Below are 57,469 nucleotides of genomic sequence, written 5' to 3'. Positions count from 1 at the left end.
ATGCCGGCGCAGCAGTCGATGAGCAATACCGTGAAAGGTGCCGACGGTCAGCCCCTGCGTGCCGCCCGGGATCAGCGCATCCAGCCGCGAGCGCATTTCGCCGGCGGCCTTGTTGGTGAAGGTGACCGCGAGAATCGCCCACGGCGGCACGCGCTCGACCTGGGTCAGCCAGCCGATACGATGGGTGAGCACGCGGGTCTTGCCGGAGCCAGCGCCGGCCAGCACCAGATAGTGGCCGGGTGGTGCGCAGACGGCTTCGCGCTGCGCATCGTTGAGCGGGTCGATCAGGTGGGAGACATCCATCCGCTCTATTGTAACGGTCCGCGTCGCTGCGGGCTGTCATTACGCATACGCTGCAAAGGCAACATCCTAGGAAAAACTGTCGATGGGCGGGAGTTTTCTGAGAGTCGAGCGTTCGCGGATTCAACGTTTTTTGCTGACAAACCCACCCACCACCAACAGGCCACCGACCACGATGCCTGCAATGCCCGCCCATTGCGGCACGGCCTTGGTGTGGGTCGCCTCGATCTTGGCGGACCCGAGCTGCACCAGCGTGTCAGTCTGCTTGTAACTGCCGTTGCCCAGCGTGACCCAGATGCCGGCGACCAGCAGAATGATGCCGACGATGATCAGACCTGCGCGCATGAAGCTCTCCCGATGGATTGAGCCACGAGTATGCCGGACGCCCCCGTGCACAAAAAGTCCACGGTATTCGCCAAATGACCGACAAAAAAAGGCCCCGAAGGCTAGGGGGAACCTTCGGGGCCGGCCGTCACGAAACCCAGGGGAGAGGTTCGTACCGGGTGGCGGCCCAGGGAGGTAGGCACGCCGGGGATGCCGTTGCGTGCATCCGATAGATTTGAACGCGACTTGTGGGGAAAGTTTCAGAGATCGAAGAAAAAATTTATTGACGGTTCATCTGATGAGAACTGGGGTGTTTGGGTCGTTATTGTGGATAACTTCGAATTCCCGGCGTGTCCCAAAGTGAACGGATCAGTGCGCCTCGTCCCAGTTGTCGCCCACGCCAACATCGACCAGTAAAGGCACCGCCAGTTCCGCGGCGCCGGACATCCGCTCGATCACGGCGGCGCGCACCACATCCACTGCGTCCGCACGCACCTCGAACACCAGTTCATCGTGTACCTGCATCAGCATATGGGCGTCGTCGCGGCCTTTCAGCCATCCGGCCACGGCGATCATCGCGCGCTTGATGATGTCGGCGGCGCTGCCCTGCATCGGCGCGTTGACCGCAGCACGCTCGGCGCCCTGACGCAGCCCCTGATTGCGTGAGGTGAGGTTTTCCAGATACAGCCGTCGGCCGTAGATGGTTTCCACGTAGCCATCGCGGTGTGCCTGCTCGCGCGTGGAATCCATGTAGGCGCGCACACCGGGATAACGCGAAAAATAGCGTGCCATATAGTCGCTGGCTTCGCCCCGATCGACGCCGAGCTGGCGCGCCAGGCCGAACGCGCTCATGCCGTACATCAGGCCGAAGTTGATCGCCTTGGCCGCGCGGCGCTGGTTGGTGGTGACATCATCCGGCGTGACGCCGAACACTTCCGCTGCGGTGGCGCGGTGCACGTCGCCGCCTTCGTGGAACGCACGCAGCAGACCTTCGTCGCCGGACAGGTGCGCCATGATGCGCAATTCGATCTGCGAATAGTCGGCGGCCATCACCTTCCAGCCCGGCAGCGCGATGAACGCCTGGCGGATACGCCGGCCTTCCTCGGTACGCACCGGGATGTTCTGCAGATTCGGCTCGGAAGAGGAAATGCGCCCGGTCGCCACCGATCCCTGGTGGTAGCTGGTATGCACGCGGCCGGTGCGCGGGTTGACGATGCCGGACAGCTTGTCGGTATAGGTGGAGCGCAGCTTGGCCAGGCCGCGATAGTCCAGGATCAGTCGCGGCAGCTCGTGCGTATCGGCAATGGCCTCCAGCGCTTCCTCGTTGGTGGATGGCTGGCCAGTCGGCGTTTTCAGTTTCGCCTGCAGGCCGAGTTCATCGAACAGCACAGCCTGCAACTGCTTGGGCGAATCGAGGTTGAATTCATGCCCGGCCAGCTTGTACGACTGCTGCTGCAGTTCCAGCATGCGCTTGCCCAGCTGCTGGCTCTGCCTGCGCAGCTCGTCGCCGTCGATCAGCACGCCGCGACGCTCCATCTCGGCCAGCACCGGCACCAGCGGGATTTCGATGTCCTGATACACCGCGCGCAGCTTGGGTTCGCTTTCCAGCTTCGGCCATAGCGCGTGATGCAGGCGCAGGGTGACATCGGCATCTTCGGCGGCATAGCGGCAGGCGGTATCCAGATCCACCTGCGAAAATGAGATCTGCTTGGCGCCCTTGCCTGCGACCTGCTCGTACTTGATGGTTTCGTAACCAAGGTACAGCCGCGCCAGTGAATCCATGTCATGTCGCGTGGCGGTGGCATTCCACACATAGGATTCGAGCATCGAGTCGTGCTTCAGGCCTTGCACGGCAATGCCGTAATGGCTCAGCACGTTGATGTCGTATTTGGCGTGCTGGCCGAGCTTGGGCTTGTCCGCATCCTCAAAGATGGGTTTGAGCGCCGCGAGCACGGCATCGCGTGGTAACTGCGCCGGTGTGCCCGGGTAATCGTGACCGAGCGGGATATAGCAGGCCTTGCCCAGTTCCACCGCCAGGCTGACGCCGACGATTTCCGCGCGCATCGCGTCGATGCTGGTGGTCTCGGTATCGAAGGCGATCAGCTCGGCGGCCTGCAGTTTTTTCAGCCATGCATCGAACTGATCTTGCGTGGTGACCAGTTCGTATTCGCCCGGTGCTGATAGCGAAGCGTCGATGATTTCATTGGTAACAGTCGTGCCTGGAGCCACCGCGGCGCCACTTGCCGCGCTGTCCGCTGCTCGTTGCCCGTCGGGCCCGGTCGGATAGGTTGGCGATGCCTGCTCAGCCGCATCCAGATCCTTCAGCGCGGCCTTGAATCCATACCGTGTATAAAGCTCCCGCAATTGCGACGTATCCGCCTCACGTTGGGCCAGATCGGTCGGGCCAACATCCAGCGGCACGTCCAGCTTGATCGTCACCAGTTCGCGTGATAACGGCAGCTGTGGGAGCGCAGCGCGCAGGCTCTCGCCGATCTTGCCGCCGATTTTGTCGGCGTTGGCGATTACGCCATCCAGTGTGTTGTATTCGGCCAGCCACTTGGCGGCGGTCTTCGGGCCGCACTTGGGCACGCCTGGCACGTTGTCGACGGTGTCGCCGGTGAGCGTCAGAAAGTCGATGATCTGCTCCGGCCGCACGCCGAATTTTTCCATCACGCCGTCGATGTCGGTGACGGTATTGCTCATGGTGTTGATCAGGGTGACGTGCGAGCTGACCAGCTGGGCCAGATCCTTGTCACCGGTGGAGATCAGCACCTCGATGCCGAGCGCTTGCGCCTGTGTGGCCAGCGTGCCGATCACGTCGTCGGCCTCCACGCCAGGCTCGCGCAGGATCGGGAAGCCCAACGCCCCCACGATCGCCAGCATCGGCTCGATCTGCGCGCGCAAGTCGTCAGGCATGGGCGGACGATTGGCCTTGTACTGGTCGTAAAGCGCATCGCGGAACGTAGGGCCGGATGCATCGCTGACGAAGGCCAGATAGTCGGGCTTGGCCTTCAGCGTGGCGCGCAGCATGTTGACCACGCCGAACAGCGCGCCGGTGGGCTCGCCGTGGTCGTTGGTCAGCGGCGGCAGCGCATGAAACGCACGGTAAAGGTAGGACGAACCGTCGATAAGAATGAGTTTGGCCATATCCCATTCTCGCATGCGTGCGTGATCCATCGTGTTTCACAGTCGGTCAGCAGAGGCACTGCTATTCTCTGACACCCAACCTGAGGTTGCCGCCATGAAATCCGCCACTCTGCTTGTTGCCGCAAGCTTTCTCCTTGCTTCAGGTCTCGCTGCTTCCGGCGCATATGCCCAGTCGGCGGCACCGGCAACCAGCGTGCTGCCGCCGCCCGGCATGAATGATCCCGGTGTCAGTCAGCTGCCGCCACCACCGAAGGTTCCTTCCGTGCCCGCAACGAAATCAGCCGGTGGCCAGAATCTGCCTGCGATGCAGGACTCTGGAACGGCCAGCGACGGCAAGCACATGACCTTGCCGGATGTCAGCTCGCATCAGGAAGGCGAAAATGAAGTCGAGGAATACCGCCGCAGCGGGATGCTCTACATGGTGGTAGTGACGCCAAAGAATGGTATTCCGCAGAGCTATACGGTCGATCCGGATGGCACCCGGCATATGCAGACCGGCGAAGCGCCAGTGCATCCGGCGATGTACAAGGTGCTGGAGTGGGGCAAGAGCAAGCCGGCTGAAGCAAGCTCTTCTGACTCGGCGACCGATGGCGGCTGAGGCGAATCGCTGAAGCAATCATTGATGGGGTAGCAGCGTGGTGCAATGGCTGACCGCTTGCTTTGAGCTCGGCGGTGTTCGCCGCCGTGGCGGCAATATTGATTGTTGCGCGTGATGCGGTGATTGCGCTGTCCTGAAATGAATTCAACGCGTCGAGTCGAGTTCGGCGTAGTGGCGAAAGATGCCATCTTCATTGAAGGCCACTCGCCGCGGCGATGCCAGATAGAGCGCCATTTTCGGTCGCTCCGCCACCCGCTCGGCGAGTGAGTGCAAATGCGGCAGCTTGCGCCGCAGCTTTCGCATCGCGTGCGGGAATGCGTAGTGCAGTCCGCTCATGATCTGGAACAGCGACAGGTCGACATAGGAGTGTGCGGCCAGGGCTTGCCGACCGTTACCGCGCGCCAGCACGTCCTCGAAATAGCCGAGGAATTTTGGTAAACGATTCTCGTGAAAATCATCGGCGCGGCGCTTGGCTTCGGCGCGTTGATCCTTGTAGTAAAGGCCGCTGGCGATCGGGTGATGCGTGTCGTGCACTTCGGTAACCAGGTCTGCAATGGTTAGCTGCAGCTGATTCGCATAGTGCTGCGCTGCCGCTCCCGCCGGCGCCAGTTTCAGTTTTGGGCCGAGATAGAAAAGAATTGCCGCCGTCTGCGCGATCACTGTGCGGCCAACTTTCAGAAAGGGCGGTGCAAACGGCAGTGCGCCGGGATGTTCGCCCTGCAGAAACGGCATGATCACGCCGTCGCCTTTCTCACGGGCGACATCGACATAGTCGGCGCCAGCGTCCTCCAATGCCAGTCGTATGAACTCGCCGCGTCCCTGGATACCGGTCCAGTAGTAAAGCTGATAGCGCATGACGATCTCCAATGGGTTGGTATCGAGGCTAGACGCGCGCGACTCAGCGAAGCGTGAGCAGGGTCATGCCGGTTTCTTCGACGATGCGCGCCGCGTCTGCGTGAGTTGAGTCGCTATCGAACGAATCTGTGCCCAGACCAGTTCGGCCACCGGCGACAGCGAGCGGTGGCGTCGACGAATCAGGGTGATCGCGCGGCTGGCGATTGGCGTCAGCGGACGAACCACCAACTGCTCGGACGTGGGTAGCGAAAGCTGCGGAGCAATGCTGATACCGAGCCCGGCTTCGACCATTCGGAAAGCGGTATGCGTATGCCCGGTCTGCTGCACGACATTGGCCTCGATGCCGTGCATGGTCAGCTGCTGGTCGATCAGTCGCCGGCTGCCCGATGTGTGATCGAGCAGAATCAGTGGTTCGCCATGCAGTTTCCCCCACGGCAGGGTGGCAAGCCTGGCGAACGGGTGTGTGCGATGGCAGATCAGCACGAACGGATCGTGCAGGATCGTTTCGCATTCGAAGCTCTCACGCTCGGCCGGTTCGATCGCAAGGCCAAAATCCACTTCGCCGCCGCGCACGCTGTCCAGCACCATCACCTGTGCCTGATCGTGCAGTTGAACCGTCAGTTCGGGATAGTCGCGCGCGCAGACGGCGATGCACTGCGGCATCAGTCCGGCCGAAAGCGTCGGGACGGCGGCAACGTGCACCTTGCCGTGACGCCGCTCGCTTTCGGAGTGGACGTGGGCCAATACCCCATCCAGTTCTTCGAGCACCCGTTCCAGTGCTAGCTGCAGATAGCGCCCCGCTTCGGTCAACACCACTTCGCGCGTGTTGCGGTCGAACAGGCGTACGTCGAGTTCGCTTTCCAGATCGGTGATCTGACGGCTGATCGCTGGCTGGGTCAGATGTAGGCTTTCGGCTGCGCGGCGAAAGTGCCGCAGTTTGGCGACAGCCAGAAAAGCGCGCAGCTGGCGCAGACTGATATTCATACCAAAAGAGTATCAAAAGATCAGATAAAACGATTTGATTTATCAATCTCGTCGCGTTGCAATAGCCGCCTGGACTCTTCAGGTCACCTGCCCCATGGCACTCACTCGTTTTCTCCCTGATCGCTTTACCTGCGCGCTGGTGGGCACGGTACTGCTGGCCAGCGTGTTGCCTTGCCAGGGCGAGACAGCCAGCGTATTCAACCTGTTGACCGATGCAGCGATCGCACTGCTGTTCTTTTTGCACGGCGCCAAGCTGTCGCGTGCGGCGGTCGTTGCCGGCATGACGCACTGGCGCCTGCATCTGATCGTACTGGGCAGTACCTTCGTGATGTTTCCGCTGCTTGGACTGCTGCTGAAGCCGGTGCTGTCTTGGTTGGTGACGCCGGATCTCTATCTCGGTGTGCTGTTTCTTTGCACGCTGCCATCGACGGTACAGTCATCGATTGCGTTCACCTCGATTGCGCGCGGCAACATCCCGTCCGCGATTTGCGCGGCCTCGGCATCGAGCCTGTTGGGTATTTTTATCACGCCCTTGCTGGTCGGTTTGATGATGGAGTCGCACGGGCAGGGTGGCATGTCGTGGGATGCGATCGGCAAGATCGTGCTGCAGCTGCTGGTACCGTTCGTGGCTGGACAGGTGGCGCAGCGCTGGATTGGTCAATGGGTCGAGCGCAACCGCGGCCTGCTCAGCTACGTCGACCAGGGTTCGATCCTGCTGGTGGTCTATACGGCTTTCAGTGCGGCCGTGTTGCAGGGTCTGTGGAAACAGATGCCGCTGCCGGTGCTGGGCGGCCTGCTGGTGGTCAATGCGATTCTGCTGGCGGTGGCGCTGATCGTTACGCGCTACGGTTCGCGCGCGCTCGGCTTCGGCACTGCGGACGAGATCACCATCGTGTTCTGCGGTTCCAAGAAAAGTCTGGCCAGCGGTGTGCCGATGGCCAAGGTGCTGTTTGCCGGGCATCCGCTGGGCGCGATCGTTCTGCCGATCATGTTGTTCCATCAGATCCAGCTGATGACCTGTGCGGTACTGGCGCGGCGCTATGCACAGGCGCAGGAAAAACGCGCGGAGCTTGCCGATGGACTGGCTGCGGGACCATTGAAAGGCTAGGCTGCCACGAATGATCTGAAAGGGCGTGGCTGCGATGGATACACCGAACTGGATTCCCGAACCTTCCAGTGGCATCGAGATCCGCACGGTGATGGCCAATGGCCAGCAGTTCGAAGTGGCGATGGCGGGTCAGGGCCCCCCATCTCGCCCTGTGCTTGCATGGATTTCCCGAGTTCAACTATTCATGGCGCGCGCAAATCCCGCTGCTGGTTCGGCTCGGTTATCGCGTGTGGGCGCCGAATCTTCGCGGTTATGGGCAGTCGTCGAGACCACGGGGCGTGGCTGCCTATGCTCTGCCCGAGCTGCTGGCCGATGTGGCTGGACTGATCGATGCGGCACAAGCCACTGACACGGTACTCATTGGTCACGACTGGGGCGGCGCCTTGGCCTGGGCTTTCGCGATCCGACGTCAGCGTCCACTGGCGCGATTGGTGGTGATGAATGCACCACACCCGGCCATATTCGCGCGAGAGCTGAAAACCTGGAGTCAGCGTCGACGCAGTTGGTACATCTACTTTTTCCAATTGCCGTGGTTGCCTGAAGTCTTGCTGGCGGCCAACGGCGCGCGCCGTATCCGTGGCGCCTTCCGCAGCAAGGTCCGTGATTCCAGCCGACTTTCCAGGCAGGATTTGCAGGTGTATGCGACTCATGCACTGCAGCCCGGAGCGCTGACCGCGATGATCAACTGGTACCGCGCCGCATTTCGCCAGCTCATTGCCGGTGGTCACGGCAAGGGCAAGACTTTACCGCGCATCGACGTGCCTACCTTGCTGATCTGGGGCGAGCAGGACCTCGCACTTGGCATCGGCAATACGCATGGACTCGACGCTTATATCGATCAGCTCACCCTGAAACGTTTGCCGGGCGTATCGCACTGGGTGCAGCAAGATGCTCCCGAACAAGTGAATGCCTTGCTCGAAACATGGCTGGAAACGCACCCCGCCTAGAAATCCGCCGGGTTAGGGCGATAACTCATTGGATTTCCGCCGCTAGTGGCGGAAATGGCGCATGCCGGTGAACACCATGGCCATGTCGTGCTCATCGGCGGCGGCGATCACCTCGCTGTCGCGCATCGAACCGCCGGGTTGGATCACCGCGCGGATGCCAGCTTCGGCGGCCGCATCGATACCGTCGCGAAACGGGAAAAAAGCGTCGGAAGCCATCACCGAGCCACGCACTTCCAGCTTCTCGTCGGCCGCCTTGATGCCAGCAATACGCGCGCTGTAGATGCGGCTCATCTGACCCGCGCCGATGCCGATTGTCTGGCGGTCGTGTGCATAAACGATGGCATTGCTCTTGACGAACTTGGCCACTTTCCAGGCAAAGATCAGGTCGTGTATTTCAGCTTCGGTCGGCGCGCGGCGCGTGACGATTTTCAGATCGTCCGCACCGATCATGCCCAGATCGGCGGTTTGTATCAGCAGGCCCGAACCAACGCGCTTGGAGTGGTTGCCCGGATGGGCTTCGGATAGTCCACCGTCCGCCGGCAGCGGAATGATCAGCACGCGCACGTTGGCTTTCTTGCCGAATACTTTCAGCGCGTCTTTCGCGTAGGCGGGAGCCAGCACCACCTCGACGAACTGGCGATCGACAATCGCACGCGCCGTATCGGCATCCACCTCGCGATTGAATGCGATGATGCCGCCGAAGGCCGAGGTCGGATCGGTCTGGTAGGCCAGGTCGTACGCGCGGCCGATACCGTCCAGACTGACTGCCACACCGCAGGGGTTGGCGTGCTTGACGATGACGCAGGCTGGCTTGGTGAAGCTGCGCACGCACTCCCACGCGGCGTCGGCATCGGCGATGTTGTTGAACGACAACTCCTTGCCCTGCACCTGCTGGAACGTCGCCAACGTGCCCGGCGCCGGATACAGATCGCGATAGAACGCCGCCTGCTGATGCGGGTTTTCGCCATAGCGAAGATCCATCAGCTTCACGAAGCGACTGTTGACCTGAGCGGGGAACGCCTCATGTCCGGTGATGGATTGTTGCGTATCGTCGAGCTGCAGCGCCGACAGATAATCGCTGATCGCGCCGTCGTAATTGGCGACGTTGTTGAACGCGGCAACAGCGAGCTTGAAGCGCGTCGCGCGGGTCAGGCCGCCGTGCGCCTCGATCTCGGCGATCGCTTCGGCGTACTGATCAGGCGAGGTGAGCACGCTGACATCGTTCCAGTTTTTTGCCGCGGAACGAAGCATCGCCGGGCCGCCAATGTCGATGTTCTCGATGGCCTGTTCCAGCGTGCAACCGGGCTTGGCCACGGTGGCTTCGAACGGATACAGATTCAGTACCAGCAAGTCGATCGGCGCGATGTCGAGTTCAGCCATTACCGCATCGTCGGTACCACGACGGCCGAGCAGGCCACCGTGCACTTTCGGATGCAGTGTCTTCACGCGGCCGTCCATAATTTCGGGGAAGCCGGTGATATCGCTGACGTCGATCACCGCGATGCCTGCGTCGCGCAAGGCTTTGGCGCTGCCGCCGGTGGAAAGTAGTTCGACGCCATGGGCAACCAGTCGCTGACCCAGTTCGATCAGGCCGGTCTTGTCCGACACGCTGAGCAGGGCGCGGCGAATGGGCACGAGGGAGGGCGCGGACATGAGGCGTTTCCAAGCAGGGAAAGCTGCTTAGTATAGCCGCCGAGTCGGGGTTGCAGTTTCGGCGTGATCGACGATCAGGCGGTGAAAAGCGTGAGCGGCTTACAGCAAGCCGTGTGTGGCCAGCTTCTTGCGCAGCGTGGCGCGGTTGATGCCCAACGCGCAGGCAGCGCGGCTCTGGTTGCCATCATGGAACGCCAGCACTTCGCGCAGCAGTGGGATCTCAACCTCGCGCAGCACCAAGGCGTGCAGACCTTCAGCGCATTCGGTATCGCCGATGTCGGCCAAATAGCGACGCACGGTGCGGCTAACGCACTCACTCAACGCACTGGCGCTTTGGACGCTGCCGCTGTGATTGCCAGTTTCGTGCACGCTAACGCCCTGCGAACCGGTGCCAGGTGACGAGGTCTGTTTTGCGGCCTCGATGGCAGGCAGTCTGACGGCATTCACGGATCGATTCCCTCACGGAGCGACGGCTACGTTGGCCGCTGCATTGATTATCTGTTGGCGTAGTTCGCGGCATGTGTCGAGCATGACTGCCCTTTTTGCGCGAGGGACCGAGTCTACCCGTGCTGGCGAAGAATTTTAAGTGCTATTCGAAACCAAATTCGAAAGCCACCGCCTTGTCACCCGGATCTTCCACTTCGAGCAACAGCGCAGCGCTCGCTCCCGGAGCCAGGCCGCGTTGCAGAATCGTGGTGTCATCGAGATATTCGCGCGGCTGCAACCGGCGCATGGCAATGCGCTGGCCCTGTGCGTCCGACAATGTGACAGTGAGCACGGGAAAGGGTTGCGCGAAGATCGCGTCGTTGCGCACGCTGGCGCTGATCATCAATGCGCCCGCTACGCTGGGATGGGCCTGCACGTTGCTGGCCAACAGGCGTAGCTGCTGTGGAGCGGCGATCAGCGGAAGTTGACAGCCGAGCGTGTCACACATGGTGCGTAGCCAGCCGCCCACCAGCGGATCGCGGATCAGAAAATCGCGCTTGGCCCAGGCCAGCTGTGTGCCGAGCACAAACATCAACAGTAGCCCGGCGATTACCCATGGCCAGTGTCGATCGCCGTTATGGCGTTTGTGTTGCTTGCTCGCATGTCGTTGCGATCGTCGCGATTCCTTGCTGGCTTTCTGGCGGACGAAATGTGGCGCAAAGACGAGCTGGGAAAAATCCTCTGCTTCCGGAACCTTTTCGGGAGTGTCATCTTCGCTAATTACGGCGCTGTCGTTGACCGCAGGAGCCAGCGGTTTGGGTCGGTAGACCACCAGATCGATGCGCGGCGGTTCAAGCGCCTGATCGTTCAGCGGCAGCTCGCGGAAGGGCTCCGGCGGCAACTGTCCGGCAAGCGTGGCAATGCTGTCGAAGCTGGTGCCGCAATGCCCGCAAATCACGTGACCGTGAGCCTGCGCCAGCGTGTGCGCATCGAGCGAAAACACGGACAGGCATTCAGGACATTGGGTATACATGCAGGCTGCTACGAACTGTGTCGCGCGAGTTTAGCAGGTGGCTCGGATCGTCCCGTTACATTGACAAACCCGAATGGTGAAACGCGGCATGGATCACGCGCAGTGGCACGATGCGCCGTGTTCAGACGCGCCGCCGCCCGCTGATGCGCACCCAGTCTTCGCGCGTATCTACCTGCAGCTCATCGAACCACTCCGCGTAACGCTGCAGCAGTTCGTCCTGCTGGCCGGCGAGGATGCCGGAGATCGCGAACGGCGCGCCGGGTTTTGCCAGGGCGGCAAACGTCGGCGCCAGTGCGCCCAGTGGACCGGCGAGAATATTGGCGATGAAGATATCGGCTGAAGCCATGTTTTCCGCACCGGGTTCAAAGACAGCGAGCTTGTTCGCCACGCCGTTGCGCTGCGCGTTGTCGGCCGAGGCGATCAGCGCCTGTGGATCGTTGTCGATGCCGACGGCGCTGGCTGCGCCGAGTTTCAGCGCAGCGATCGCGAGAATGCCTGAGCCGCAGCCGTAGTCGATAACCGTTTTGCCGCCGAGCGACAAACCATCGAGCCACTCCAGGCAAAGCGCGGTGGTCGGATGCGTGCCGCTGCCGAATGCAAGGCCCGGATCGAGCCGCACCACGACCAGATCACTATCTTCCGGCGGCTCGATATTCCAAGGATAGATCCATAGCCGACGGCCGAACGACATCGGCTTGAACTGGTCCATCCACGCGCGCTCCCAGTCCTGATCGGCGACGTCGCGAAACACGACCTGTTCAGGCTCAAGCCACGACAACAGCTCACTCAATGTCTCGATCAGGCCGCGACGATCGGTGCCGGCATCGAACAAGGCGTTGAGCGTAATCGTCGGCCACAGCGGCAGTTCACCGACGCCCGGCTCGAAGATCGCCTGCTCGTCCGGCGTTTCCGCATCGGCATCCTGCAGTGTGATCGACAGCGCGCCAAGTTCGTCCAGAGCTTCTTCTGCGCTGGGTTGTTGCTCGGTACGTACCACGAGGGAGAGTTCTAGCCAGGGCATGTGATATCCATGGATGGTCGACGACATTGCACAGCCGTTGCATCGCCGATCTCCGGCGGCGCAACGAATGTCACGTGCGGAACGATCAGTGATCGGCTGGCGGGTGTCCCTTCTGCTCAGCCATGCGCTTTTCCAGGTAATGGATGTTCTGGCCACCGTGCTGGAAGCCGGCATCCGCCATGATGCGCTGCTGCAGCGGGATATTGCACTTGACGCCTTCGATCACGGTTTCGGCCAGTGCCAGGCGCATGCGTGCGATCGCCGTTTCGCGGTCGGGGCCGTGCACGATCAATTTGCCAATCATCGAGTCGTAGTTCGGTGGAATCTTGTAGCCGTCGTACAGATGCGTGTCGACGCGTACACCGGGCCCGCCCGGTGCCTCGAAACGTTTCACCGTGCCGGGTGACGGCATGAAGGTGTCGGGATCTTCGGCGTTGATGCGGCATTCGATGGCGTGGCCGTGGATCACGACGTCTTCCTGGCGGATCGACAGCTTCTCGCCACCGGCTATCAGCAGTTGTTCGCGTACCAGATCGATGCCGGTGATCAGCTCGGTCACCGGATGCTCGACCTGGATACGGGTGTTCATTTCGATGAAGTAGAACTGGCCGTTCTCGAACAGGAACTCAAACGTGCCGGCACCGCGATAACCGATGCGCAGGCAGGCATCCACGCAGACTTTGCCGATCGCGGCGCGCTGCTCGGGCGTGATGCCGGGTGCGGGCGCTTCCTCGACGACTTTCTGATGGCGGCGCTGCATCGAGCAGTCGCGTTCACCCAGGTGGATCGCGTTGCCCTGGCCGTCGGCCATGACCTGGATCTCCACGTGCCGTGGATTCTCCAGAAACTTTTCCATGTAGACCTGTTCGTTGCCGAACGCAGCCTTCGCTTCGGCCTTGGTCAGCGTGACTGCGTTGCCGAGATGCGCTTCGGTGCGCACCACGCGCATGCCGCGACCGCCGCCGCCGCCGGAAGCCTTGATGATGACGGGGTAACCGATCTCGCGGGCGATACGCAGATTCTCATCGACATCTTCGCCGAGTGGGCCGCCGGAGCCGGGTACGCAGGGCACACCGGCGGCTTTCATCGCGCGAATCGCTTCGACCTTGTCGCCCATCAGGCGAATCACTGCTGCCGGTGGGCCGATGAAGACGAAGCCGGATTGTTCGACCTGTTCGGCGAAATCCGCGCGCTCCGAGAGAAAACCGTAACCGGGGTGGATCGCGCCAGCATCGGTGATCTCCGCTGCCGCGATGATGCGCGGAATATTGAGATAACTGTCGGTCGACGGGCCGGGACCGATGCACACCGACTCGTCGGCGAGGCCGACGTGCTTCAGGTTGCGGTCCACGGTGGAGTGCACCGCCACGGTCTTGATGCCCAGACTATGGCAGGCGCGCAGAATGCGCAGCGCGATTTCGCCGCGATTGGCGATGACAACTTTTTCAAGCTTGGGCATGGTCGATTGCTCAGGCGATCACGAACATCGGCTCGTCGAATTCCACCGGCTGACCGTTTTCGATCAGGATGGCCTTGACAGTGCCGGCCACGTCGGCCTCGATCTGGTTGAACATCTTCATCGCCTCGATGATGCCGAGCGTCTCGCCAGCGGCGACCTGCTGGCCAACCTTGACGAAGGCCGGCGTGCCCGGTGTAGCAGAGGCGTAGAACGTGCCGACCATCGGTGCCTTGACGACATGGCCGGCGGGCAGGGCGTCGGCGGCCGGCGCTTCGGCAACAGCCGCGGCAACGGGTGCTGGCGCAGCAGCTACGGGTGCCGGTGCTGGCACCGTGTGAACCGCAACGGGCGCGGCGTTCTTGGGTACGCGCGACAGCCGGACCACTTCCTCGCCTTCCTTGATTTCGAGCTCGGCGAGATTGGACTCTTCAAGCAGGTCAATCAGCTTCTTGATTTTGCGCAAATCCATCGGATCAGCCTTTTGTCGGTCACGCCAATGCGGGTGGCGGGAGGGGAGGGGTAACGATCAGCCTTATGGCCGAACGTCTTGTTATTGGAAACTTGTTATCAATGCGGGTTTTATTTGGGTACATCCGGCGCACTGGCCGCCGATGCGTGCAAGCGGTTGATGGCTGCTTCCAGCGCCAGCCGATAGCTGTCGCCGCCAAAGCCGCAGATCACACCCACCGCGATATCCGACAGATACGACTGGTGCCTAAACGGCTCGCGTGCGTGCACGTTGGACAGGTGCACTTCGATAAACGGAATCGCCACCGCCATCAGCGCGTCGCGCAGGGCAATGCTGGTATGCGTGAAAGCGGCGGGGTTGAACAGGATCAGCGCGGTGTGGTCATCGCGACCCTGCTGGATGCGCCCGATCAGCTCATGCTCGGCGTTGGACTGAAACCAGGCCAGCTCATGGCCGGCTTCCTGGGCGCGCTCGGCTAGCTGCTGATTGATGTGGGCCAGCGTCTGACTGCCATAAATTTCCGGCTCGCGGGCGCCCAGCAAATTGAGGTTGGGTCCGTGCAGGACCAGAATCTTCGCCACGATGCGCCCAGTTCGCGCCCGGATATCCGGAATGGGTGCAGTCTGCCCGCAGTCGTTGGTATTGTCCAGTTCGCTGTAGATCGACGATGTTTGCCGGAGAAGTGCTAGGTTCCCGTGCGCCAGCGTATGCCGCCTAGGGTTTCAGGGCTGGCTGTCCGGGTCCAGCCATGTTGCCATTTCGTCTGCGGATAGCGCACCGGTGTGTGTGGCCAGCACGCGTCCATCTGGCCCCACAAGCACGCTGTAAGGCAGCACGGTGGTCGTGTCGCCCAATTGCAGCGTCGTGCTGGGCTCGGTGAGGTCACCCAGCAGGATCGGGTAATTCAGCGGATGCGCAGCAACAAAGGCGCGTGTCAGCGAAGGATCATCCATCGCGATGCCGACGACGATAGCGCCACGTTCGCCGAACTTGGCTTGCGCATGGTTCAGTGCAGGCATTTCAGCCAGGCATGGACCACACCAGCTGGCCCAGAAATTCAGCAGCACGCGCTGGCCGTGATAATCGCTCAGCGCGTGGGTCTTGCCGCTGAGGTCAGGCAGGCTGATGGAGGGCAGTGGCCGGCTGACGATGGATGCATCCGGCTCGCGGTGGCGATGCTCGACGTAGCCGCCGAGGCTGGCAGCCAGGACGGCCATGCCGAGAATGAACCAGTTGGTGCGCGTCATCGGCTTACTGAGCCGCCGCTGTCAGCGCCTGATCCACCATCGAGGGCGTCAGCACGGTTGAGAGTTGCTGGCCCGGCCCGTTGTGTTTCGGGAATACCACATACAAAGGTACGCCGGGCGAGTGGTATTCCTGCAGAAACGCGCTGATGGTCGGATTGACGTCAGTCCAGTCGCCTTTCATGTAGATCGCGCCAGTGCGTTTGAGCAGGTCACGGAAAGTCTGCGTATCCAGTACGGTGTGCTCGTTCGCCTTGCAGGTGACGCACCAGTCGGCCGTCATGTCGACGAACACTGGCGTATCGGATGCGCGCAGGGTGGCGAGCTTTTCCGGCGTATAGGCAACCACGCCTTCCTCCGTGGCAACCACGCTCGACGGTGGCGGAACATGCGCCAGCAGATACAGCGGCACGAGGGCAGCTAGCGCCAGCAAGGCAACAAATACCTTGCTCAGTGCCCGCCCGTGGCGGCTGCGTTCGAACCACCACAGCGCCATTGCCAGCAGCACCATCGCTACCAGCACCAGGCCAACCGCATCCGCGCCACGCTGATGCGCCAGCACCCAGACCAGCCATGCGGCGGTGAGATACATCGGGAAGGCCAGCACTTCCTTCAGCGTTTCCATCCAGCGGCCTGGTCGTGGCAGCAAGCGGGCCAGCGCCGGCACAAAACCGATCAGCAGAAACGGCAACGCCAGCCCGACGCCGAGCATCAGGAACACCAGCAGCGCCGACAGCATCGGCGCGGCGAAGGCGTAGGCCAGCGCACTACCCATGAACGGTGCGGTGCACGGGCTAGCTACCACCACCGCCAGCACGCCGGTAAAGAAATCGCCGGCGTGGCCGGAACGCGACGCCAGCGAGGCACCGGTATTGCCCAGCGAGGCGCCGAACTGCACCACGCCCGACATCGATAGTCCGACCGCCAGCATCACGCAGGCCAGCACGCCGACCAGCAGCGGCTGCTGCAGCTGCGAACCCCAGCCCAGCGCGTGGCCGGCCGAACGTAACGCGATGATGCCGAGGCCTAGCGCGGCAAAACTGCACAGCACACCGGCGCTGTAGTACAGCGCATGACGGCGAGCGCTGCCGGTACTTTCGCCACTTTCCAGGATACTTACAGCCTTGATTGACAGTACCGGCAGCACGCACGGCATCAGGTTCAGTACCAGGCCACCGCCCAGCGCCAGCAACAACGCGCTTAGCAGGCTGACCTGCAGCGGCGTACCGGTGATGCCGGCGGGCGGCATTTCCGGAGCCACGGCTGTGCTGTCGGTCGCGTTGCTGCCGCTGGCCAGATCAATCGTCAGCGTGCGGTGCATCATTGGATAGCACAGGCCGCCGTCCTGGCAGCCTTGAAAGCTGGCTTCGAGATCAAGCGAGTGACGGCCGGCGAGATTCCCATCGATCGTCACCGGCAGTTCCAGCTGATCGAAATAGACGGTGACGCTGCCGTACTTCGCATCCTGATGCATAACCCCAGCGGGCCATGCCGGCTTCAGGCTCAGACCTGCCGCATCGCGCAGCTGCAGCGTGGTCTGGTCGCGATAGAGGTAATAGCCCTTGGGCATGGTCCAGCGCAGCAGCAGATGGCCTGGCGAGCTGGCCAGGGCCTCAAAGCGAAACGCTTGTTCGGGAGGCAGGGCGCCCATGCCGGCTGCGCTTGATGACTTGCTGCCCAGCGCATGCAGGGCATCGCCGAGTGAATTAGTGGCTGCTTTGCCATCGCCGGATGTCGCGCCATCGGCTTTCACAGCGCCTGCTGGCACGGGCAGATCGATCTGCTCGGTATGTGGCGGATAGCAGATTTTTGGATCCACTTCGTGACAACCCTGGTACTGCACGCTCAGTGCCAGCCGTGCCGTGCCAGCGGCCAGCGTGTAGGGCACGGTCGCGTCGATGCTGTGGTGATAGATTTCCACGTCACCAAGGTATTCGTCGTGATGCTTTTCGCCATCCGGGAACTGCGGATCGCCCAGCGTGACGCCGGCGCCCGCCTTGAATTTCATGCGGCCGCGGTAGAGGTAGTAATCCTGGGCGAGCGTCCAGTGCAGCTTCAGCACACCAGGCGTGGACGCGTCAGTACTGAGCTTGTAGGCCTCGGTGACCGGCAGCAGGTCCGCCGTGCTTTGCGAAAAGGCCGGTACGGCAGCGAACAGCAGGCCCAGATACAACAGTGCAAAGATCAGCGCACGAACGGGTGCACGGCTGGCAAGCAACGGTCTCATCACGACTCCAGCAATCGGGGCCTGCGGGGGACAGGCGACTCGGCATTATGGCTTAGTACGACCGGCGTGATAGCCGGCAACCCACAGTTCGGGGAGATCAGAAGTGACGCCGTTGGAAAGCCATTGAATGGTTGAATATGGGTCAAACGCACGGCAGCTTGGTGTCTTAAATGGTTATAGGTGGCTATTCGTTCATCGGACCTTGAAAGTTACGTCAAGGTGCCCAATCTGCTGTCGAGTGACCGGTTCGAGACGCTTGCAGTGGGAATCTGCACTGTTAAAATTGGCACTCATTACCAGTGAGTGCTAACAAGTCGCCGATTCGGGTCTTCGAAGCCTCAATTCATCTCACTCGTTCCGTCTCAATAGCCAAGCTGGAGTCATCCATGAGCACACTGCGTCCGTTGCATGATCGCGTCATCGTCAAGCGTCTCGAAGAAGAGCGCGTCTCGGCCGGCGGCATCGTCATCCCTGACAGCGCCACCGAAAAGCCGACCCGCGGCAAGGTCACCGCCGCCGGCACCGGCCTGATCCAGAAGGACGGCAGCGTGCGTCCGATGTCGGTCAAGACTGGCGACACCGTGTTGTTCGGCAAGTACGCCGGCCAGGAAATCAAGATCGACGGCGAAGATCTGGTGTTCCTGAAAGAAGACGACATCGTGGCTGTTATTGAAGGTTGATTGAATGGGGCCTTGTTGGGAGAGCGCGACATCTAGAGCGCGCACCTCAGTCGCCTTTGGCTCCTTTCTGTTGGACTTTCGCAAGCGACAAACCTTTCCTTATTTAATTTTTTTGAGGCAAAAAAATCATGGCAGCTAAAGAAGTCCGTTTTGGCGAAGACGCCCGCGCCCGCATGCTGAAGGGTGTGAACACCCTGGCCAATGCGGTCAAGGTCACCCTCGGTCCCAAGGGCCGCAACGTCGTGCTCGAGAAGAGCTTCGGCGCGCCGACGATCACCAAGGACGGCGTGTCCGTCGCGAAAGAGATCGAGTTGGCCGACAAGTACGAAAACCTCGGTGCGCAGATCGTCAAGGAAGCCGCTTCCAAGACCTCCGACGTCGCCGGTGACGGCACCACCACCGCAACCGTGCTGGCACAGGCGTTCATCCAGGAAGGTCTCAAGGCTGTTGCCGCCGGCATCAACCCGATGGACCTGAAGCGCGGTATCGACAAAGCCGTGATCGCCGCTGTCGGCGAGCTCAAGAAGCTCTCCAACCCGACCGCGAACGACAAGGAAATTGCCCAGGTCGGTACGATCTCGGCCAACTCCGACACCAACATTGGCGACATCATTGCCACCGCGATGAAGAAAGTCGGCAAGGAAGGCGTGATCACGGTTGAAGAAGGTTCGGGCCTCGAGAACGAACTCGACGTCGTCGAGGGCATGCAGTTCGATCGCGGCTACCTGTCGCCGTACTTCATCAACAACCAGGCTTCGCAGCAGGTTGAGCTGGACGACCCGTACATTCTGATCCACGACAAGAAAGTGTCCAACGTCCGCGAACTGCTGCCGGTGCTGGAAGCCGTTGCCAAGGCCGGCAAGCCGCTGCTGATCGTTGCCGAAGAAGTCGAAGGCGAGGCCCTGGCCACGCTGGTCGTCAACACGATCCGCGGCATCGTCAAGGTCGCCGCCGTCAAGGCGCCGGGCTTCGGTGATCGTCGCAAGGCGATCCTGGAAGACATCGCCGTTCTGACCAACGGTCAGGTCGTGTCCGAGGAAGTGGGCCTGTCGCTGGAAAAGACCACGATCGCCGATCTGGGTCGCGCCAAGCGCATCGTCATCACCAAGGAAAACACCACGATCATCGACGGTGCCGGTGAAGCCGAGAAGATTCAGTCGCGCATCGGCCAGATCAAGGCGCAGATCGAAGAGACCTCGTCCGACTATGACCGCGAGAAGCTGCAAGAGCGCGTGGCCAAGCTGGCCGGCGGTGTTGCCGTGATCAAGGTCGGTGCTGGCACCGAGATCGAAATGAAAGAGAAGAAGGCCCGCGTTGAAGACGCCCTGCACGCCACGCGCGCAGCTGTCGAAGAAGGCGTGGTCCCCGGCGGTGGTGTTGCACTGATCCGCGCACTGAAGGCTGTTGAAGGCCTGAAGGGCGACAACCCGGACCAGGACCTGGGCATCGCGATCACCCGTCGTGCGCTGGAATCGCCACTGCGCGCCATCGTTGCCAACGCCGGTGAAGAGCCGTCGGTTGTCGTCCAGCGCGTCAAGGAAGGCAAGGGTAACTTCGGTTACAACGCTGCCACTGGCGAGTACGGCGACATGGTCGAGATGGGCATCCTGGATCCGACCAAGGTGACTCGTTCGGCTCTGCAGCACGCTGCATCGGTTGCCGGTCTGGCGATCACCACCGAGGCGATCGTTGCCGAAGTGCCGAAGAAAGACGACGGCCATGGTCACGGCGGTGGTCAGGGCGGCGGCATGGGCGGCATGGGTGGTATGGACTTCTAAGTCAGTTGTTTTTGCAATCATCCCTGATTGCGAGAATCAAAAAGCGGCCATCCGTGGCCGCACTGCTTACCAAAGCGTTTGCAACAAAGAAAACCCCGCTTCGGCGGGGTTTTCTTTTGGGTGCTTTTGGCATCGTGATTCGGGTTGATCGTCAGGCCAGAGCGCAAACCAACGGCGAGCTGCACTCTTACGTTTAGTGAAACAGCGCCGCGGGAGCCGATGGTGGTGCCGATCCTGTGTCGTCACGCACGATGCCACTGGTTTGGCTCGTATCGACTTTGGGCAGCAGGCCGTCCAGCTTGCCGCTCATGCGCAGTTGCTCGACGCTGGACATCGCCTGATCAATCCGCTGCTCGTCATTGCCTTCTGCCGTCAGCACGGCACCGGGAGCTTTGGTCAGCGCTGCCAGCTGCGGACCGACCAGTGTGGTCAGCGCGAAGTACGGGTCATCATGGATGCCGGCCTGTTCCAGCAGTTTGCCGGGCAGCAGCCATGCAGCCGTTTCCATCGTCGTCGGCTTGCCGAGTAGATTGTGCGGGTCGACCATCAACCACGTACCGGCCTCGCTCAGCATGTCCTGGCCATCGACAAAGCCGGTGGTGCGGTAGCTGTCGGTCAAGCCGGGCAAATGATCGCCGTAGAACAGCACGAGACTCGGGCGATTGCGCTTGGCGAGCCAAGCCACCAGCCGGCCCAGCTCGGCATCGGCGTGGCGCATGTGATAGATGTAATTCTGCAGCTCACGCTTGTCGGTATCGCCGAGGCCGTTGGGCACGGCGATGGCGTCGCGTTCGTCGCCATGCACCGGCTCGACGTCGTAAGGGCCGTGTGCTTCGATGCTGATCGCGAAGACGAATTGCGGCGGTCCGCTGTCCTTCATCTGCGCCATGATCTCGTCGGTCATTGCACTGTCAGCCATGTACTTGCCGTCGATCGCCGCGTTGGCAGGAAACGACGATTGCGACACAAAGCGATTGAAGCCCAGCGCCTTGAAGGCGGTGCTGCGATTCCAGAACGTGGGATCGTTGCCGTGCAGCGCCATGGTGTCGTAGCCGTGGTTGTTGAGCGTGCGCACCAGACTCGGCACCGTCTTGCTGTTCATCTGCAGATACGGAAACTGCAGGTTGTCGAAGTAGCGCAACGACAGTCCGGTCAACATCTCGAACTCGGTCCGGATGGTGCCGCCGCCGAACGTCGGTACATGCAGCGGACCGCTGCTGCCGTGCGCTGCCAGCCGCTTCAGGTTCGGGGTGAACTGGCTCTGCTCATAGCCGCGCATGATGGTTGGATCGAAAAACGATTCGCTTTGAATCACCACGATATCGGGTAGTTCGTGTCCGGCAGGTGGCATTTGCATGTACTGCTTCATGGCCGCAGCTGACTGGTCGATCAGCTGGCTCGCCGCGGCATGGTCTGGCTTCTGCTGTTTGCGGCTGTTCTGCAGCTGAAACATCACCAGCGAGCTGATCATTCCCGAGTGCACGCTGGTGGACGATGCCGACCAGGGTTCCATCCACAGCACCCGGCCGTTATAGATTTTCCCCCATGCCGAGATACCCATCAGCACGGTCACCAGCAGCGCAGTCATCACACTACCGGCCAGCAGCCGTTTGCCGCCGGTGCGACGCGCGAATAGCGGTGGCTCGAAGCGCCACATCGCAACGACCAGCGTCACCGCGAGCAGCAGTCCGAGATACGGCCAAGGACTATGCGGCAGATAGCCAAACAGCAAATGTGCACCGCCTTTGCGCAATTGCCCCACCATCCGGAAGTCGGCAGGCAGCAGCGGTGTGCCAAGGTTTTCCACCTTCAAAGCATTCACCGCATAAAACACGCCCTGCAGCAGAAAGGCCAGCCCGAACGACAACAGGAGTCGGCGTGTAAGCACCAGCAGTACGCCAGCCAACAGCAGGCCTGGCCATGCATTGGCCAGCGGAAAGCGTGGTTGCTGCAAGATTTGCAGCGGCGCTACACCTGGACCACCATCGAGCAGGCTGGTCAGCAGGACGAACGCGAGCACCATGAAAAGCACCAGCGCCGCACGTACCGCAAGCGTGCGCGGTTGAAGAACCGACTGGGGGGAATGCAACGGCATGACAGTCCTGCGCTTGCTGACATGGTTTGGACACGGAAATGTAATCGAGCCCAGATGAACCCAGTGTGGGTGGCGAAAAGGCAAACCTCGCCCGCACATGGCTGTAAAACGTCCAGGTACGGCGGCGGTTTACGGTGCAGCCCTTAAGCTGCCGTCGGCCATTCAGGGCGGCAACCTCGCTCCGTGCGGCACAATATCCCGATGCCAGCCCATGAATCTGCCGTACTTCGCGCACTGATCGACGATCGTTACAGTGATCTGATCGCCCGCTGTCGCGCTGCCAGCGTGCCTTTGCAGCACGATGACGGCGCCGCCGAACGCATCCGGCGCACGCTGATGGCCAGCGACTTTGCCTTCGACGTATGGTCACGTCAGCCAGAGCTGCTGTCGCCGCAGGGGCTGGAGCGCCTGCATTCCGTCAGCGCGGCAGACGCCCGTGTCGAGGATTTGAAACTGCCGGAGGATGAAGCTACCTGCCTCAAGGTATTGCGCCGTTTTCGCCACGCCGAGGCGCTGCGGCTGGTCTTTCGCGACGTCAATGGGCTGGATGAACTGCCCGAGACCCTGTCGGCGACCAGCGTTCTCTACGAAGTTCTGCTCGGCGTGGCGCTGGCGTGGTCCGAACGTGCGCTGGCCTCGCGTTACGGCTACAGCCGCGATCTGGACGGCGAACTGCAGCGCATGGTGGTGGTGGGTTTTGGCAAGCTCGGTGGTAGCGAGCTGAATTTTTCCTCCGACATTGATCTGGTACTGGCCTATCCGCAGGGCGGCCAGAGCGATGGCGCCCGCCCGCTCGACAACAGCGAGTATTTCGTGCGGCTTGGACGCCAGCTGGTGCGCCTGCTGAATGAGCCGACCATGGACGGCATCTGCGCGCGGGTCGATCTGCGCCTGCGGCCGTTCGGCAATGCTGGCCGGCTGGCGCTCTCGTTCGGTGCGATGGAGCAGTACTACCAGAGCGAAGGCCGCGACTGGGAGCGTTATGCCTGGATCAAGGCGCGTCCGGTGGCCGGTGATCGACTGGCCGGCAAACAGCTGGAGGAACTGTTGCGGCCGTTTGTCTATCGCAAATACCTCGATTACACCGCGTTTGCCGGCCTGCGCGAGATGAAGGCGCTGATCGATGCCGAGGTGGTGCGCAAGGATCTGGTCGATAACCTCAAGCTAGGCCCTGGCGGCATCCGCGAGATCGAGTTCATAGTGCAGCTGACCCAGCTGATCCGCGCTGGCCGCGAACCGAGCCTGCGCGTGCGCGGCCTGTTGCCTGCACTGGCCGAATGCGAGGCGCGTGGGCATATCGGCACAGCCCGCGCCTACCTGTTGCGCGATGCGTACATCTTGCTGCGCAAGGTTGAAAACCACGTGCAGATGCTGCGCGATGCGCAGACCCACGATATCCCCGAAGATGCACTCAGTCGCGAGCGCATCGCGCTGAGTCTCGACTATCCCGACTGGGAGGCGCTCGATGCTGCGTTGGCCGTGCACCGCAGTAACGTCAGCGAAGAATTCGCCGCCGTGCTTATGCCTAAGGGAGGGCGTGCTGCCATCGTGCCGGTGGCGGACCGGGTGTTGTGGCAAAAGGCGTGCGACGAGTCGCTCGACGCCGGCGCGCTTGAAGCTTCCGGCTTCTTGCCCGGTGGCGAACTGGCCGATGCCCTGTTGAAGCTGCCGCAGGCCGCCGCCGTGCGTTCGATGTCCGTGCGTTCGCGCGAGCAGCTCGATCATCTGATGCCGCAGTTGCTCGACGCCGCGCGACTCAGTGTCGCGCCGGTACCGTGCCTGTTGCGCCTGTGCCGATTGATGCAGGCGGTGGCGCGGCGCTCGTCCTATCTGGCCTTGCTGGAAGAGCAGCCCGGTGCGCGCAAGCGACTGGTGCAGCTGTTTGCCGACAGCGCGTTTCTGGCGGAGCGCGTGATCGCGCAGCCGCTGCTGCTGGATGACGTGCTCGATCCGCGCATCGATCAATTGCCGTTCAAGCGCGTCGACATCGTTGCCGAAATCACCCGCGTGCTGACCACGCTGGACGAGCGTGAAGCCGAGGCCGAGCTCGAACGCATCAACGAGTTCAAGGCATCCACGGCGTTCCGGCTAGGGCTGGCTTTCAACGATGGCCGCGTCGATGCCGTCGCCACGGCACGACGGCTGGCTACGCTCGCCGAATCGGTGGTCATTGCCGTCACCGCACTGTCCGAGCGCGAACTTATCGCACAGCATGGTCGTCTGCCGGGCACAGGCTCGGGTTTTGCCGTACTCGGCTACGGCAGTATGGGCGGCAAGGAGCTGGGCTTTGCGTCGGATCTGGATCTAGTGTTCGTCTACGACAGCCACCGCGCGCGGGTGATGAGCGATGGCGACCGCCCGCTGGAGGGTGTGCGTTGGTATCAGCGGCTGGCTCAGCGCGTGCTGAACTGGCTCACTGTGTTGACCCGCGCCGGTCGTCTTTACGAAGTCGATGCGCGGCTGCGCCCGGATGGTTCCAAGGGTTTGTTGGTCAGCAGTCTGGATACGTTTACTGCGTACCAAAAAAGTCGCGCATGGACGTGGGAGCACCAGGCGCTCCTGCGTGCGCGGCCGGTAGCGGGCGATGCGGCACTCAACGCGGATCTGGCCGAGGTGCGTTGCGACATTCTCTCGGCGCCACGCGACCGCGCGACGGTGCTCACCGAAGTCAGCAGCATGCGCCAGCGCTGGCGCGCCGAACGTGATCGCTCGGACAAGCGCCAGCTTGATCTAAAACAGGGACACGGTGGTTTGCTCGACATCGAATTTCTGCTGCAGGGGCTGGTGCTGGCGAATGCTTCGCAGCATCCCGAGCTGCTGGATGTCACCGCCAATGCCGGCATGATCGAGGCCTGCCGTGCCGCGGGATTGCTTGATGCCAATCAGGCGGCGATCCTGATCGTTGCCCACGCCGACCTGCTGCAGCGTTCGCTCACCTGCACGATGGATCTGCGCCCGCGGCTTGCGCCGCGCGATGCCGACTTGCAGCAAGTGTGTGCCGGTGTGCGGGAAGTAGCGGACATGTTGGGTTTCAGGTTCGACTGAAGTGAGCTTCGTTGAGATAGTCGCTTCGCGTGTGAAACATTGAGTGCCGAGACGTCATGACAACGCCTGTCGTGCCCGGATACGCCTGCACAGTTCGTCGGCCAAAGCAGAAGTCTCGCGCAACGGCAGCTGTAACGTAGGTGCACCGGCATCGATATCGTGTAGCAGGCCTGCATCGCGCAAGCCTGCATGAAAACGTTCGATCCGTGCCGGTAAAGCGGCAAGGGTGAAGGTGTGCACAGGACAGCCCACCGCGCATGCCTCGCTGAGCATGTTTACCGAGTCGGGTGTGACCACCAGACGGTCGGCCCAGCCGAGCACGCCGGGATAGGGATTGGTGCCGTCGTCAGGCCCGGCCCAGATCAGGCCGGGCACGGCTCGAAACGCCTGGCTGAAGATGTCGATCAGTGCCGGCGGGGTGCGTCGCGAGGCCAGTACCAAAAGGCTGCCGCCGTCCCGCTGATACCGCTCGAGCAGATGATGGGCCAGTTGGCGGGCGTAGTCGGCATCCAGGGTAATGCCTTTGCGCGGACCGCCCAGCAGCACGCCAACGCGCGGCTGAGGCAATTCGGCTAGTGCGGGGCAGGAGTCGCGGCCGTCTGCCAGCCAGCTGTCATCGATGGTGTTGAGTGAGCCCAGCGGCGTCAATACATTGGTGGCGCTGAGCTGATCGTGCAGTGGCGCAATCACGGTATCCCAATGGGGAGGACCGATCCGCGGATCGAGGATCTGCACGGTGTAGCACCGGCCGCGCGAAAGGCTGCGCAGTTGCCGGGTGAACAATGCTGCCGCGCGACCGCAGCCGATCGCCACGCTGGGCCATGGCGGCTCAAACAGCCTGCGCTGGTCTGGATGCAGCGCCAGAGGGCCACCGATGGAAAGCCTCGGCGCCAACCACGACCAGGGCGCCCGAGGTTCCAGTACCAGATGCCGCACCGGCAGGCCAAGTCGCTCGGCCAGCGCCAAGGCCTGACGCTGGTTGCCAGCCGCGCTGTCGGTAATTGCCCAGCATTCGCCGCGCAGTTTCAGCATGGTCGGCGGCGCGGCATTGTTTCCCCTGAGAGCACAGTACGTTCCTCAAGCCCATGATCTGTTGGTAACGGCACACATATACACTGAACATCTACCGCGCCGCGACGGCGCGCTATTACCGCAGAGGATACCGATGAGCCAGACGCTTTCCGAGGCCGCCCTCGACCAGTTGTTCCGCGAGGCCCGCACATTCAACGCATGGCTGCCCAAGAGTGTCAGCGACGAGCAACTGCATCAGTTGTATGACCTGACCAAGTTCGCCCCGACCAGCGCGAACTGTTCGCCCATGCGCGTGGTGTTCGTGAAGTCGAAAGAGGCCAAGGAAAAGCTGGCACCGTTCCTGTCCGAAGCCAATCGGGCCAAGACGCTGGAAGCGCCGGTGACGGCCATCATCGGCAGCGACCAGACGTTCTATGAAAAACTGCCGAAGCTCTTCCCGCATGCCGATGCGCGCAGCTGGTTCGTCGGCAACCAGGCGATGATCGACGCCACGGCATTCCGCAATTCCAGTTTGCAGGGCGCGTATCTGCTGCTGGCAGCGCGTTCGCTGGGTCTGGACTGCGGTGCCATGTCGGGTTACGACCAGGCCGGCGTCGATGCGGCCTTTTTTGCGGGTACGCCGATCAAATCGAACTTCCTGATCAATATCGGTTACGGCGACGCCAGCCGTAACCTGTTTGCCCGCAGCCCTCGACTCACGTTTGATGAAGCGTGCACGATCGCCTGATTGGGTAGTTTCACTCGATTGCCGCAAGGGATCGTCAGCTCCTGTCGTTGAACATATCGTTTTAACCTCGCTCGTCCTCACATCACTCCCACGGAGATTCACCATGCGCGCACTTCGTTTTCTCGCCATTGCCGGTTTGCTCGGCGCTGCTGTGTCGTCGGTGCAGGCCGCGCCGGTTACCTATCAGCTCGACCCTGGCCATACGATGGTGCTGTTTACCTGGAACCATTTCGGGTTTTCCAACCCGACCGCCAACCTGTCGCTGGGCAGCGGCAGCTTGGTGTTCGATGACAAGCAGCCGTCCAAGTCCACGGTCGAAGTGACCCTGCCGCTGGCCAATCTCGACACGCATGTCAGCGCCCTCGACACGCACCTGAAGGAGCCGGATTTCTTCGATGCCAGCAAGTACCCGACCGTGACGTTCAAGAGCACCAAGGTGCAGCCGCTGGGCGGCGACAAGTTCAAGGTCACCGGTGATCTGACGGTACACGGCGTGACCAAGTCCGTGGTGCTGGACGCCAAGCTCAACAAGAGCGGCGTACACCCGATGACCAAGGCGCAGTCGATCGGTTTCGATGCCACCGGCAGCCTGAAGCGTTCGGACTTCGGCGTGGGCGCGTATGTGCCGAACGTCAGCGACGAGATCAAGATTCACATCACGACCGAGGGCTCGGTGCCAAAAACCGACGCTGCCGCCGCCAAGTAAGCAGAGCAGCTGACCCGAAAACCCGCGCTGGCGACAGTGCGGGTTTTTCATGCCTGCTGTGCGGCCGCCTCCGGCAGGAGCGTTGCAGCCTGTTACCATGCGCCCATTAGCCTTATTGCTCGGAGCCCTTCCATGTCGCGCCCTGTTTCTGCCGTGCCGCTGGTGCCGGCAAATGCCGAAAATCGTTACGAAGTGACGCGCGCGGACCTGCCGCTGTCATGTCCCATGCCTGGCATGGAATTGTGGAATTCGCATCCGAAGGTCTATCTGCCTATCGTCGGTGACGACGGAGAGTCTGTCTGCGCCTACTGTGGCGCCAGATACGTGCTGCGCGACTGATCGCCTGCATTACTCGGCGGCACCTGACGGCACTGTTTTTGCTTCACATAACGGATGAAAGCCATCAGCCCAGAGTTCATGTCCAGCGCTGCCGCACCCACGAAACTGTTGACCGTCGTTCAACTGATTCCCCGGTTGCACGCGGGTGGGGCGGAGCGTTCGACCCTGGAAATCGCACGTGCACTGGTGCAGGCTGGTCATCGTTCGGTCGTGGTCTCGGCCGGTGGCCGCATGGTCGAGCAGCTGCAGGCTGAGGGCAGCGAGCACATCACGCTGGATGTTGCACGCAAGTCACTGAGTACGTTGGGCCGCTTGGGGACCTTGCGAAAGTTGCTCCGCGAGATCAAGCCCGACATCGTTCATGCCCGCTCGCGGCTGCCGGCGTGGCTGGGTTGGTGGGCCATCAAGAGCCTGACGCCACGGCCTCATTTCATCACTACCGTGCATGGCCTCAACTCGCCCGGTCGCTACAGCGCGATTCTGCTGCGCGGCGAAAAAGTGATTGCGGTCTCCCAAACGCTGCGTGATTACGTGCTGAGTCATTATCGCTGGCTGGAGTCGAGCAGGGTGCGGGTGATTCCGCGTGGAATCGATCCAGCGGCGTTTCCCTACGGTCATCGACCGGATGATGCGTGGACGAAAGCGTTTTTTGCCGAGTACCCGGCGCTGGCCGGAGCACCGCTATTGACGCTTCCCGCCCGCGGTACGCGCTTGAAAGGCCATCATGATGCGATCGAGCTGATCGCCGATCTCAAGCGCCGTGGTATCGAGGCACGCCTGCTGTTGCTTGGTGTGGTTGAGCCGGGTCGGGAAGCCTATCTGGCGGAGTTGCAGGAGCTGATCCGCGTGCGCGGTATCACCTCGCAAGTCGTACTTACGCCGTCGCGGAGTGACGTTCGTGACATTTATGCCGTATCTACGCTGGTGCTGCAGCTGTCAAACAAACCCGAGTCGTTCGGTCGCACGGTCATCGAGGCGTTGTCGTTGTGCCGGCCAGTGCTGGGCTACGCACACGGCGGCGTCGGTGAACTGCTGGCGGAACTCTATCCGGCCGGTCGCGTGCCACCCGGTGATCGCGAGCGACTGGTGGATCGGGCGGCGGAACTGCTTCGGGTGGCGCCTCCGATTCCACCGCTGCAAAGCTACCGCCTGGTTGATATGCAAGAGGCCACACTGGCGCTGTACGCACAAGTCACCAGTAGCTGAGTTCGGCTCGCGAACCTTCGCTCGCCTACAATGCGGAATCGTATTCGTCGCGGCGGCTGCATGATCTCCATTGGCTCCTCGCTTAAGGCTGTATTGCGTTCGCCGCTATTGCCGTTCTGGCTGGTGGTCGCTCTATTGCCGTTTGGTCGCAGTTCGGAGCTGGGAACGGTTCTATGCCTGCTCGGCGTGATCCTGCTGTTCGCGCGGTATCCTCGGGCGCTGCAGGAACATGCCGGCGCGCAATTGCTGCTGTGGCTGCTGGCCGCCTATGTGGGAGCAGCACTGCTGTCCACCTTTGATTCCATCGTTCCCGGTAAAAGTTGGGGTACCGTAGCGGCGATTTTGCGTTATGTACCGTTGGGGCTGTATGCGTGCTTTGCGATTCGGCGAGAAGACAAGTTGCAGGCGCTCTACGACGGCATCGCGCTGGTACTGGCTGTTTGGGCGGCCGACGCCTGGGTTCAGGCGCTGACTGGGTGGAGCCTGGGCGGACACGCCCAGGCCGAGCGCATCTCCGGCATTTTTGGCGCCACCAATCTCAAGCTGGGTCCAACGCTGGCGGTGCTCTCCCCGTTCGCGTTGTGGGCTGCGTCGCGCCGATGGGGTTTGCCAGGCTTGCTGCTTGCTTTCGGCTTTCTGCTGGGTCCGGTGCTATTGGCGGGTTCACGCGCGGCGTGGCTTTGCTACGTCCTGGTGGCGTTGGCGTTTGTCTGGCGCGAGGCAAGAACACCGGGGCGATTTATCGGATTCTGCGCGATCGGCGTCATCGTGTTGGCGCTCGCGGCCGGCCTCGCATGGAAAACTTCCGGACGCTTCCACGACCGCATGGATCTGACCATGCTTGCATTGCGCGGAAACAGCCAGTCCGTGGATACCGCGCTCAGCGGTCGGCTGGATATCTGGCACGCCAGTGCTGAGATGATTGCAGCGCATCCGATCAACGGTGTGGGTGTGCGCGGCTTCCGTTATGCCTATCCGCACTACGCGCCGGCTAACGACCATTTTGTCGTCGCTGAAGCATGCGGTGATGGTGAAGGTGCCTGTCATCCACACCAGCTGATACTGGAAATACTCACCGAAACTGGCGCTATCGGTTTGCTGCTTTGGTTGGCCGCGACTTTTCTGGCTTTCCGTGCCTGGCGACGGGTCGGATCTAGCGCGCGCTCGCGCGCGTTCCCTGCGACGGTAGCCTTGGGCGTGATGCTGTTTCCATTGAATACCCATTTGGCCTTCTATTCGGCATGGTGGGGTTTACTGTTCGGATGGCTTTTAGGTCTGTGGTGCGCAGCGATGTTTGTCGAACCGACCATCGCCGAGAGCCATGCAGATATGGAGAATGTCCGTGCTGCGTGAGCCTCTGTCGGTTGTCGTTATCACGTTCAACAACGCCGATACGCTGGATGCCTGTCTGCGCGAGGTTGATTGGGCGGAGGAGATCGTGGTTTTCGACTCGGGTTCCACTGACGGCACCATCAGCATCGCCAAAAGCCATGGTGCGCGTGTGGCGGAGCATCCGTTCGATGACTACGGTCCGCAGAAGCAGCGGGCATATGACATGGCCAGCCATGACTGGATTCTCAATCTGGACGCTGACGAGATTCTTTCGCCTGGGACGCGCGAGGTGATCGAGGCGGCCCTGGTTGTCCCGCGCCATGCCGGCTTTCGCCTGCCGCGCCGGGAACGCATGTTCTGGACTGTGCAACACCGCTTGAGTTGGCGTAACGGCCACCTGCGTTTATTCGATCGCCGCCGAGGCGGCATGAATGATGTCGAGGTCCATTCAGCGGTTGAAGTCAGGGGCCCGGTAAAAACCTTGTACAAGGCAGACTTCGTCAATAATGGCGATGGCGACATTGCCACTCGCGTCGAAAAAATCAACCGCTACACCACCGGCATGGTGGCGTACAAACTACGCAAGCGGCAGCGGTTTACGGGGATTCGCATGGTGGCTTATCCGCCGTTGTTTTTCCTGCGCCAGTACGTGGGAAAACGTTATTTTCTCAACGGCTGGGCTGGCTTCATCGCCAGCGTCACGGGTGCGTTCTATGCGTTCTTGAAGTACGCAAAACTTCATGAGGCTCGGCAAAGCGCTCGATCGCGCACGCCGAAACATTAGACTTGTACAAATCAATTCAGAGCGGCGCGGTCGCTCTGTTTTCACGCGCGCCGGATCTCACTACCTCGGTAGTCAGTAGTTTTGAGAACGCTTCGGCGATCACGATTGCACCGAAATTATCAGCGATGAAATCACGCGAAGCAGAACGCATTTTCAGCTGACTGTCCGGATCGCTCAATCGCAAGATGGAATCTTTCCACGCCTGTACGTCAGTCGGCGGCAGCAGCCATCCAGTAGTGCCATGCGACATGGTCTCGGGCACGCCGCCAATATCGCTTCCCAATACCGGCACGCCGCTGGCCTGCGCTTCTACCGCCACGCGCCCAAAGGTTTCTGGCAGTTTTGATGGGAATGCCAGCATGGAAATGGCGTTGTAGTAGGCATGCACATCCTCCTTCCACCCAGTGAAGTGGTGTCGATGAGCCGTGCCGGGATTGAGCGCGATGCGCTCACGCAGAAGTGCCGAATCAGGGCCGTCACCGACCCAAAGGCAATGTAGCTTTGGCTCGTCGCGCATCGCTGAGCTGGCGGCCTCGAGCAGTGTAAAGATACCTTTGCCATCGCTCATGCGGCCAAAGTAGCCAACCACGATCGCTTCATCGGGAATGTCGAGTTCACGTCGGACACGGGTGCGTTGATCGGTATCTGGCTTGTACACATCCATGTTGACCGGGTTGTACAGGATCTGCACCAGTTGGGCGGGAATGCCGCTGTCGAGGTAAGCCTGCCTCGCATATTTCGAAACGGCGAAAAACCGATCCGCCAGTCGCGGCAGAAAATAGCCCGAGACACGGCTCATGGCTGGGGTGCGATGTCGAAACAGTGCCACTTTCACCCCGAGCAGCCAGCCGCAAAGGATCAGCGGCCAGTACTCCTTGCCAAAATTGCCGACGAGCCAGTCCGGTCGCTGCTGCTTTGCGGCCGCAAACACGGCGCGGTAACCGCGCAGATCGAAGATGTTGCGGAACTTGGCGTGGTGCAGGCGTACATTGGATTGCGCAAGACCGTGCGAAATCAGGCCGTCCGGATAGACGATGGCGCTGACGTCGTGGCCGGCTCCCGCCATGGCCTGTGCCAGAGCCACGAAATGGGTAGCCGCTCCGGTGTGTTCCGGATTGGTGCCGACGAACAGGAATTTCATCGCCGTCTATCCTCGTAGCCGGAAAATACCTTCATGGCGAATTGCGGCAGCAGATGGTGCCGGGCGATCTGCATGCGCGGCAGCCGCCAGAGGTCGTCGCCGACAACGGCGCGGCCGCGGTGCGTGGTGGTCGCCGCGCTGAAGCCGGCTTCGCGTGTCGCTGCGACCACGCGTTCGTTCTCGTCACCATAGGGATAGCAGAACTGGGTCACCTCGTTGCCGAGGCTGTCCTCCAGCTCACCCTTGCAGCCTTGTATTTCACTGCGCAGCTGGGCTTCATCGCATTGGGTGAGTCGCGGATGCGAGCGTGTGTGCGCACCGACCTCCATGCCGCCGTCCTGCCACTCGCGCAGTTGCTTGGTGGTCATCAGGCGCTTCTGGATACCCAGGCGCTGATCGTCCCAGCTGTTGTATCGACCGATCTGGCCGCTGACGACGTAGCACGTGGCGCTGAAACCGTACTTCTGAAGCACGGGCATGGCCGACTGCACGTTGTCCGCATAACCATCGTCCAGCGTGATCACGGCTATCCGCCCGCTCTTTTCGCCGCGCAGATACGGTTCGGCCGCCGTTACTGACAGCCCGGTATATCCGCATCGATGCAACAGCCACATTTGCCGCGCGAACGCCCCCGGACTGACGTACAGGCTGCGGTAGACCTTCAGGTCGCGTGGCGCCGACGCGATGTTGTGATACATCAGGATCGGGATGGCCGCGGTGCGTGGCGTAGCTGTTTGAGTCATGGGCAGGCGGTCTTCCTTGAGCAGCCTGGCTGTGCGTTTGCCGTTATTTGGCGGGGTTGTTCCAGGCGATGCGCGATTCTCGAGCGGCTTCCTGTCGCCAATCTGTCGCGAATCAATAGATCGTTGGCTGCCCTTCAGGTCGACTCTTGAAGCGCTTGTGCGCCCACAGATACTGCTCGGGTGCCTCGCGCACCATTTGTTCGATGCAGCCATTCACCCGTGCCGTGTCGGACAGGGCATCGGTACTCGGGAAGTTATCCAGCGCAGCCCCAAGACGCAGGACGTAGCCCCCATTATTCGGTAGCCGCCGATGAAAGAAGGGAATCACCACGGCACCAGACATACGTGCCAGATGATGGGTCGCGGTAATGGTGGCCGCAGGTATGCCGAAGAACGGCACAAACACACTGTCCTTGCTGCGCATGTCCTGATCGGGTGCGTACCAGACCGTGCCACCGCTGCGCAGGTATTTCACTGTGCCGCGTAAATCATCCTTGTCGAACATCGTGGTGGCGTAATCGAGTCGGGCACGCAGTACCGCCCATTCGAAGATAGTCGAATCCATTTTTCGGTACATGCCAGAAATGCGTATGCGCTGGGAGACCAGTCGCGCGCACAGTTCCAGGTGTGAAAAGTGGCCACCGACCAGCAATACTCCCTGGCCGTTGGTGCGAGCCTGTTCCAGATGTTCCAATCCCTCGATGACGATGGGAATGCTTGCGATCTTTTTCTCGCTACCCATCCAGCCAAGCGCAAACTCAACCAGCATCAGACCAAGGTCGCGCAGGTTGCTGTCGACTAGTTTGCGGCGCGCGGCCTTATCCAGCTCCGGAAAACAGAGCGCGATATTGGTTTCGGCGATGTCTCGTCGTGCCGAAGGTACCCGCAATATCAGCCCGCCCAGACGTCGACCCAGCCAAAGCAGCGCTGCATACGGCAACTGTGCGATCAACCAGACCACACCAAGGCCAAGCCAGGTGGCCCAGTGGCGCGGTGCAAGTAATGAGCGGGTAAAAACGGGTCGGGGCATGCCGGGCATCGTTCGCATTGTAGCGGGCGGCCCTCGATCCGGCTTGGTTGGTTTGCTGTCGTTATACTCGAACGTTGATTTATCGGCCGATGGGTGAAATACCTTGCTGCGCTTTCTGTACACCATCGCGATGTACCTGGCTACGCCACTTCTGGTGCTGCGGCTTCTGGCACGTGGCGTGCGTTCGCGTCCCTATCACCGGCGCTGGCCGGAGCGCTTTGGCTTCTTCGAGGCGCCGGGGGGCAGCGGCAGCCTTTGGATCCATGCCGTATCGGTGGGTGAGGTCAACGCAGCCGAACCTTTGATCAAGGCGTTGCAAAGAGATTATCCAAACGCACCGTTGGTGATTACGACGGTGACCCCCACGGGTACTGCCCGAGTCCATCAGCTGTTTGGCGATAGCGTGTTCCATGTCTATCTGCCGTATGACCTGCCGTTTTCGGTGAACCGTTTCATGCAGCGCGTGCGGCCACAGCTTGCGCTGATCGTGGAAACCGAAATTTGGCCAAACCTTTACTTTGCGTGTCGCAAACGCGGCATACCGCTGATGATCGTCAACGCGCGGTTGTCGGAGCGCTCACTGCGTGGCTACAAGCCGATGCGCAGTCTGGTGCGTTCATCATTGCGCTGCGTTAGGCAGATTGCTGCGCAGTCACGCACCGATGCCGCTCGCTATCGACTGCTGGGTGCGGATCCGCGGCAGATGGTGGTCACGGGCAATATGAAGTTCGACATGCCGATACCCTGCGGTGCCGTGAGTGACGGCGCGGCGATGCGCGAACACTGGGGTGCGCGGCGGCCGGTGTGGATGGCGGCCAGCACCCATGAAGGCGAGGAGCTGGCCATCCTGCAGGCGCACCTTGAGGTACTCAAGCGGTTGCCCGATGCGCTGCTGTTGCTGGCGCCGCGCCATCCGGAGCGATTCCGCATGGTCGAGCAGTCCGTGCGCAGCCTGGGTTTCACGGTGGCCAGTTACAGCGTCGACGGTTTGCCGTTGCCGATGCATCAGGTATTCGTGATCGACGCGATGGGGCGGCTGATGCCGTTCTTTGCGGCCTCCGAAGTTGCTTTCGTCGGCGGTAGCCTGGTGCCTATTGGTGGACACAATGTGCTGGAGCCCGCGGCATTGTCGATACCGGTGCTGGTGGGGCCGTACACGTTCAATTTTGAAGAGATCACGCTCAGCCTGATGCAGCAGGGCGGTGCGGAGCGCGTGGCAAGCAATGAAGCGCTCGGGCCAGACGTACTCGCATTACTTCTGGATCCGGCCAAACGCGAACGGATGGGACAATCGGCGCAAAAGGTTTTTGATCGCGAGCGCGGTGCGGTGCACCGAATCATGCAGATGATCGACACGTTGTTGCAGGAGTAGTTGCCAGAAAGTAGTTGCAGCCTCAGGCAAAAAAAACGGGCCGTGCGGCCCGTTTTTTACAGCTGACGTAGCAGCTTTTACTGCAAGAGCACGTTGGCCGCCTCGATGTCCTTGTACTCGACCCTGCCAGTGGAGTACCTCAGATTCAGTTTGTCCAAAACAAACTGATGCCGCGCCTGCGAATAGTTATTTTGTGCTGACGTCAGTGTCTGGATGGCATTCAATACGTCGATGATGGTTTGCGTGCCGACGTTGAATCCGGCGCGGGTGGCGTCCAACGCCTTTTGCCCGGATTCCACGGCGGACTTGCCCGATCGAACTTCTTCGATGTCGGCCAGTACGGAGCGGTAGTAGTTCAGCGTAGTCCGAACCACCAGCCGGCGCTCTGACTCCAGTGAATCCTGCGCGGCGTCACGCTCGTAGATGGACTGGCGAACGCGGGATTGCACGGCACCGCCGGAGAAAATCGGTACTGACAGCGTCACGCCGATCGTGTTGCCGAAGCGACCGTTGCCGGAAATTGCCGCTGCGCTTCCATTTTGCAGCCAGTCGGTTGTCTTCGATCGGCTCGCAGTGGCATTGATGGTCGGCAGGTGGCCGGCCCGTGCAGCAGTGATGTCGTGTTCGGCAGCCGTGACGCTGTACTGCTGTGACAATATGCTCGGGTTGTATTTAATCGCGTCCTGCACCCATGCGTTGGGATCAGCGGGTACGGGCGGATCCAGCGGCAGATCATCGCGCAGTTTCTTCAGATCGCCGACCGGCTGGCCGGTGATCTGGGTCAGCGCCTCGCGTGCATCGCTGAGGGTGTTCTGGGCGGTAATGGTTTGCGCCTTGGCGGCTTCATAGGCGGCTTTCGCCTGGTAAGCGCCGGTGATCGCCGCGATACCTGCCTTGTACTGCGCATCCGCCTGATCGTATTGCTTTTTAAAGGCGTCTTCGTTGGCCTTTGCGAAGGTCAGCGCGTCCTCGTCAGTCAATATGCCGAAATAAGCCGTGGAGACGCGCACATACAAGTCTTGTACAGCGGACTGGTAGGTCTGCTCCCCGGCATCTGCGGTGGAGTGGGCAGCCTTCAGGTCGGCAATCTTGCTGAAATCGAATATGACCTGGTCGATCTGGCCGGACAGACTGCGCGCGCGCTCGTGACCACTGTTGGAGGTGCCGCCAACGCTGCTGTCTGAGAATGGGCCGGTGCAGGTATACGTTCCGGTTCCCGCAGCGATGCCATTGCAGAGATAGTCAGTATCCGATGCACTACTGCTCGAGCTACTGCTGCTTCCACCGCTCGACTGGGTAAGTCCAAGGCTGGCCGATATCTGCGGCAGCAGTAAAGCCCGAGCCTGGGGTACACCTTCACGAGTCGATAGGTTAGTCGCGTCAGCCTGTTGCAGCACAGGATCGTTGGCACGTGCTTGACGATAGGCGTCCAGCAGATCCTCGCCGTGACTAGGCAGCGAAATGGCGGCGAGAGCCAACGCCAAGGTGAGCAGCTTCAAACGCATGGAGTGCCTCGTGGGGAATCGGTCGGGAGCAGGATCAAAAGACGAAACGCTTCAGCGGTTCGGCATGGGTCAGATAAGGCAGATCGGTTTCAAAAAGCGTTTCTTCACGGTAGCGACCTGCGCCTTCGTGTGTCAGCAAAGTGGCGTGTTGCACGGGCGATTGGCCGCGCACAATCAGCGCGCGGGCATCGGTCTTCAACCAGGTCAGCCAGCGTGCCGGGATCGATGAGACGGCGCCGGTTACCACAAGCACATCGAACAGCTCGTTCGGCTGCCAGCCGTCAACCGCTTCGCCCGTAACAAGACTAGTGTTGGTGAAACCTGCGTCTTGCAGTCGCTTGGTCGCGGCCACGGTGAAGTCGGCATGGATGTCCACGCTGGTGACCTTGGCTGACAAGCTGGCGAGGCAGGCGGTAAGAAAGCCGGAACCAGTGCCAATTTCAAGCACGTGGTCGGTCGGCTGTAAATCCAGCGCCTGCAGCACGCGGCCTTCGACCACCGGTTTCATCATCACTTCGCCGTGTCCCAGCGGTAGACAGAGGTCGGCGAATGCCAGTTGGCGGTGCGCCGCAGCAACAAAATCTTCGCGATGCACGTTGCCGATCACGTCAAGCACGCGGCCATCCAGCACTTCCCAGGGACGTACCTGGTTTTCCACCATGTTCAAGCGCGCTTGATCGAAATTCATTGCCATCTTGCTTATGTCCCGTGCCGATCAAATGAGGTGGAATAAGGATAAATGTTCGAACGCGAGTCCGACAATGCAGGCAAGACACAGGTCACAGCCTGCCGGTTGTGTCACAGCCTTCGAAGTGCCGGAAGTCACCGCAAGCTACTGACGCCCGTCACATGGCTCGTGGCTCGTGGCTCGAAGGCTGAACGAATCCTTCAACAGCTTCATGAACGCTTTCACTCAGGTCATTTGGAAAATAATTGAACCGCTGCGTATAATAAAGCTCGAATCATCATTTGTGAAGGTGCGGGCATGAGCATCAGCGCGCAAATCAGACCTCAGGGGCCGGGCCGCCCGAAGGACATGGAGAAGCGTGCGGCGATTCTTGCCGCCGCGAAGGCGTTGTTCATTAGCAATGCCTTTGCCGGAACCAGCATGGATGCGATCGCCGCGGATGCTGGCGTGTCCAAACTCACCGTGTACAGCCATTTCGGTGACAAGGACAACCTTTTTCGCGAAGTGATTCGCTCCCGCGTGCAGGATTGGCTGCCGGAAGAGATTTATGCATACGACCCGCGCATCGATATCAGCGAAACTCTGAAAAAAATTTCCCACGCGCACATGCAAATTGACTGCGAAAAGGAAAGCGTGGGTACCTTCCGCGCCATCCTCAGCGACTGCCGGCAAGGCAATCCTCGCTACGGCAAACTGCTGTGGGAAGAAGGCCCGGCGCGCACTCACCGCCTGATGGAGCAGCTGCTGCAGCATGCGGTTGACGATGGTGTCCTGGATATCCCGTGCGTCAAGACGGCGAGCATTCAATTCATTTCGCTGATCAAGGGCGACCTGCTGCTTCGCCGGCTGTGCGCTTGCGATGAATGCCCGGACACTGCGGCGGCGGAAATCGAAACCATGGCGCGTGCTGGCGTGGTTACTTTCTTGCGTGCCTATCGCGTTCGCTGAGATTACGTAATTTGCCGGCACTTTGTGACAGTCGCTTTGGAGCAAGGTGTTACTGGTCATCCTGACCTTAAGTTGTAACACCGCCATCACGCCGGCGACAGAAAGGGCGCTGCCGCCTTCGCGGCTATCTGGTCCAAACTGCACGCGCCCCGACAAATTGTTGGCAGAACCCGCTGAGCCAAAGCTCAGCTGCCCGAGCCCTCGGGCGAATCTTGTCTTGCTCCAGGATCGCTGGATGCACAGATACATGCTGTGATTACGTCAGCCATACGCAGCCGCCTTCACTTGGCTTTTCCATGCGCGTTCTTAGGCTGTGGCGACTCGGTGGTATCGACGATTGTTCAAGTCGGTACTTTCCACGTATCGCAAATCACGCACTTCAGGAGAGCAAGCCATGGCCAAGGCCAAGCCGTTCGTCACCGACATTGAAAACATTCGCAAGCGCGCGCGAAAGGATATTGAGCAAGGCGCGATGACTGCAGGTTACAGCGCAGACCGCGCTACTGTGGTGAAGCTGCTCAACCATGCGCTGGCGACCGAACTGGTTTGCGTGTTGCGTTACAAATACCACTACTACATGGCGTCGGGCATCAATTCGCAGAGCGTGAAGTCCGAGTTTCTTGAGCACGCGAACGAGGAACAAGGCCATGCTGACCTGATCGCCGAACGTATCACCCAGCTCGACGGCAAGCCGAACCTTTCCCCCGAGGGCATGCTCAGCCGCAGCCATGCGGATTATGTTGAAGGAGTCGATCTGGTCGACATGATTAAGGAAGACCTGGTTGCCGAACGCATCGCGATCGACAGCTACCGCGAAATCATCGACTACGTCGGCACGGATGATCCGACCACACGCCGTATGCTGGAAGGCATTCTGGCGATGGAGGAAGAGCACGCCGAGGACATGAACACGTTGCTGGAGCAACTGGGCAAGAAGGGCGAGCCGGCCAAGCCGGCGCCAGGCAAAAGGCCTATTGCCAAGGCCAGCTAGCTGGAGAAATAAAAAAGCGACGAATTCGTCGCTTTTTTATTTACTGAATCTCTAAATCTACCTGAACCAGGCTACCAGCCGGCCAGCACCAATTTACCGATCGTTTTACCGGACTCCAGCTGTCGATGCGCTTCACGCAGCGTGTTCGCTGAAATAGGCGCAAGCGTTTCGGTACGCGTGCCGCGAAGTTCGCCGGCATCGATCAATACCGCCACACGCTCAAGAATACGCCCCTGTTCGTTCTGGTCCGCCGTCTTGTAGCGCGCGCGAGCGAACATCATCTCCCAGTGAATGCCAATGCATTTGGATTTATAGGGATCGCCAATGTGCAATGCACCGCTCGGTTCGACGATCAGTCCGACATGGCCCTGCGGTGCCAGAATCTCGCCGATCGTTGTCCAGTAATGATCGGTGTTGGCGAAGTTCAGTACGGCATCCACTTCCGCAAAGCCCAGTGCCTGCAGCTGCGCTGGCAGCGGCTGACGATGGTCGATCACGTGATGGGCGCCCATGGAGCGACACCAGTCGGATGTATCCGCGCGTGACGCGGTGGCGATAACCGTAAAGCCCGCTCGCTGCGTCAGCTGGATGGCTATCGAGCCTACGCCACCGGCGCCGGCAATGATCAGCAGCGACTTGCCTTCGCCGCCGCGTTCACTGTCAAACGGCATGCGCTGAAACAGCAGCTCCCACACCGTGATTGTCGTCAGCGGCATTGCGGCGGCATCAGCCATGTCCACGGATTTTGGCGAGTGTCCCACGATGCGGGCATCGACCAGCTGGTACTGGCATTGCTGCCGGACCGAGTAATGTCGCCAGCGTAGTAGACGCGATCGCCGACGTTGAAGCCGGTGACCGACTCGCCAATGGCATCGACGATGCCGGCGGCGTCGTAACCCAGCACACGTGGCTCGCTTTCCACCTGCGATTTGGGTGAGCGTACCTTGGTGTCGACAGGATTGACTGAAACGGCTTCCACGCGTACGAGCAAATCGTGACCGCCAGCGACCGGCTTGGGAAGCTCGACGTCGATCAGTGAACGCGGATCGTCGATCGGCAGATAGTGGGTGAGGGCGACGGCTTTCATGGCAGGCTCCGTGGGCGGATGGCGGGAAAGCATAGCGGCGACAAAGTGAGCATGCGGTCGCTTGTCGGCTATAAAAAACGCGACGCTTCTCTCGAAACGCCGCGCCGATGCATCAATGCGGGATAATGCTATCCGCGATCAGTGCTTGTCCTGCAGGTAACGCTGCACGCCGGCCAGGATTTCGGCCTTGGCTTCGTCAGCACTGACCCAGCCTTCAACCTTGACCCATTTACCTTTTTCCAGATCCTTGTAGTGCTCGAAAAAGTGGCCGATGCGCTCGAGCCAATGCCCCGACACACCGCTCATGTCGGTGATGTGTGCATAACCGGGGAATACCTTGGCGGTCGGAATCACCACCAGCTTTTCGTCACTGCCGGCCTCGTCGGTCATCTTGAGCATGCCGACGGGATGGCAACGGATCACCGCACCCGGAATCAGCGGCAGCGGCAGGATCACCAGCGCGTCCAGCGGATCACCGTCACCACCCAGCGTGCCTGGTACGTAACCGTAATTGCACGGGTAACGCATCGGCGTCGAGAGGATACGGTCGACAAATATTGCGCCGCTTTCCTTCTCAACTTCGTATTTTACCGGCTCGGCATCCTTGGGAATTTCAATGATGACGTTGATTTCGTTCGGCACATCGCGGCCGGCGGAGACGAGATGCAGTCCCATGGATTGTCCTTGGTTTTTTGAAAAAGTTGGCCGTTGAGGATACGCGAAACGCTGTTGCGACGCAGCAGCGCGGCCATCGCCGCCCACTCATCAGGCCTTTTTATAAGGCCTTTCACGCAGCCATTTGGTTGCGATCCATTTTTCGCCCTTGATGACCGGCAGGCCTGCATGCAGCGAACTCTGGTCCCCACTGTCGTAGGCGAAATAGACCGCTGAGCCGCGCCGTGCGGTGACTGTGAGGCCAATTTCCGGAAACGCGGTGCCACCGCCGCCCTCGGGCGTGTTCAGGTAGATCACGATACTGGCGATACGCTGGCCGCCCACCGCGGTGATGGTGCCGAAGCCGGGCAGCTGGGGATCGAACCAGTCGAAGTGCGGCTCGTACTCCTGACCGGGCAGGTAATGCAGGATCTGCAAGCCTTCGCCGTGGCTGACGGGCATATCGAGCAGGGTGGCGAGGCGCTGCTCGATCTTGCCGATCAGCGGCAGTTCGTTGAGGGTGAAAAACATGCCCTCGCTGGTGCGACGGTGATCGACCTGGTTTTTGCCGTCGGTATCGACGGTCATCGCGCGCTTCAGCCGCGGTCGCGCCAGCTCGATGAGCTCGGCGCATTCGTTTTCCGAGAGAATGCCATCCAGAACCCGCAGGGCCGGCTTGTCCACGCTCAGCGATATATCGACACGATGGCCGTCGACGCTAACGCTGGGTGCTTCGGGATGCCTGGTTCGCCTGGCCTGCTGCGTGCTTGCTGCAGTGGGTACGGTCGTCGAATTCAGCGTCGCCACAGGGATTTTCAGCACGTCAGCCACGATGCTGCGGCTCTGGCGCGGGTCGTAGCCGCTTTGTTTCATCAGCTGCAACACTTCCGGCACGCTATGACCGGCACGCGTCGTGGAGAGAATCCATTCGCGCAGTTCAGGGCGGATCGATGGGCGTGAGTTCATGGCGGCTTGAGCTGATCGATAACGTCGAAAGCTTACTTTAGCCGCGGTTGCGAGTGAAATTCGTGAGGACAAGCCAAAATTTGCGGGTACCTCCACACCAACGAGCCGGCAAATGCCGGCTCGTTGGCGTTGTCAGCTATCGGCTGGCGCGTGCCTTACTTAAGCTGATCCCACAGGAAGTCATAGGCCAGTGCATGCATCAGTGCCGCCTGCTTGTTGTCGGCGCCGGCACCGTGGCCGCCTTCCAGGTTCTCGTAGAACCAGACGTCCGGATGACCCATCGCCTGCATCTTTGCGGCCATCTTGCGTGCCTGCACCGGTCCGACGCGGTCGTCGCTGGTGGTGGTGTAGAAGAGTACCGGCGGGTAATGGCCGTCCTTCTTCACGTTCTGGTATGGCGAGAATGTCTTGATGAAGTTCCAGTCCGCCGTATCCGGGTTGCCGTATTCAGCCATCCACGACGCGCCGGCCGACAGGTGCGTGTAGCGCTTCATGTCGAGCAGCGGCACTTCGCAGGCGATCGCGCCGAACAGCTGCGGATACAGCGTCAGCATGTTGCCCATCAGCAGGCCGCCGTTGCTGCCGCCTTCAGCACCAAGGTGCTTGGCGGAGGTGACGCCGCGTTTGACCAGGTCCTCGGCGACGGCCGCGAAATCCTCGTAGGCACGGGGACGATTCGCTTTCAGCGCCGCCTGATGCCATTGCGGGCCGTATTCGCCGCCGCCGCGGATATTGGCCAGCACATAGACGCCGCCGCGATCCAGCCACGCGCGACCGATGCTGCCGCTGTAATGCGGCGACAGCGAGACTTCGAAACCGCCGTAACCATAGAGCAGGGTACGGTTGGAGCCGTCGAGCTTGATGCCTTTCGGCGCGATCTCGAAATACGGTACACGGGTGCCATCCTTCGATTTGACAAAGTGTTGGCTCACCTCGAATGTCGAGGCGTCGAAGAATGCCGGGTCCTGCTTGATCGTCTCGGCGGGCACGCTGCCCAGCACGCCGCGCTGCAGCGATGACGGGGTGAGGAAGCCGGTGACGTCGAGCCAGTATTCGTCGCTGTTGTCGGGGTCGGTGTCGGCCACGCTGATCGAGCTCAGCGCTGGCGCGCCCGGCACGGCCTCGCGCTTCCAGTCGCCGGCCGTGATGGCCTTTTCTGGCGGCGTGAGTACTTCCAATCGACTCTTGACGTCATCGAGTACGTCGAGGATCAGGTGATGCTGGGTCCATGCATACGATTCCAGCGAGGTATGTGCATCGGGCTTGAACAACACGGTGAACGCGGGCTTGCCGGCCATGAATGCATCGAAGTTTGCCGCCAGCAGTGCACCGGATGGATACGTCTTGCCACCGACGGTCCATTCGGAGCGCGTCTGCACCAGCAGCCACTCGCGATGCGTGTCGGCGCTGGCGTCGGTTGGTACATCGACGCGGGTGAGTTTGTCGTTCTTTCGCTGGTAAAGCTCGCTGTGGAAGAAGTCCTTTGCGACCGAGACAAAGTCGCGTTCGAAGCCGGGAGTGCGATCGTGCATCGCGCCTACCGCCAGGTCAGTCGTCTTGCCTTCGTACACCGTCTTCGCATCTGAGATCGGCGTGCCACGCTTCCACTCTTTGACGATGCGTGGGTAGCTCGATGCGGTCATCGTGCCGGGGCCGAAATCGGTGCCGACGTAGAGAGTGTCCTCGTCGATCCAGCTGGCCTGGGTCTTGGCCACCGGCAGCTCGAATCCGCCTTTGACGAATGATTTGCTCGGGATATCGAATTCACGCACGGTCACCGCATCGCCGCCATCGGGCGACAGCGACAGCAGACAGCGGGTATAGGCTGGCTTCAGGCAATCCGAACCCTTGAACACCCAGCGTTTGTTCTCGGCCTTGTTCAGCGCATCGATGTCCAGCAGGACCTCCCACTGCGGGGTGGGCTTGCGGTACTCGGTCAGCGTGGTGCGACGCCAGATGCCGCGCGGGTTGGCCTTGTCGCGCCAGAAGTTGTACAGATAGTCGCCCATGCGGCTGACCGCGGGGATGCGTGCGTCCGAGTCGAGCACTTCGAGAATGCTGTCGCGAGTCTTGTCGAACTCGGCATTGCCGACGAACTGTTTGGTGGTCTTGGCGTTCTCGGTCTTCACCCAGTCCATCGCGCGGGCGCCATGGATATCTTCCAGCCACAGGAACGGATCGTCGGTTACCTGGTTGTCGGCTGCTGCGGGATTGGGTTTGCTGTTGTCGGCGTGAGTTGTATTCATGCCTACCAGTGTGACGCCGAGTGCCAGCATCATCCAGACCGATTTCATCGTGTGCGCCTCGTATGCGAGTTGTCGGGTGTAAAACGGTGTGCGGCGCCGGCCGCTATCAATCGAGCGTAACTGCGACCGGCCATCCTCGCCTGTGACTAAAGTCAGGGTGAGCCATTCGATGCACGCATAAAAAATCCCGCCGAAGCGGGATTTTTCTAGCCGCTGAAGCCCTTACAGCAAAGGAATCAGCAGCAAGGCCACGATGTTGATGATCTTGATCAGTGGATTCACGGCGGGGCCGGCGGTGTCCTTGTACGGGTCGCCGACCGTATCGCCGGTCACGGCCGCCTTGTGGGCTTCAGAACCCTTGCCGCCGTGGTGGCCATCTTCGATGTACTTCTTGGCGTTGTCCCAGGCGCCGCCGCCGGTAGTCATCGAAATTGCCACAAACAGGCCGGTGACGATGGTGCCGATCAGTACGCCGCCCAGTGCCTTCGGCCCCAGCAACAGACCCACCACGATCGGCACGGCGACCGGCAGCAGCGACGGTACGATCATTTCGCGGATCGCCGACTTGGTCAGCATGTCGACCGCGCGCGAGTACTCCGGCTTGGCCGTGCCCAGCATGATGCCGGGGATGTCGCGGAACTGGCGGCGTACTTCCTCGACCACCGCGCCAGCCGCACGACCCACCGCTTCCATCGCCATCGCTCCGAACAGGTAGGGAATCAGGCCACCGATCAACAGTCCGATAATCACCATGTGATCGGACAGGTCGAACGTCATCGGCACGGCTGTGGCGCCGGTGAGGGCTGCCTTGGCCTGCGCGGCGACATCGAGGTTGTGCGTGTAGTCGGCAAACAGCACCAACGCTGCCAGTGCGGCCGAGCCGATGGCGTAACCCTTGGTGACCGCCTTGGTGGTGTTGCCAACCGCGTCGAGCGGATCGGTGACGCCACGCACTTCCGGCGGCAGATCGGCCATCTCGGCAATGCCGCCGGCGTTGTCGGTGATCGGACCGTAGGCGTCCAGCGCCACGATCATGCCCGCCATCGAAAGCATGGCCGTTGCGGCAATCGCAATGCCGTACAGGCCGCCCAGCGCGAAGGCGCCCCAGATCGCAAAGCACACGGCAATAACCGGCAGCGCGGTCGATTTCATCGACACGCCCAACCCGGCGATGATGTTGGTGCCGTGACCGGTCGTCGATGCCGCCGCGATGTGCTGTACCGGCTTGTACTGCGTGCCGGTGTAGTACTCGGTGACCCATACGATGACGCCGGTGAGCAGCAGGCCAATCAGCGAGCATCCCCACAGGTTGATCGCGCCGTGGCTGAAGCCGGTCATCAGCTGGGTGGTAATCGGGTAGAACGCCGCCGCGGCCAGCACCGCCGAGACGATCACACCTTTGTACAACGCGCCCATGATCGAGCCACCCTGTTTCACCTTGACGAACAGCGTACCGATGATCGACGCGATGATCGACACCGCTCCCAATAGCAGCGGATAGAGCACGGCGTTCGGACCAACTTCTTCGCTCATCAGTCCGCCCAGCAACATGGTGGCGATTACCGTCACCGCATAGGTCTCGAACAGGTCGGCCGCCATGCCGGCGCAGTCACCGACGTTGTCGCCGACGTTGTCGGCGATCACCGCGGGGTTGCGCGGGTCATCCTCGGGAATGCCGGCTTCGACCTTGCCGACGAGGTCGGCGCCGACGTCCGCGCCCTTGGTGAAAATGCCGCCGCCGAGTCGCGCAAAGATCGAGATCAGCGAGCTGCCGAATGCCAGTCCGACCAGCGCATGCAGCGCCACTTCGCCATGCATGCCGATCTTGTTGAGCACGATCCAGTAGCCGGCGACACCGAGCAGGGCGAGTCCCACCACCAACATGCCGGTGATGGCGCCGCCGCGAAATGCCACGTCCATCGCTGGACTGAGACCGCGTCGCGCCGCTTCAGCGGTGCGCACGTTGGCGCGTACCGACACGTTCATGCCGATATAGCCGGCCGCACCGGAAAGGATCGCGCCCAGTAGAAAGCCGATCGCCGTCGGCCAGTTCAAAAAGAAGCCGATCAGCAGCAGCAGCACCACGCCGACAATGCCGATGGTGCGGTACTGGCGGTTGAGGTAAGCGCTGGCGCCTTCCTGGATTGCCGCTGCGATTTCCTGCATTCGCGCATTACCTGGCGATTGCGCCAGGATCCAACGCGCGGAAACCGCGCCATAAATGATTGCTATCACCGCACACGTCAGAACGACAATCCACCAGCCATATTGCTGCAGCATCGGAGCCTCCCTACGAGTAGTCACACCCTAAGTGCCGGGTCTTCCTTCGGTAAACCCGGAGATAGCCGTCCAGTACGGGCGGGTGCTGGGAGTATAGGCAGACGACGCTGTGCATCCTGTTGTGCGGCGCAACGCACAGACACAAGGTAGCTACGCAAAAATATAAGCATGCGTCGATACGTGCCCTCGATGGATTTTTTGATGATCAACATCGAATGGCTGCAGTGAGTTCGAAGGATGCGGTGTGAGGTGAGGCCTGATGCAATCGATATCAGGCAACCGATATCACCCGAGAACCCCGAGGCAGCGTTCGCCCGATTGAACAAGGCGAATCGCTGTCGTCCCGCCAACGGCTCGCTTACTGCGCAAAGTCCGCCAGCTTTTTCGCCAGCGCCAGGTTCTTCAATTCCACATAACGGGGTAGGCCGTCCTTGCCGTAGGGCAGCGGTGCTTCACCACCGATCAATGGTGCCAGGTACCGACGTGCTGCTGCAGTGATGCCGAATCCATCGCGGGTGATGAAGCTTTTCGGCATCTTCTTTTCGTGGTTGGCAACTTTGCTCAACGGCGCGGGTTCGATGGTCCAGCGATATGGCGCATCGCTGGTGCGTACGATCACCGGCATCACGGCGTTCATGCCCTTCAGCGCGTAGTCGACGGCGGCCTTGCCGACGGCGTAAGCCTGCTCGGCATCGACCCTTGACGCGGCGTGTCTTGCGGAGCGCTGTAGATAATCAGGCAACGCCCAGTGGTATTTGTAACCCAGCTTTTCTTTCACCAGCGCAGCCAGCACCGGCGCCACGCCGCCCAGTTGCGCATGGCCGAACGCATCGCGGCCGCCGGCCTCCGCAAGAAATTGGCCTGCCGCGTTGCGCACGCCTTCGGACGCGACCACGGTGCACCAGCCGACGCGCTCCACGGTCGCTTTGACCTTGGCCAGAAACGCGGCCTCCTCGAACACATTCTCCGGAAACAGGATGATGTGCGGCGCCGCATCGGCCCCATCGCCGGCCAGCCCCGCTGCCGCGGCGATCCAGCCCGCATGCCGGCCCATCACTTCGAGGATGAACACCTTGGTCGAAGTCTCGGCCATCGACGCGACGTCGAGGCTGGCTTCGCGGGTGGAGATGGCGATGTATTTGGCGACTGAACCGAAGCCAGGGCAGCAGTCGGTCACGGCCAGATCGTTATCTACCGTCTTGGGTACGCCAATGCAGCGGATATCGTAGTTCATCGACTTGCCGAGCTGCGAGATCTTCAGTGCGGTGTCAGCCGAGTCGTTGCCGCCGTTGTAGAGGAACCAGCGAATGTCGTGCGCGCGAAACACATCGATCAGCCGCTCGTACTCGGCACGGTTCGCTTCCAGCGACTTCAGCTTGTAGCGGCACGAGCCGAACGCGCCGCCGGGGGTATGGCGGAGCGCGGTGATCGACGCTTTCGACTCTTTCGAGGTGTCGATCAACTCCTCGCGCAGCGCGCCGAGAATGCCGTTGCGCGCGGCATACACCTTCACTCCCTTGGTTCGCGCCGCCTCGATCACACCGGCGGCGGTGGCGTTGATCACCGAGGTCACGCCACCGGACTGGGCGTAGAGGAGATTGCCGGTGGCGGCAGGTTGGCGGCGGGTCGGGCTCATGGGCATCCTCGATGGTGAATCAGATGGGCAACGGATTGATCGCGAGAGCGTATCAAGCATGAATGGCAAATCTTTTCACAACAGGCACTTGGATGATGACAAAGGGCGCCTGTGTTTGACGGCACCCGATGCAAACGCTAATTTGACGGCTTAATCTGAGAATGAAGCGGGCTGCGGCAGTGTGCAGCAGCCTGCCAAACGTGTGGAGCATTATGCGACTGGTCCTACTTGGTGCGCCCGGCTCGGGCAAAGGTACGCAGGCCACCTGTCTGAAGACGGAACTGGGTGTGCCGCATATCTCCACCGGCGACATGCTGCGTGCCGCCGTCGCGGCGGGCACCGCCATGGGACTGAAGGCCAAGGCGGTAATGGACGCCGGCCAGCTGGTTTCCGATGACATCCTGTTGGGCATGCTCGGCGAGCGTTTGACTCACGACGACGCGAAAGCCGGTTTCATCCTCGATGGTTATCCGCGCAACCTGGCTCAGGCCGATGCGCTCGATCATCTGCTGGCCAAGATCGGCCAGCCGCTGGACGCGGTCGTCAAGCTCGACGTGCCAAACGAGGTCATCATCAGTCGCTGCGAAATTCGCTTCAAGGCCGAAGGTCGCGCTGACGACAATCCGGATACGGTGCGCAAGCGTTTGGCCATCTACGCCGAGCAGACTGCACCGGTTGCCGACTTCTACGCGCGCCGCGGCAAGCTGCAGGTTGTCGATGGCGTGGGCGAATTGAGCGAAGTCACGGTACGTGTCAAGCGCGCGTTGCAGGACAGGTCGGCAGCCGTCCATGGCTGATTTTTGAGGTCGCCGCGAGGCGACCTGCGTCAGCGACACTTTTTCTGGTTGCGTGCCATCAGCATGCACCGCGATTCATCCATCAAGGCCAGCCATGCGTCTGCACATCCTCGGCATCTGCGGCACCTTCATGGGCGGCGTTGCTGCATTGGCGCGCGAGCTGGGGCTGGAAGTGGAAGGGTCGGATGCCAACGTCTATCCGCCGATGAGCACCCAACTGGAAGCGCTCGGCATCGAGCTGATGCAGGGCTATAAAGCGGAACACCTGCAGCCGGCGCGGGATCACGTCGCGCCCGATCTTGTCGTCGTCGGCAACGCGATGACTCGTGGCAACCCCGCCGTCGAATACATGCTCGATCAGTCATTGCGCTATGTTTCTGGTCCGCAGTGGCTGGGCGAGACGTTGCTGGTCGACCGTGAAGTGTTGGCCGTAGCCGGCACGCATGGCAAGACCACCACCACCAGCCTGTTGGCACATCTGCTGGAACAGGCTTCATTGGGACAGGCTTCAAGAGAGCAGGCCGATCTCTCGCCGGGTTTCCTGATCGGCGGCGTGCCGGGTAATTTCGGCGTGTCGGCACGGTTGGGCAGCGGCAAGCCGTTCGTGATCGAAGCCGACGAATACGACACCGCGTTTTTCGACAAGCGCTCGAAGTTCGTGCATTACCGGCCGCGCATCGCGATCCTCAACAACCTCGAATATGACCACGCGGATATCTTTCCTGACGTGGCGGCGATCCAACGCCAGTTTCATCATCTGGTGCGCACGGTCCCTGGAAATGGACGGCTGATCGTCAATGCCCACGATGATCGCCTCGCCGAGGTGTTGGCGATGGGCTGCTGGACACCGGTGGAAACCTTTGGCATCGGCCGGGGCGACTGGCAGGCCAGTCTGATCGAGGCAGACGGCTCAGCCTTTGCCGTGCATCGCGCGGGCGAACTCATTGGTCAAGTACGCTGGCCACTGCTTGGCCATCACAGTGTGATGAATGCGCTGGCCGCATTGGCTGCGGCGACGGCCGCCGGTGCCGATCCACGTAAGCTGCTGACAGCTTTCGCTACATTCCAGAGCGTCAAACGCCGCATGGAACTGGTTGGTGAAGTCAACGGTGTACGCGTCTACGACGACTTTGCCCATCACCCCACCGCCATCGCCACCACCCTGGCCGGTCTGCGTGCCAGGGTGGGTGACGCACGCATTCTGGTGGCGCTGGAACCACGCTCCAATTCGATGCGTCAGGGCGCTCACGCCGATGCGCTGGCGCCGTCATTGGCCGACGCCGACGCGGTGATCTTTCTGCATCGCGCGGAACTGGCATGGGATGCCAGCCAGGTCACGAACGCGCTGAACGGCCGTGGCAGCACAGTGCCGACGGTAGATGCCCTGATCGACGCGCTGCGTGAGCAGGTCAAAGCCGGCGACCAGGTCATCTTCATGTCCAACGGTGGCTTCGAAGCGGCACCACGGCGTTTCGTCGAGCGCCTGCGCGATCAGTGATACGCGTTCGCCGTGATGCAAATCCAGCTATCGCAAAGTCCTGCACAGTAATGCGAAGCAGCGGTCACGCGCAGCGTGGTTCGCCGGGTGTGCACTCGCTACACTTGCCGTATGGCTGCCCAATCTCCACTGATCGAGATGCCCCTGTTTCCGCTCAACACGGTGTTGTTTCCCGGTGGTCAGCTGCAGCTGCGTATCTTCGAACCGCGTTACCTCGACATGGTGCGCGAATGCACGCGCCATGACACCGGCTTCGGTGTGTGCCTGATCCTGCAAGGTTACGAGGTCGGTGATCCCAGCGTACCCGCGGCCGTTGGCACGATCGCGCATATCCACGATTTCGATCGTGACGATGATGGCTTGCTCGGTATCGTTGCCAAAGGTGGCTCGCGTTTCCGGGTGGGTCGAAGCCGCGTGCGCACCGATGGTCTTTTACGCGGCGATATCGAAATCTGGCCGGCCGAACCAGAGATTGTGGTGCCGGTGGAATTTGCCCTGCTGCAGAGCATTCTCGAGCGATTGATCGAGACCATGGCACCACACTGGCGCGATGCGCCACGCAGTGCCTATGAGGACGCCAGCTGGGTCGGCTATCGCCTGGCCGAACTGCTGCCGCTGGATAATACAGAACAGCAGCACATGCTCGAGCTGACCGATCCGCTGCTGCGGCTGGCTGAACTGCGCGATATTCTGCCGCGCTTTCAGAAAGCCTGAGCCGCCAACCTTTAGACTGGCACGCTCCAAACCACTATTCACGACGGACTTCACGCGCATGGGTACTCTAGCCGGCAAAACCCTGTTCATTACCGGTGCATCGCGCGGCATCGGCCTCGCGATTGCCCTGCGTGCGGCACGCGATGGCGCCAATATCGTGATCGCCGCGAAGAGTTCGGTGGCCAATCCTAAATTGCCTGGGACGATTCACAGTGCTGCCGCGGCGATCGAAGAAGCGGGTGGCCATGCGCTGCCGCTCAAAGTGGATATCCGCGAAGAGGAGCAGGTTCGCGCCGCCGCCGCGCAGGCAGCCGAGCATTTCGGCGGCATCGACATCGTGGTCAACAACGCCAGTGCGATCTGGCTGGCTGGCACCGCCGAGACGCCGATGAAGCGCTTCGACTTGATGCAGCAGGTCAACGCGCGCGGCACTTTTCTGGTCACACAGAGCTGTCTGCCTTATCTGAAGCAGGCTGCCAACCCGCACGTGCTGATGCTGTCGCCGCCGCTCAACCTGGACCCGAAATGGTTTGCGCAACACACCGCGTATACGATCGCCAAGTACGGCATGAGCCTGTGCGTGCTGGGCATGAGCGCGGAATTCGCGTCACTTGGTATCGCGGTCAATGCGCTGTGGCCGCGCACGGTGGTCGCCACTGCAGCGATCGGCATGATCGACGGCGTCAAGCCCGAACAGTGCCGCACGCCGGACATCGTGGCCGACGCCGCGCACGCAATACTGACGCGGCCATCGCGTGACTACACCGGTCATTTCGCTATCGATGACGAGGTATTGCGCGATGAGGGCATCACTGATTTCGATCGTTATGCTGTGAAGCCGGGCACCCCTTTACTGCCGGATTTTTTTCTGGATTGATCGAGGCCGCAACAAGCTGGCCGCACTGAAAGTTTTATTGATGTGGCCTCGTTCGCAGCGAGGCTGGAGAACACCATGCAGGCATCCAACGACCCCATTCCCCACCACAGCGGCTTTCAGAGCGATGTGCCGCATGAGCACGCGCGCGGCGAAAGCCCATTGCGCGGCGGCGACACGACGGCATCATTGCTCGATTTGGGCAAACGCTACTGGTTGCCGGTCTACAAGCCGCGTGACCTGCTGCTCGATCACGGCAAGGGATCGCGCGTGTGGGACAGCGAAGGGCGCGACTACATCGATTTCGGTGCGGGCATCGCGGTGAACGCGCTGGGCCATCAGGATCCGGACCTGCTCGCCGCGCTCACCACGCAGGCGCAGAAGCTCTGGCACAGCAGCAACGTGTTTTATACCGAGCCGCCGCTGCATCTGGCGCAGGAGCTGGTGCGCGCCTCGGGTTTTGCCGAACGCGTGTTCCTGTGCAACTCCGGCGCGGAGGCCAACGAAGCGGCGATCAAGCTGGTGCGCAAGTGGGCGGCAGCACAAGGCCGACCGCCGGAGCGGCGCGTTATTCTCACTTTTCAGGGATCGTTCCACGGCCGCACATTGGCTACGGTCACGGCGACCGCGCAGCCTAAATATCAGGAAGGCTACGAACCGCTGCCGGCTGGCTTCCGCTACCTCGCCTTCAATGACGCCGCGGCGCTTGAGGCGGCGTTCGCCGCTGGTGACGTGGCTGCCGTGATGCTCGAACCGGTGCAGGGCGAAGGCGGCGTGCTGCCGGCGGCGCCAGGCTTTCTGAAACGCGTGCGCGAGTTGTGCGACCAGCACGATGCGCTGCTGGTACTGGACGAGATCCAATGCGGCATGGGTCGCACTGGCACGCTGTTCGCGCATGTGCAGGATCAGGTAACACCCGACATCGTGACGCTGGCCAAGGCACTCGGCTGCGGCTTCCCGATCGGCGCCATGCTGGCCGGCGCCAAGGTGGCGCAGGTGATGCAATACGGTACCCACGGCACCACGTTCGGTGGCAATCCGATGGCCGCGGCAGTGGCGCGCGTAGCGCTGGCCAAGCTGTCCTCGCCCGTGGTGCTGGCTAACGTGCAACGGCAGGCAAGCGCCTTGCGCGAAGGTCTGGCGCGAATCAACAACGAGCTGCAGCTGTTCGCCGAATTGCGTGGTCGTGGGTTGATGATCGGCGCGGTTCTGGCGGATGCGTACAAAGGTAGGGCGGGCGATGTACTCGATCATGCCGCTGCGCATGGCCTGCTGTTGTTGCAGGCCGGGCCGGACGTGCTGCGTTTTGTGCCGCCGCTGATCATCTCCGATACCGACCTGACCGATGGTCTCTCGCGTCTGCACGCGGCGCTCCGGGATTTCGTGGCACGCTGAGCGCAAGAGATCTTTGCTTATTTTGATGGAGCATTTCCCATGAAATACCTGCACAGCATGGTGCGCGTGCACGACCTCGATGCCTCCCTGCGCTTTTACTGCGAGGGTCTGGGTCTGCAAGAGATCCGCCGCAAGGAGGTTCCCGAAGGCAAGTACACCCTGGTGTTTCTCGCCGCGGAAGAAAGTCCTGAAGCTGAAATCGAGCTGACCTATAACTGGGGCTCCGAGGAGGACCACGGCTCGTCACGCAATTTCGGCCACCTTGCGTTTCGCGTGGATGACATCTATGCCACCTGCGCGCGACTGCAGAAGATGGGTTACACCATCCATCGCCCACCGCGCGATGGCCACATGGCTTTCGTGCGTTCGCCTGACCTGATCTCGGTAGAGCTACTTCAGGACGGCCACTTGCCGCCGCAGGAGCCATGGGTGTCGATGGCGAATAGCGGCGTCTGGTAATGCTGGTGGCATAACTGCAAACTGCCGCACGAACTCAAAGTCGTGCGGCGGTTTGAATCATAGGCGCGCGTCGCGCATCGCTTCACGAGCCGTTTGCAGTGTGTCGGCAATGTCCTGTTCGTTGTGTGCGCTGGAGATGAACCCTGCCTCGAAAGCCGATGGCGCCAGATACACGCCGCGTTTCAGCATGCCGTGGAAGAAGCGGTTGAACAGCGCGCTGTCGGCGGTTGTGGCCTGAACATAGCTAGTCACTTTTTCGGTGGTGAAAAACAGGCCAAACATGCCGCCGAGGCGATTGGTGCTGAAAGGGATGCCTTCCTCATCCGCAATCGACTGCAGTCCATCGGTAAGCAACTGCGTTTTTGCGGAAAGCGCGTCGTGGAAGCCGGGTACCTGGATCAGCTCGAGTACTGTTAGTCCCGCCGCCATCGCGACCGGATTGCCGCTGAGCGTGCCTGCCTGATAAATCGGGCCCGACGGAGCGATCTGTTCCATCAGGTCACGTCGGCCGCCATAGGCACCTACCGGCATGCCGCCGCCGATGATCTTGCCGAAGCAGGTAAGGTCTGGCGTAACGCCGTAATGCGCTTGTGCTCCGCCCAGTGCTACGCGGAAGCCGGTCATCACTTCGTCGAAAATCAAGAGTACGCCGTGTTGAGTGCACAGTTCGCGCAGTGCCAGCAAATAGCCGTCCAAAGGCAGAATGCAGTTCATGTTGCCAGCAACCGGCTCGATGATCAGTCCGGCAATCTGGTCACCGTGTTCCGCAAACAATGTCTTGGCGGCATCGAGATCGTTGTACGGCAGCGTCAGTGTGAGATCGGCGTTCGCCTTCGGCACACCTGGCGAAGTCGGCACACCAAACGTCAGTGCGCCGGAACCGGCCTTGACCAGAAAGCTGTCGCCGTGACCGTGGTAGCAACCTTCGAACTTCACGATCTTGCTGCGCTCGGTGGCGCCGCGTGCCAGTCGGATCGCCGACATCGTCGCCTCCGTGCCGGAGTTGACCATGCGCACCATCTCGATCGACGGAATCAGCCGCGTGATCGTTTCGGCCATGGTGACTTCGGCCGGGCAGGACGTGCCGAACGACAGCCCATTCTTCACTGCCCGCTCCACAGCCTCTCGCACGGCAGGATGGTTATGGCCCACGATCATCGGGCCCCACGAGCCGATGTAGTCGATATAGCGTTTGCCCTCGACATCCCACAGATAGGCACCGTCAGCGCGTGCGGTAAAGAACGGCTCGCCGCCGACCGATTTGAATGCGCGCACCGGCGAGTTGACGCCACCGGGCATCAGGCCTTGTGCGCGGTGGAACAGTTCGTGATTGGTCGTCATGCAGGTGTTCCGTGATTGCGATCGGATGAATACAGGTCGGTGAAACGTTGCGCGGCAGCACGCACATCGGTAGCGCCGAATACCGCCGAAACAGCAGCCAGAAAATTCGCACCGGCATCGACGAGTAGCCGGCCATTGTCCGGCGTGATGCCGCCGATCGCTACCCGTGGCACGCCAAGCGCGTCGGTTTGCCTCAGCAAGTCGACCGATGCCCGCCCTGCCAGAGGTTTGGTGGGCGAATCAAAGAACGCGCCGAACGACACATAACTTGCACCGGCATGCATGGCCGCTTCGGCGCGCTGCAAGGAGGCAAGGCAGGAGGCACCGATGATTGCTTGATCGCCCAGTAATGCACGCGCGTTGGCAAGGTCACCATCTTCCGGGCCTAGATGTACGCCATCGGCGCCAATCGCCAGTGCAAGAGCGGCATCGGCGTTGACGATGAATGGCACGCCATGAGAATGGCAAAGCAGCTTCAACGCACTGGCCTCGGCGTGACGCCGTGTGGCGTCGACCGTCTTGTCGCGGTATTGCATTACTCGCGCCCCGCCAGCCAGCGCTTGTGCGGCAACTTCTAGTAAGTCGGGTCGTGGACCGTCGGTAATGACATACAGGCCGCGGCCTGCCAATGGTGCGAACGATTTCAAATCGTCTCCTTACGGGGTAAGTCCGGGCGGCGTGCTGTCACGAATGCTTTCGCAATCCCGGGCGAGTTGCGAGAATGCACCATTATCTCGTGATCAAAGAAGCCCAGACGATGAGCCAGAGTTCCTCCGAAGCCGCGAACCGCAAATGGATGTGTGTTGTCTGCGGCTATATCTACGACGAAACCATCGGCGTGCCCGATGAAGGCATTCCTGCCGGTACGCGCTGGGAGGACGTACCCGAAACATGGACCTGTCCGGATTGCGGTACCACCAAGGATGATTTCGAGATGATCGAAATCGACTAAAGCTTCTATAGCGCCCCTGAATGGCCCGATCTCGCCACGATATTGGCCCGGGCATCTGCTGTGATGTTGGTGCGCACTATCGCGCGACGCATCATTCAGGGGGCAGCTCATGCAGCAGTTCATTCCTTTCGAAGATGACTGGGACGCGCTGGCGCATCTACGCCTCGAAGACTTGGTTCCTTACCGCGTTGGTATGTTGCGTAGTGGTCAGTGCGATGCTCCAGCTATGCTTTCGAGCATCGCACCGGCGCTGATCTGCGAATCCTTACCGATTGAGAGCCAGTCTGTTTCGTAAAGCGTATGCAGTGCTCGCCTACCTAAGTAGGCATTCGCTTCGCTCGTTGAGTTTTTATCGCAGAGGTACCTTCCGCAGGCGGGCAGTCGACTGCGTGACTAAGTCATGCGGTCATGCGTGCAGAAATATGCACACGCCCTCTTCACAGATTCCTGCCGCGGCGCTATGATTCATCCCCCTTCGACGAAACGTGTTTCTTCGAAGGTTCCGACAAACGCAGCGATGAAAAATATCTTCATCAACGGTGTTGACGGCCACAAAAAACGATATAGAATGGGCGGCTCACCTAGGACGAAACGTCTTAGACGCAACACGAGGAATCGGTTGCAAGTGGTTGA

Annotated in this window: 51 protein-coding genes and 1 pseudogene (1 of these 52 cut by a window edge); 23 read left to right on the top strand and 29 right to left on the bottom strand. The window is 61.1% G+C overall.

Annotated features, from left to right (window positions below; genetic code table 11):
* From uvrD to polA, 3 genes are all read right to left on the bottom strand, one after another.
* Positions 1-303, bottom strand: the 5' end (the start) of a protein-coding gene (uvrD, locus tag HDE79_RS14025; RefSeq protein WP_184602609.1) for a DNA helicase II. It extends 1,893 nt beyond the left edge of the window; the window shows 303 of its 2,196 coding nt (coding positions 1-303); its start codon is at positions 301-303; its stop codon lies off the left edge, out of view.
* Positions 304-423: 120 nt separating this feature from the next.
* Positions 424-645 (bottom strand): hypothetical protein, encoded by a 222-nt coding sequence (locus tag HDE79_RS14020; protein WP_184602608.1) that lies wholly within the window; start codon positions 643-645, stop codon positions 424-426.
* A gap of 348 nt (positions 646-993) precedes the next feature.
* Positions 994-3,771 (bottom strand): DNA polymerase I, encoded by a 2,778-nt coding sequence (polA, locus tag HDE79_RS14015; protein WP_184602607.1) that lies wholly within the window; start codon positions 3,769-3,771, stop codon positions 994-996.
* Positions 3,772-3,865: 94 nt separating this feature from the next.
* On the opposite strand from polA, the gene HDE79_RS14010 reads away from it, so the two are divergent.
* Positions 3,866-4,369, top strand: coding sequence for a DUF2782 domain-containing protein (locus tag HDE79_RS14010; protein ID WP_184602606.1), 504 nt, complete (start codon positions 3,866-3,868; stop codon positions 4,367-4,369).
* Between the two features lie 144 nt (positions 4,370-4,513).
* On the opposite strand, the gene HDE79_RS14005 is transcribed toward HDE79_RS14010, so the two are convergent.
* Both HDE79_RS14005 and HDE79_RS14000 read right to left on the bottom strand, forming a co-directional pair.
* Positions 4,514-5,224: a glutathione S-transferase gene (locus tag HDE79_RS14005; protein WP_184602605.1), complete on the bottom strand. Its 711-nt coding sequence runs from the start codon at positions 5,222-5,224 to the stop codon at positions 4,514-4,516.
* 63 nt (positions 5,225-5,287) lie between these two features.
* Entirely contained in the window at positions 5,288-6,208 is a 921-nt protein-coding gene (locus HDE79_RS14000) for a LysR family transcriptional regulator (protein ID WP_184602604.1), read from the bottom strand.
* A 94-nt stretch (positions 6,209-6,302) separates the two neighbouring features.
* Here HDE79_RS14000 and HDE79_RS13995 point away from each other — a divergent pair, with 94 nt between their 5' ends.
* A complete protein-coding gene (locus HDE79_RS13995; RefSeq protein WP_184602603.1) occupies positions 6,303-7,316 on the top strand; it encodes a bile acid:sodium symporter family protein in 1,014 nt (337 codons plus the stop codon).
* 98 nt (positions 7,317-7,414) lie between these two features.
* On the top strand, positions 7,415-8,263 hold the full coding sequence (locus HDE79_RS13990) for an alpha/beta hydrolase (protein WP_221440173.1): 849 nt from the start codon (positions 7,415-7,417) through the stop codon (positions 8,261-8,263).
* Positions 8,264-8,305: 42 nt separating this feature from the next.
* Here the strand turns inward: HDE79_RS13990 and purH are convergent, their stop codons facing one another.
* From purH to HDE79_RS13945, 9 genes are all read right to left on the bottom strand, one after another.
* Positions 8,306-9,916, bottom strand: coding sequence for a bifunctional phosphoribosylaminoimidazolecarboxamide formyltransferase/IMP cyclohydrolase (gene purH / locus HDE79_RS13985; RefSeq protein ID WP_184602602.1), 1,611 nt, complete (start codon positions 9,914-9,916; stop codon positions 8,306-8,308).
* 99 nt (positions 9,917-10,015) lie between these two features.
* The gene (locus HDE79_RS13980) at positions 10,016-10,363 is read right to left on the bottom strand and encodes a helix-turn-helix domain-containing protein (protein ID WP_343205966.1); all 348 of its coding nucleotides are present in this window, start codon (positions 10,361-10,363) and stop codon (positions 10,016-10,018) included.
* Between the two features lie 142 nt (positions 10,364-10,505).
* Positions 10,506-11,375, bottom strand: coding sequence for a zinc-ribbon and DUF3426 domain-containing protein (locus HDE79_RS13975; RefSeq protein ID WP_184602601.1), 870 nt, complete (start codon positions 11,373-11,375; stop codon positions 10,506-10,508).
* A gap of 121 nt (positions 11,376-11,496) precedes the next feature.
* Positions 11,497-12,396 (bottom strand): 50S ribosomal protein L11 methyltransferase, encoded by a 900-nt coding sequence (gene prmA / locus HDE79_RS13970; protein WP_184602600.1) that lies wholly within the window; start codon positions 12,394-12,396, stop codon positions 11,497-11,499.
* An 85-nt stretch (positions 12,397-12,481) separates the two neighbouring features.
* Positions 12,482-13,855, bottom strand: coding sequence for an acetyl-CoA carboxylase biotin carboxylase subunit (accC, locus tag HDE79_RS13965; protein WP_184602599.1), 1,374 nt, complete (start codon positions 13,853-13,855; stop codon positions 12,482-12,484).
* Positions 13,856-13,865: 10 nt separating this feature from the next.
* Positions 13,866-14,324 carry an acetyl-CoA carboxylase biotin carboxyl carrier protein gene (gene accB, locus HDE79_RS13960; RefSeq protein WP_184602598.1) on the bottom strand — a complete coding sequence of 153 codons (459 nt, stop codon included), beginning with the start codon at positions 14,322-14,324 and terminating at the stop codon, positions 13,866-13,868.
* Positions 14,325-14,434: 110 nt separating this feature from the next.
* A complete protein-coding gene (gene aroQ / locus HDE79_RS13955; RefSeq protein WP_184602597.1) occupies positions 14,435-14,905 on the bottom strand; it encodes a type II 3-dehydroquinate dehydratase in 471 nt (156 codons plus the stop codon).
* A gap of 141 nt (positions 14,906-15,046) precedes the next feature.
* Positions 15,047-15,571 (bottom strand): TlpA disulfide reductase family protein, encoded by a 525-nt coding sequence (locus HDE79_RS13950; protein ID WP_184602596.1) that lies wholly within the window; start codon positions 15,569-15,571, stop codon positions 15,047-15,049.
* Positions 15,572-15,575: 4 nt separating this feature from the next.
* The gene (locus HDE79_RS13945) at positions 15,576-17,795 is read right to left on the bottom strand and encodes a protein-disulfide reductase DsbD (RefSeq protein ID WP_184602595.1); all 2,220 of its coding nucleotides are present in this window, start codon (positions 17,793-17,795) and stop codon (positions 15,576-15,578) included.
* A 386-nt stretch (positions 17,796-18,181) separates the two neighbouring features.
* Between HDE79_RS13945 and HDE79_RS13940 the strand changes: the two genes are divergently transcribed.
* Positions 18,182-18,475 carry a co-chaperone GroES gene (locus tag HDE79_RS13940; protein ID WP_184602594.1) on the top strand — a complete coding sequence of 98 codons (294 nt, stop codon included), beginning with the start codon at positions 18,182-18,184 and terminating at the stop codon, positions 18,473-18,475.
* A gap of 128 nt (positions 18,476-18,603) precedes the next feature.
* Positions 18,604-20,253, top strand: coding sequence for a chaperonin GroEL (groL, locus tag HDE79_RS13935; RefSeq protein ID WP_184602593.1), 1,650 nt, complete (start codon positions 18,604-18,606; stop codon positions 20,251-20,253).
* Positions 20,254-20,446: 193 nt separating this feature from the next.
* Here the strand turns inward: groL and HDE79_RS13930 are convergent, their stop codons facing one another.
* Positions 20,447-22,348, bottom strand: a complete 1,902-nt coding sequence (locus HDE79_RS13930) for an LTA synthase family protein (RefSeq protein WP_184602592.1) — start codon at positions 22,346-22,348, stop codon at positions 20,447-20,449.
* A gap of 201 nt (positions 22,349-22,549) precedes the next feature.
* Here HDE79_RS13930 and glnE point away from each other — a divergent pair, with 201 nt between their 5' ends.
* Entirely contained in the window at positions 22,550-25,393 is a 2,844-nt protein-coding gene (glnE, locus tag HDE79_RS13925; protein ID WP_184602591.1) for a bifunctional [glutamate--ammonia ligase]-adenylyl-L-tyrosine phosphorylase/[glutamate--ammonia-ligase] adenylyltransferase, read from the top strand.
* Positions 25,394-25,447: 54 nt separating this feature from the next.
* Here the strand turns inward: glnE and HDE79_RS13920 are convergent, their stop codons facing one another.
* The gene (locus HDE79_RS13920; protein ID WP_184602590.1) at positions 25,448-26,425 is read right to left on the bottom strand and encodes a mitochondrial fission ELM1 family protein; all 978 of its coding nucleotides are present in this window, start codon (positions 26,423-26,425) and stop codon (positions 25,448-25,450) included.
* 133 nt (positions 26,426-26,558) lie between these two features.
* Here HDE79_RS13920 and HDE79_RS13915 point away from each other — a divergent pair, with 133 nt between their 5' ends.
* From HDE79_RS13915 to HDE79_RS13890, 6 genes are all read left to right on the top strand, one after another.
* Positions 26,559-27,152, top strand: coding sequence for a malonic semialdehyde reductase (locus HDE79_RS13915; protein ID WP_184602589.1), 594 nt, complete (start codon positions 26,559-26,561; stop codon positions 27,150-27,152).
* A 103-nt stretch (positions 27,153-27,255) separates the two neighbouring features.
* A complete protein-coding gene (locus tag HDE79_RS13910; protein ID WP_184602588.1) occupies positions 27,256-27,858 on the top strand; it encodes a YceI family protein in 603 nt (200 codons plus the stop codon).
* 132 nt (positions 27,859-27,990) lie between these two features.
* Positions 27,991-28,197 carry a zinc-finger domain-containing protein gene (locus tag HDE79_RS13905; RefSeq protein WP_184602587.1) on the top strand — a complete coding sequence of 69 codons (207 nt, stop codon included), beginning with the start codon at positions 27,991-27,993 and terminating at the stop codon, positions 28,195-28,197.
* 78 nt (positions 28,198-28,275) lie between these two features.
* Entirely contained in the window at positions 28,276-29,403 is a 1,128-nt protein-coding gene (locus tag HDE79_RS13900; protein WP_184603025.1) for a glycosyltransferase, read from the top strand.
* 60 nt (positions 29,404-29,463) lie between these two features.
* The gene (locus tag HDE79_RS13895) at positions 29,464-30,756 is read left to right on the top strand and encodes an O-antigen ligase family protein (protein WP_184602586.1); all 1,293 of its coding nucleotides are present in this window, start codon (positions 29,464-29,466) and stop codon (positions 30,754-30,756) included.
* Positions 30,746-31,519, top strand: coding sequence for a glycosyltransferase family 2 protein (locus HDE79_RS13890; RefSeq protein ID WP_184602585.1), 774 nt, complete (start codon positions 30,746-30,748; stop codon positions 31,517-31,519). The genes HDE79_RS13895 and HDE79_RS13890 overlap by 11 nt, the downstream gene beginning before the upstream one ends.
* 16 nt (positions 31,520-31,535) lie before the next feature.
* Here the strand turns inward: HDE79_RS13890 and HDE79_RS13885 are convergent, their stop codons facing one another.
* The 3 genes from HDE79_RS13885 to lpxL form a co-directional block, all read right to left on the bottom strand.
* Positions 31,536-32,660, bottom strand: a complete 1,125-nt coding sequence (locus HDE79_RS13885) for a glycosyltransferase family 4 protein (protein ID WP_184602584.1) — start codon at positions 32,658-32,660, stop codon at positions 31,536-31,538.
* On the bottom strand, positions 32,657-33,403 hold the full coding sequence (locus HDE79_RS13880) for a polysaccharide deacetylase family protein (protein ID WP_255488420.1): 747 nt from the start codon (positions 33,401-33,403) through the stop codon (positions 32,657-32,659). The genes HDE79_RS13885 and HDE79_RS13880 overlap by 4 nt, the downstream gene beginning before the upstream one ends.
* 112 nt (positions 33,404-33,515) lie before the next feature.
* Positions 33,516-34,433, bottom strand: coding sequence for an LpxL/LpxP family Kdo(2)-lipid IV(A) lauroyl/palmitoleoyl acyltransferase (gene lpxL, locus HDE79_RS13875; RefSeq protein ID WP_255488419.1), 918 nt, complete (start codon positions 34,431-34,433; stop codon positions 33,516-33,518).
* A 106-nt stretch (positions 34,434-34,539) separates the two neighbouring features.
* Between lpxL and waaA the strand changes: the two genes are divergently transcribed.
* Entirely contained in the window at positions 34,540-35,805 is a 1,266-nt protein-coding gene (gene waaA, locus HDE79_RS13870) for a lipid IV(A) 3-deoxy-D-manno-octulosonic acid transferase (protein WP_184603021.1), read from the top strand.
* A 77-nt stretch (positions 35,806-35,882) separates the two neighbouring features.
* On the opposite strand, the gene HDE79_RS13865 is transcribed toward waaA, so the two are convergent.
* Entirely contained in the window at positions 35,883-37,310 is a 1,428-nt protein-coding gene (locus HDE79_RS13865) for a TolC family outer membrane protein (RefSeq protein ID WP_184602582.1), read from the bottom strand.
* Between the two features lie 34 nt (positions 37,311-37,344).
* Positions 37,345-38,004, bottom strand: a complete 660-nt coding sequence (locus HDE79_RS13860) for a protein-L-isoaspartate O-methyltransferase (protein WP_184602581.1) — start codon at positions 38,002-38,004, stop codon at positions 37,345-37,347.
* Positions 38,005-38,295: 291 nt separating this feature from the next.
* Here HDE79_RS13860 and HDE79_RS13855 point away from each other — a divergent pair, with 291 nt between their 5' ends.
* Together HDE79_RS13855 and HDE79_RS13850 are read left to right on the top strand one after the other, a co-directional pair.
* Positions 38,296-38,946 carry a TetR/AcrR family transcriptional regulator gene (locus HDE79_RS13855; protein ID WP_255484061.1) on the top strand — a complete coding sequence of 217 codons (651 nt, stop codon included), beginning with the start codon at positions 38,296-38,298 and terminating at the stop codon, positions 38,944-38,946.
* Between the two features lie 394 nt (positions 38,947-39,340).
* Complete coding sequence (locus HDE79_RS13850; RefSeq protein WP_184602580.1) at positions 39,341-39,937, top strand: ferritin-like domain-containing protein; 597 nt, start codon at positions 39,341-39,343, stop codon at positions 39,935-39,937.
* A gap of 71 nt (positions 39,938-40,008) precedes the next feature.
* Here HDE79_RS13850 and HDE79_RS13845 read toward each other — a convergent pair.
* The 6 genes and pseudogenes from HDE79_RS13845 to HDE79_RS13820 form a co-directional block, all read right to left on the bottom strand.
* Positions 40,009-41,024, bottom strand: a pseudogene (locus HDE79_RS13845) (zinc-binding alcohol dehydrogenase family protein).
* A 138-nt stretch (positions 41,025-41,162) separates the two neighbouring features.
* Positions 41,163-41,699, bottom strand: a complete 537-nt coding sequence (ppa, locus tag HDE79_RS13840; RefSeq protein WP_184602579.1) for an inorganic diphosphatase — start codon at positions 41,697-41,699, stop codon at positions 41,163-41,165.
* A gap of 90 nt (positions 41,700-41,789) precedes the next feature.
* Entirely contained in the window at positions 41,790-42,644 is an 855-nt protein-coding gene (locus HDE79_RS13835) for a 2OG-Fe(II) oxygenase (protein WP_184602578.1), read from the bottom strand.
* 155 nt (positions 42,645-42,799) lie between these two features.
* Positions 42,800-44,890, bottom strand: a complete 2,091-nt coding sequence (locus tag HDE79_RS13830; RefSeq protein WP_255488438.1) for a prolyl oligopeptidase family serine peptidase — start codon at positions 44,888-44,890, stop codon at positions 42,800-42,802.
* A 222-nt stretch (positions 44,891-45,112) separates the two neighbouring features.
* Positions 45,113-47,170 (bottom strand): sodium-translocating pyrophosphatase, encoded by a 2,058-nt coding sequence (locus HDE79_RS13825; RefSeq protein ID WP_184602576.1) that lies wholly within the window; start codon positions 47,168-47,170, stop codon positions 45,113-45,115.
* Positions 47,171-47,528: 358 nt separating this feature from the next.
* Positions 47,529-48,806, bottom strand: coding sequence for a 6-phosphofructokinase (locus HDE79_RS13820; RefSeq protein WP_184602575.1), 1,278 nt, complete (start codon positions 48,804-48,806; stop codon positions 47,529-47,531).
* Between the two features lie 212 nt (positions 48,807-49,018).
* Between HDE79_RS13820 and HDE79_RS13815 the strand changes: the two genes are divergently transcribed.
* The 6 genes from HDE79_RS13815 to HDE79_RS13790 all read left to right on the top strand — a co-directional run bounded on the left by HDE79_RS13815 (position 49,019) and on the right by HDE79_RS13790 (position 54,543).
* Positions 49,019-49,603 (top strand): adenylate kinase, encoded by a 585-nt coding sequence (locus HDE79_RS13815; RefSeq protein WP_184602574.1) that lies wholly within the window; start codon positions 49,019-49,021, stop codon positions 49,601-49,603.
* A 94-nt stretch (positions 49,604-49,697) separates the two neighbouring features.
* Positions 49,698-51,101, top strand: coding sequence for a UDP-N-acetylmuramate:L-alanyl-gamma-D-glutamyl-meso-diaminopimelate ligase (gene mpl, locus HDE79_RS13810; protein ID WP_184602573.1), 1,404 nt, complete (start codon positions 49,698-49,700; stop codon positions 51,099-51,101).
* Between the two features lie 111 nt (positions 51,102-51,212).
* Complete coding sequence (locus HDE79_RS13805; RefSeq protein WP_184602572.1) at positions 51,213-51,815, top strand: LON peptidase substrate-binding domain-containing protein; 603 nt, start codon at positions 51,213-51,215, stop codon at positions 51,813-51,815.
* A gap of 58 nt (positions 51,816-51,873) precedes the next feature.
* Complete coding sequence (locus tag HDE79_RS13800; RefSeq protein ID WP_184602571.1) at positions 51,874-52,692, top strand: NAD(P)-dependent oxidoreductase; 819 nt, start codon at positions 51,874-51,876, stop codon at positions 52,690-52,692.
* A gap of 75 nt (positions 52,693-52,767) precedes the next feature.
* A complete protein-coding gene (locus HDE79_RS13795) occupies positions 52,768-54,084 on the top strand; it encodes an acetylornithine/succinylornithine family transaminase (protein ID WP_184602570.1) in 1,317 nt (438 codons plus the stop codon).
* Positions 54,085-54,123: 39 nt separating this feature from the next.
* Complete coding sequence (locus HDE79_RS13790; protein ID WP_184602569.1) at positions 54,124-54,543, top strand: VOC family protein; 420 nt, start codon at positions 54,124-54,126, stop codon at positions 54,541-54,543.
* A 57-nt stretch (positions 54,544-54,600) separates the two neighbouring features.
* On the opposite strand, the gene hemL is transcribed toward HDE79_RS13790, so the two are convergent.
* Both hemL and thiE read right to left on the bottom strand, forming a co-directional pair.
* Positions 54,601-55,884, bottom strand: coding sequence for a glutamate-1-semialdehyde 2,1-aminomutase (hemL, locus tag HDE79_RS13785; RefSeq protein WP_184602568.1), 1,284 nt, complete (start codon positions 55,882-55,884; stop codon positions 54,601-54,603).
* Positions 55,881-56,531: a thiamine phosphate synthase gene (gene thiE / locus HDE79_RS13780; RefSeq protein ID WP_184602567.1), complete on the bottom strand. Its 651-nt coding sequence runs from the start codon at positions 56,529-56,531 to the stop codon at positions 55,881-55,883. The genes hemL and thiE overlap by 4 nt, the downstream gene beginning before the upstream one ends.
* A 110-nt stretch (positions 56,532-56,641) precedes the next feature.
* Between thiE and HDE79_RS13775 the strand changes: the two genes are divergently transcribed.
* Complete coding sequence (locus HDE79_RS13775) at positions 56,642-56,836, top strand: rubredoxin (RefSeq protein ID WP_184602566.1); 195 nt, start codon at positions 56,642-56,644, stop codon at positions 56,834-56,836.
* Between the two features lie 109 nt (positions 56,837-56,945).
* On the top strand, positions 56,946-57,131 hold the full coding sequence (locus HDE79_RS13770) for a hypothetical protein (protein ID WP_184602565.1): 186 nt from the start codon (positions 56,946-56,948) through the stop codon (positions 57,129-57,131).
* Positions 57,132-57,469: the final 338 nt, after the last annotated feature.

The organism is Rhodanobacter sp. MP1X3 (assembly GCF_014207165.1).
In the GTDB taxonomy this organism is placed as follows: Bacteria; Pseudomonadota; Gammaproteobacteria; order Xanthomonadales; family Rhodanobacteraceae; genus Rhodanobacter.
This window is presented reverse-complemented; position numbering and strand designations above follow the sequence as displayed.

Excerpts from the sequence above, each read along its gene's own strand:
- groL (WP_184602593.1), top strand. The coding sequence starts at position 18,604 with ATGGCAGCTAAAGAAGTCCGTTTTGGCGAAGACGCCCGCGCCCGCATG.
- HDE79_RS13920 (WP_184602590.1), bottom strand. The coding sequence starts at position 26,425 with ATGCTGAAACTGCGCGGCGAATGCTGGGCAATTACCGACAGCGCGGCT.
- HDE79_RS13910 (WP_184602588.1), top strand. The coding sequence starts at position 27,256 with ATGCGCGCACTTCGTTTTCTCGCCATTGCCGGTTTGCTCGGCGCTGCT.
- HDE79_RS13815 (WP_184602574.1), top strand. The coding sequence starts at position 49,019 with ATGCGACTGGTCCTACTTGGTGCGCCCGGCTCGGGCAAAGGTACGCAG.
- HDE79_RS13995 (WP_184602603.1), top strand. The coding sequence starts at position 6,303 with ATGGCACTCACTCGTTTTCTCCCTGATCGCTTTACCTGCGCGCTGGTG.
- polA (WP_184602607.1), bottom strand. The coding sequence starts at position 3,771 with ATGGCCAAACTCATTCTTATCGACGGTTCGTCCTACCTTTACCGTGCG.
- HDE79_RS13770 (WP_184602565.1), top strand. The coding sequence starts at position 56,946 with ATGCAGCAGTTCATTCCTTTCGAAGATGACTGGGACGCGCTGGCGCAT.
- HDE79_RS13885 (WP_184602584.1), bottom strand. The coding sequence starts at position 32,660 with ATGAAATTCCTGTTCGTCGGCACCAATCCGGAACACACCGGAGCGGCT.
- HDE79_RS14020 (WP_184602608.1), bottom strand. The coding sequence starts at position 645 with ATGCGCGCAGGTCTGATCATCGTCGGCATCATTCTGCTGGTCGCCGGC.
- HDE79_RS13880 (WP_255488420.1), bottom strand. The coding sequence starts at position 33,403 with ATGACTCAAACAGCTACGCCACGCACCGCGGCCATCCCGATCCTGATG.
- HDE79_RS13865 (WP_184602582.1), bottom strand. The coding sequence starts at position 37,310 with ATGCGTTTGAAGCTGCTCACCTTGGCGTTGGCTCTCGCCGCCATTTCG.
- HDE79_RS13855 (WP_255484061.1), top strand. The coding sequence starts at position 38,296 with ATGAGCATCAGCGCGCAAATCAGACCTCAGGGGCCGGGCCGCCCGAAG.
- purH (WP_184602602.1), bottom strand. The coding sequence starts at position 9,916 with ATGTCCGCGCCCTCCCTCGTGCCCATTCGCCGCGCCCTGCTCAGCGTG.
- HDE79_RS13905 (WP_184602587.1), top strand. The coding sequence starts at position 27,991 with ATGTCGCGCCCTGTTTCTGCCGTGCCGCTGGTGCCGGCAAATGCCGAA.
- HDE79_RS13830 (WP_255488438.1), bottom strand. The coding sequence starts at position 44,890 with ATGAATACAACTCACGCCGACAACAGCAAACCCAATCCCGCAGCAGCC.
- HDE79_RS13860 (WP_184602581.1), bottom strand. The coding sequence starts at position 38,004 with ATGGCAATGAATTTCGATCAAGCGCGCTTGAACATGGTGGAAAACCAG.
- HDE79_RS13835 (WP_184602578.1), bottom strand. The coding sequence starts at position 42,644 with ATGAACTCACGCCCATCGATCCGCCCTGAACTGCGCGAATGGATTCTC.
- HDE79_RS13820 (WP_184602575.1), bottom strand. The coding sequence starts at position 48,806 with ATGAGCCCGACCCGCCGCCAACCTGCCGCCACCGGCAATCTCCTCTAC.
- HDE79_RS13800 (WP_184602571.1), top strand. The coding sequence starts at position 51,874 with ATGGGTACTCTAGCCGGCAAAACCCTGTTCATTACCGGTGCATCGCGC.
- mpl (WP_184602573.1), top strand. The coding sequence starts at position 49,698 with ATGCGTCTGCACATCCTCGGCATCTGCGGCACCTTCATGGGCGGCGTT.
- prmA (WP_184602600.1), bottom strand. The coding sequence starts at position 12,396 with ATGCCCTGGCTAGAACTCTCCCTCGTGGTACGTACCGAGCAACAACCC.
- ppa (WP_184602579.1), bottom strand. The coding sequence starts at position 41,699 with ATGGGACTGCATCTCGTCTCCGCCGGCCGCGATGTGCCGAACGAAATC.
- HDE79_RS13790 (WP_184602569.1), top strand. The coding sequence starts at position 54,124 with ATGAAATACCTGCACAGCATGGTGCGCGTGCACGACCTCGATGCCTCC.
- HDE79_RS13795 (WP_184602570.1), top strand. The coding sequence starts at position 52,768 with ATGCAGGCATCCAACGACCCCATTCCCCACCACAGCGGCTTTCAGAGC.
- HDE79_RS13895 (WP_184602586.1), top strand. The coding sequence starts at position 29,464 with ATGATCTCCATTGGCTCCTCGCTTAAGGCTGTATTGCGTTCGCCGCTA.
- HDE79_RS14010 (WP_184602606.1), top strand. The coding sequence starts at position 3,866 with ATGAAATCCGCCACTCTGCTTGTTGCCGCAAGCTTTCTCCTTGCTTCA.
- HDE79_RS13775 (WP_184602566.1), top strand. The coding sequence starts at position 56,642 with ATGAGCCAGAGTTCCTCCGAAGCCGCGAACCGCAAATGGATGTGTGTT.
- HDE79_RS13850 (WP_184602580.1), top strand. The coding sequence starts at position 39,341 with ATGGCCAAGGCCAAGCCGTTCGTCACCGACATTGAAAACATTCGCAAG.
- accC (WP_184602599.1), bottom strand. The coding sequence starts at position 13,855 with ATGCCCAAGCTTGAAAAAGTTGTCATCGCCAATCGCGGCGAAATCGCG.
- HDE79_RS13805 (WP_184602572.1), top strand. The coding sequence starts at position 51,213 with ATGGCTGCCCAATCTCCACTGATCGAGATGCCCCTGTTTCCGCTCAAC.
- HDE79_RS13950 (WP_184602596.1), bottom strand. The coding sequence starts at position 15,571 with ATGACGCGCACCAACTGGTTCATTCTCGGCATGGCCGTCCTGGCTGCC.
- HDE79_RS13945 (WP_184602595.1), bottom strand. The coding sequence starts at position 17,795 with ATGAGACCGTTGCTTGCCAGCCGTGCACCCGTTCGTGCGCTGATCTTT.
- HDE79_RS13825 (WP_184602576.1), bottom strand. The coding sequence starts at position 47,170 with ATGCTGCAGCAATATGGCTGGTGGATTGTCGTTCTGACGTGTGCGGTG.
- HDE79_RS13915 (WP_184602589.1), top strand. The coding sequence starts at position 26,559 with ATGAGCCAGACGCTTTCCGAGGCCGCCCTCGACCAGTTGTTCCGCGAG.
- accB (WP_184602598.1), bottom strand. The coding sequence starts at position 14,324 with ATGGATTTGCGCAAAATCAAGAAGCTGATTGACCTGCTTGAAGAGTCC.
- HDE79_RS13900 (WP_184603025.1), top strand. The coding sequence starts at position 28,276 with ATGTCCAGCGCTGCCGCACCCACGAAACTGTTGACCGTCGTTCAACTG.
- hemL (WP_184602568.1), bottom strand. The coding sequence starts at position 55,884 with ATGACGACCAATCACGAACTGTTCCACCGCGCACAAGGCCTGATGCCC.
- HDE79_RS13940 (WP_184602594.1), top strand. The coding sequence starts at position 18,182 with ATGAGCACACTGCGTCCGTTGCATGATCGCGTCATCGTCAAGCGTCTC.
- HDE79_RS13930 (WP_184602592.1), bottom strand. The coding sequence starts at position 22,348 with ATGCCGTTGCATTCCCCCCAGTCGGTTCTTCAACCGCGCACGCTTGCG.
- HDE79_RS14005 (WP_184602605.1), bottom strand. The coding sequence starts at position 5,224 with ATGCGCTATCAGCTTTACTACTGGACCGGTATCCAGGGACGCGGCGAG.
- HDE79_RS13975 (WP_184602601.1), bottom strand. The coding sequence starts at position 11,375 with ATGTATACCCAATGTCCTGAATGCCTGTCCGTGTTTTCGCTCGATGCG.
- HDE79_RS13990 (WP_221440173.1), top strand. The coding sequence starts at position 7,415 with ATGGCCAGCAGTTCGAAGTGGCGATGGCGGGTCAGGGCCCCCCATCTC.
- HDE79_RS14000 (WP_184602604.1), bottom strand. The coding sequence starts at position 6,208 with ATGAATATCAGTCTGCGCCAGCTGCGCGCTTTTCTGGCTGTCGCCAAA.
- glnE (WP_184602591.1), top strand. The coding sequence starts at position 22,550 with ATGCCAGCCCATGAATCTGCCGTACTTCGCGCACTGATCGACGATCGT.
- lpxL (WP_255488419.1), bottom strand. The coding sequence starts at position 34,433 with ATGCCCCGACCCGTTTTTACCCGCTCATTACTTGCACCGCGCCACTGG.